At 74.7% G+C, this 56,692-nt stretch carries 54 protein-coding genes and 1 pseudogene (1 of these 55 cut by a window edge); 25 read left to right on the top strand and 30 right to left on the bottom strand.

Annotated features, from left to right (window positions below; translation table 11 throughout):
* Together arcA and VKZ81_RS09605 are read left to right on the top strand one after the other, a co-directional pair.
* On the top strand, positions 1–192 hold the end of the coding sequence (gene arcA, locus VKZ81_RS09610) for an arginine deiminase (protein WP_324241112.1). Its footprint begins 1,071 nt before the window's first position; the window shows 192 of its 1,263 coding nt (coding positions 1,072–1,263); the start codon falls outside the window, past its left edge; it ends in the stop codon at positions 190–192.
* Between the two features lie 23 nt (positions 193–215).
* The gene (locus VKZ81_RS09605) at positions 216–959 is read left to right on the top strand and encodes a YhjD/YihY/BrkB family envelope integrity protein (RefSeq protein WP_324241111.1); all 744 of its coding nucleotides are present in this window, start codon (positions 216–218) and stop codon (positions 957–959) included.
* A gap of 34 nt (positions 960–993) precedes the next feature.
* Here the strand turns inward: VKZ81_RS09605 and VKZ81_RS09600 are convergent, their stop codons facing one another.
* The 4 genes from VKZ81_RS09600 to VKZ81_RS09585 are packed head-to-tail and all read right to left on the bottom strand — an operon-like array spanning position 994 to position 5,253.
* Positions 994–2,490: an MFS transporter gene (locus tag VKZ81_RS09600; protein WP_324241110.1), complete on the bottom strand. Its 1,497-nt coding sequence runs from the start codon at positions 2,488–2,490 to the stop codon at positions 994–996.
* A gap of 23 nt (positions 2,491–2,513) precedes the next feature.
* Positions 2,514–3,929 (bottom strand): HAMP domain-containing sensor histidine kinase, encoded by a 1,416-nt coding sequence (locus VKZ81_RS09595; RefSeq protein ID WP_324241109.1) that lies wholly within the window; start codon positions 3,927–3,929, stop codon positions 2,514–2,516.
* Positions 3,926–4,612, bottom strand: coding sequence for a response regulator transcription factor (locus tag VKZ81_RS09590; protein ID WP_324241108.1), 687 nt, complete (start codon positions 4,610–4,612; stop codon positions 3,926–3,928). Before VKZ81_RS09590 ends, VKZ81_RS09595 begins: the two co-directional genes overlap by 4 nt.
* A gap of 2 nt (positions 4,613–4,614) precedes the next feature.
* A complete protein-coding gene (locus VKZ81_RS09585; protein ID WP_324241107.1) occupies positions 4,615–5,253 on the bottom strand; it encodes a TetR/AcrR family transcriptional regulator C-terminal domain-containing protein in 639 nt (212 codons plus the stop codon).
* Between the two features lie 69 nt (positions 5,254–5,322).
* On the opposite strand from VKZ81_RS09585, the gene VKZ81_RS09580 reads away from it, so the two are divergent.
* The 6 genes from VKZ81_RS09580 to nrfD all read left to right on the top strand — a co-directional run bounded on the left by VKZ81_RS09580 (position 5,323) and on the right by nrfD (position 13,439).
* A complete protein-coding gene (locus VKZ81_RS09580) occupies positions 5,323–6,267 on the top strand; it encodes a zinc-binding alcohol dehydrogenase family protein (RefSeq protein ID WP_324241106.1) in 945 nt (314 codons plus the stop codon).
* Between the two features lie 13 nt (positions 6,268–6,280).
* A complete protein-coding gene (locus VKZ81_RS09575; protein WP_324241105.1) occupies positions 6,281–6,865 on the top strand; it encodes a DUF6886 family protein in 585 nt (194 codons plus the stop codon).
* Between the two features lie 126 nt (positions 6,866–6,991).
* Complete coding sequence (fdhD, locus tag VKZ81_RS09570) at positions 6,992–7,927, top strand: formate dehydrogenase accessory sulfurtransferase FdhD (protein WP_324241118.1); 936 nt, start codon at positions 6,992–6,994, stop codon at positions 7,925–7,927.
* Positions 7,928–7,969: 42 nt separating this feature from the next.
* Positions 7,970–11,329, top strand: coding sequence for a formate dehydrogenase (gene fdh, locus VKZ81_RS09565; protein WP_324241104.1), 3,360 nt, complete (start codon positions 7,970–7,972; stop codon positions 11,327–11,329).
* Positions 11,326–12,390, top strand: coding sequence for a 4Fe-4S dicluster domain-containing protein (locus VKZ81_RS09560; RefSeq protein ID WP_324241103.1), 1,065 nt, complete (start codon positions 11,326–11,328; stop codon positions 12,388–12,390). Before fdh ends, VKZ81_RS09560 begins: the two co-directional genes overlap by 4 nt.
* Before the next feature lie 68 nt (positions 12,391–12,458).
* Positions 12,459–13,439 carry an NrfD/PsrC family molybdoenzyme membrane anchor subunit gene (gene nrfD / locus VKZ81_RS09555; RefSeq protein ID WP_324241117.1) on the top strand — a complete coding sequence of 327 codons (981 nt, stop codon included), beginning with the start codon at positions 12,459–12,461 and terminating at the stop codon, positions 13,437–13,439.
* Here the strand turns inward: nrfD and VKZ81_RS09550 are convergent.
* On the bottom strand, positions 13,434–14,864 hold the full coding sequence (locus VKZ81_RS09550) for an MFS transporter (protein ID WP_324241102.1): 1,431 nt from the start codon (positions 14,862–14,864) through the stop codon (positions 13,434–13,436). The genes nrfD and VKZ81_RS09550 overlap by 6 nt on opposite strands.
* Positions 14,865–14,917: 53 nt before the next feature.
* Between VKZ81_RS09550 and VKZ81_RS09545 the strand changes: the two genes are divergently transcribed.
* Positions 14,918–15,529, top strand: coding sequence for a TetR family transcriptional regulator (locus VKZ81_RS09545; RefSeq protein ID WP_324241101.1), 612 nt, complete (start codon positions 14,918–14,920; stop codon positions 15,527–15,529).
* Here the strand turns inward: VKZ81_RS09545 and VKZ81_RS09540 are convergent.
* Together VKZ81_RS09540 and VKZ81_RS09535 are read right to left on the bottom strand one after the other, a co-directional pair.
* On the bottom strand, positions 15,420–16,232 hold the full coding sequence (locus VKZ81_RS09540; RefSeq protein WP_324241100.1) for a GNAT family N-acetyltransferase: 813 nt from the start codon (positions 16,230–16,232) through the stop codon (positions 15,420–15,422). The two genes, VKZ81_RS09545 and VKZ81_RS09540, sit on opposite strands and share 110 nt — an antisense overlap.
* A gap of 281 nt (positions 16,233–16,513) precedes the next feature.
* Positions 16,514–17,620, bottom strand: coding sequence for an FAD-dependent monooxygenase (locus tag VKZ81_RS09535; RefSeq protein WP_324241099.1), 1,107 nt, complete (start codon positions 17,618–17,620; stop codon positions 16,514–16,516).
* Between the two features lie 138 nt (positions 17,621–17,758).
* Here VKZ81_RS09535 and VKZ81_RS09530 point away from each other — a divergent pair, with 138 nt between their 5' ends.
* Positions 17,759–18,367 (top strand): TetR/AcrR family transcriptional regulator, encoded by a 609-nt coding sequence (locus VKZ81_RS09530; protein ID WP_324241098.1) that lies wholly within the window; start codon positions 17,759–17,761, stop codon positions 18,365–18,367.
* A gap of 16 nt (positions 18,368–18,383) precedes the next feature.
* Here VKZ81_RS09530 and VKZ81_RS09525 read toward each other — a convergent pair whose 3' ends face one another.
* Both VKZ81_RS09525 and VKZ81_RS35105 read right to left on the bottom strand, forming a co-directional pair.
* Positions 18,384–18,539, bottom strand: coding sequence for a TetR-type transcription factor C-terminal domain-containing protein (locus VKZ81_RS09525; RefSeq protein WP_324241097.1), 156 nt, complete (start codon positions 18,537–18,539; stop codon positions 18,384–18,386).
* 601 nt (positions 18,540–19,140) lie between these two features.
* A pseudogene (locus tag VKZ81_RS35105) lies at positions 19,141–19,326 on the bottom strand (glycosyltransferase); the annotation flags it as partial.
* A 163-nt stretch (positions 19,327–19,489) separates the two neighbouring features.
* On the opposite strand from VKZ81_RS35105, the gene VKZ81_RS09520 reads away from it, so the two are divergent.
* Positions 19,490–19,846 carry a nuclear transport factor 2 family protein gene (locus VKZ81_RS09520; RefSeq protein ID WP_324241096.1) on the top strand — a complete coding sequence of 119 codons (357 nt, stop codon included), beginning with the start codon at positions 19,490–19,492 and terminating at the stop codon, positions 19,844–19,846.
* A 166-nt stretch (positions 19,847–20,012) separates the two neighbouring features.
* Here VKZ81_RS09520 and VKZ81_RS09515 read toward each other — a convergent pair whose 3' ends face one another.
* On the bottom strand, positions 20,013–21,005 hold the full coding sequence (locus VKZ81_RS09515; RefSeq protein WP_324241095.1) for a quinone oxidoreductase family protein: 993 nt from the start codon (positions 21,003–21,005) through the stop codon (positions 20,013–20,015).
* Between the two features lie 78 nt (positions 21,006–21,083).
* Here VKZ81_RS09515 and VKZ81_RS09510 point away from each other — a divergent pair, with 78 nt between their 5' ends.
* Entirely contained in the window at positions 21,084–21,566 is a 483-nt protein-coding gene (locus VKZ81_RS09510) for an Rrf2 family transcriptional regulator (protein WP_324241094.1), read from the top strand.
* 174 nt (positions 21,567–21,740) lie between these two features.
* Positions 21,741–22,181 carry a PaaI family thioesterase gene (locus VKZ81_RS09505; RefSeq protein WP_324241093.1) on the top strand — a complete coding sequence of 147 codons (441 nt, stop codon included), beginning with the start codon at positions 21,741–21,743 and terminating at the stop codon, positions 22,179–22,181.
* Between the two features lie 82 nt (positions 22,182–22,263).
* Here the strand turns inward: VKZ81_RS09505 and panD are convergent, their stop codons facing one another.
* From panD to VKZ81_RS09435, 14 genes are all read right to left on the bottom strand, one after another.
* On the bottom strand, positions 22,264–22,692 hold the full coding sequence (gene panD, locus VKZ81_RS09500; protein ID WP_324241092.1) for an aspartate 1-decarboxylase: 429 nt from the start codon (positions 22,690–22,692) through the stop codon (positions 22,264–22,266).
* Between the two features lie 106 nt (positions 22,693–22,798).
* On the bottom strand, positions 22,799–24,277 hold the full coding sequence (locus VKZ81_RS09495) for an aldehyde dehydrogenase (RefSeq protein WP_324241091.1): 1,479 nt from the start codon (positions 24,275–24,277) through the stop codon (positions 22,799–22,801).
* Between the two features lie 110 nt (positions 24,278–24,387).
* Entirely contained in the window at positions 24,388–25,383 is a 996-nt protein-coding gene (locus tag VKZ81_RS09490) for a rod shape-determining protein (RefSeq protein ID WP_324241090.1), read from the bottom strand.
* Positions 25,384–25,399: 16 nt separating this feature from the next.
* Positions 25,400–28,348 (bottom strand): FtsW/RodA/SpoVE family cell cycle protein, encoded by a 2,949-nt coding sequence (locus VKZ81_RS09485; protein WP_324241089.1) that lies wholly within the window; start codon positions 28,346–28,348, stop codon positions 25,400–25,402.
* 13 nt (positions 28,349–28,361) lie between these two features.
* Positions 28,362–29,576, bottom strand: coding sequence for a hypothetical protein (locus VKZ81_RS09480; protein WP_324241088.1), 1,215 nt, complete (start codon positions 29,574–29,576; stop codon positions 28,362–28,364).
* Between the two features lie 223 nt (positions 29,577–29,799).
* The gene (locus tag VKZ81_RS09475; RefSeq protein WP_324241087.1) at positions 29,800–29,967 is read right to left on the bottom strand and encodes a hypothetical protein; all 168 of its coding nucleotides are present in this window, start codon (positions 29,965–29,967) and stop codon (positions 29,800–29,802) included.
* A 235-nt stretch (positions 29,968–30,202) separates the two neighbouring features.
* Entirely contained in the window at positions 30,203–30,850 is a 648-nt protein-coding gene (locus VKZ81_RS09470) for a helix-turn-helix domain-containing protein (RefSeq protein WP_324241086.1), read from the bottom strand.
* Entirely contained in the window at positions 30,847–32,040 is a 1,194-nt protein-coding gene (locus VKZ81_RS09465) for an NAD(P)/FAD-dependent oxidoreductase (RefSeq protein ID WP_324241085.1), read from the bottom strand. Before VKZ81_RS09465 ends, VKZ81_RS09470 begins: the two co-directional genes overlap by 4 nt.
* The gene (locus VKZ81_RS09460) at positions 32,037–33,365 is read right to left on the bottom strand and encodes an FMN-binding glutamate synthase family protein (protein WP_324241084.1); all 1,329 of its coding nucleotides are present in this window, start codon (positions 33,363–33,365) and stop codon (positions 32,037–32,039) included. Before VKZ81_RS09460 ends, VKZ81_RS09465 begins: the two co-directional genes overlap by 4 nt.
* Before the next feature lie 10 nt (positions 33,366–33,375).
* Positions 33,376–34,062 (bottom strand): GltB/FmdC/FwdC-like GXGXG domain-containing protein, encoded by a 687-nt coding sequence (locus tag VKZ81_RS09455; protein WP_324241083.1) that lies wholly within the window; start codon positions 34,060–34,062, stop codon positions 33,376–33,378.
* Complete coding sequence (locus VKZ81_RS09450) at positions 34,050–34,952, bottom strand: class II glutamine amidotransferase domain-containing protein (RefSeq protein ID WP_324241082.1); 903 nt, start codon at positions 34,950–34,952, stop codon at positions 34,050–34,052. The genes VKZ81_RS09455 and VKZ81_RS09450 overlap by 13 nt, the downstream gene beginning before the upstream one ends.
* Before the next feature lie 21 nt (positions 34,953–34,973).
* Positions 34,974–36,329 carry a type III glutamate--ammonia ligase gene (glnT, locus tag VKZ81_RS09445; RefSeq protein WP_324241081.1) on the bottom strand — a complete coding sequence of 452 codons (1,356 nt, stop codon included), beginning with the start codon at positions 36,327–36,329 and terminating at the stop codon, positions 34,974–34,976.
* Between the two features lie 111 nt (positions 36,330–36,440).
* Positions 36,441–37,415: a pirin family protein gene (locus VKZ81_RS09440; RefSeq protein WP_324241080.1), complete on the bottom strand. Its 975-nt coding sequence runs from the start codon at positions 37,413–37,415 to the stop codon at positions 36,441–36,443.
* A complete protein-coding gene (locus tag VKZ81_RS09435; RefSeq protein ID WP_324241079.1) occupies positions 37,412–37,807 on the bottom strand; it encodes a winged helix-turn-helix transcriptional regulator in 396 nt (131 codons plus the stop codon). The genes VKZ81_RS09440 and VKZ81_RS09435 overlap by 4 nt, the downstream gene beginning before the upstream one ends.
* A 39-nt stretch (positions 37,808–37,846) precedes the next feature.
* Between VKZ81_RS09435 and VKZ81_RS09430 the strand changes: the two genes are divergently transcribed.
* Positions 37,847–38,266: a YybH family protein gene (locus VKZ81_RS09430; protein ID WP_324241078.1), complete on the top strand. Its 420-nt coding sequence runs from the start codon at positions 37,847–37,849 to the stop codon at positions 38,264–38,266.
* A gap of 84 nt (positions 38,267–38,350) precedes the next feature.
* On the opposite strand, the gene VKZ81_RS09425 is transcribed toward VKZ81_RS09430, so the two are convergent.
* The 4 genes from VKZ81_RS09425 to VKZ81_RS09410 are packed head-to-tail and all read right to left on the bottom strand — an operon-like array spanning position 38,351 to position 42,298.
* Positions 38,351–39,802 (bottom strand): MmgE/PrpD family protein, encoded by a 1,452-nt coding sequence (locus tag VKZ81_RS09425; RefSeq protein WP_324241077.1) that lies wholly within the window; start codon positions 39,800–39,802, stop codon positions 38,351–38,353.
* Complete coding sequence (locus tag VKZ81_RS09420; RefSeq protein WP_324241076.1) at positions 39,799–40,647, bottom strand: cyclase family protein; 849 nt, start codon at positions 40,645–40,647, stop codon at positions 39,799–39,801. The genes VKZ81_RS09425 and VKZ81_RS09420 overlap by 4 nt, the downstream gene beginning before the upstream one ends.
* A complete protein-coding gene (locus VKZ81_RS09415; RefSeq protein WP_324241075.1) occupies positions 40,644–41,504 on the bottom strand; it encodes an HpcH/HpaI aldolase/citrate lyase family protein in 861 nt (286 codons plus the stop codon). Before VKZ81_RS09415 ends, VKZ81_RS09420 begins: the two co-directional genes overlap by 4 nt.
* On the bottom strand, positions 41,501–42,298 hold the full coding sequence (locus tag VKZ81_RS09410; RefSeq protein ID WP_324241074.1) for an IclR family transcriptional regulator: 798 nt from the start codon (positions 42,296–42,298) through the stop codon (positions 41,501–41,503). Before VKZ81_RS09410 ends, VKZ81_RS09415 begins: the two co-directional genes overlap by 4 nt.
* A gap of 228 nt (positions 42,299–42,526) precedes the next feature.
* On the opposite strand from VKZ81_RS09410, the gene VKZ81_RS09405 reads away from it, so the two are divergent.
* The 10 genes from VKZ81_RS09405 to VKZ81_RS09360 are packed head-to-tail and all read left to right on the top strand — an operon-like array spanning position 42,527 to position 53,335.
* Entirely contained in the window at positions 42,527–43,789 is a 1,263-nt protein-coding gene (locus VKZ81_RS09405; protein ID WP_324241073.1) for an ABC transporter substrate-binding protein, read from the top strand.
* On the top strand, positions 43,786–44,799 hold the full coding sequence (locus VKZ81_RS09400) for a branched-chain amino acid ABC transporter permease (RefSeq protein WP_324241072.1): 1,014 nt from the start codon (positions 43,786–43,788) through the stop codon (positions 44,797–44,799). Before VKZ81_RS09405 ends, VKZ81_RS09400 begins: the two co-directional genes overlap by 4 nt.
* Complete coding sequence (locus VKZ81_RS09395; protein ID WP_324241071.1) at positions 44,796–45,851, top strand: branched-chain amino acid ABC transporter permease; 1,056 nt, start codon at positions 44,796–44,798, stop codon at positions 45,849–45,851. Before VKZ81_RS09400 ends, VKZ81_RS09395 begins: the two co-directional genes overlap by 4 nt.
* Positions 45,848–46,579, top strand: coding sequence for an ABC transporter ATP-binding protein (locus tag VKZ81_RS09390; protein ID WP_324241070.1), 732 nt, complete (start codon positions 45,848–45,850; stop codon positions 46,577–46,579). Before VKZ81_RS09395 ends, VKZ81_RS09390 begins: the two co-directional genes overlap by 4 nt.
* On the top strand, positions 46,566–47,267 hold the full coding sequence (locus tag VKZ81_RS09385) for an ABC transporter ATP-binding protein (RefSeq protein ID WP_324241069.1): 702 nt from the start codon (positions 46,566–46,568) through the stop codon (positions 47,265–47,267). The genes VKZ81_RS09390 and VKZ81_RS09385 overlap by 14 nt, the downstream gene beginning before the upstream one ends.
* Before the next feature lie 5 nt (positions 47,268–47,272).
* The gene (locus VKZ81_RS09380; RefSeq protein ID WP_324241116.1) at positions 47,273–48,610 is read left to right on the top strand and encodes an MmgE/PrpD family protein; all 1,338 of its coding nucleotides are present in this window, start codon (positions 47,273–47,275) and stop codon (positions 48,608–48,610) included.
* Between the two features lie 43 nt (positions 48,611–48,653).
* On the top strand, positions 48,654–49,289 hold the full coding sequence (locus VKZ81_RS09375; protein WP_324241068.1) for an aspartate/glutamate racemase family protein: 636 nt from the start codon (positions 48,654–48,656) through the stop codon (positions 49,287–49,289).
* A complete protein-coding gene (locus VKZ81_RS09370) occupies positions 49,282–50,664 on the top strand; it encodes an FAD-dependent oxidoreductase (protein WP_324241067.1) in 1,383 nt (460 codons plus the stop codon). Before VKZ81_RS09375 ends, VKZ81_RS09370 begins: the two co-directional genes overlap by 8 nt.
* Complete coding sequence (locus VKZ81_RS09365; RefSeq protein WP_324241066.1) at positions 50,661–52,136, top strand: dihydroorotase; 1,476 nt, start codon at positions 50,661–50,663, stop codon at positions 52,134–52,136. Before VKZ81_RS09370 ends, VKZ81_RS09365 begins: the two co-directional genes overlap by 4 nt.
* A complete protein-coding gene (locus VKZ81_RS09360) occupies positions 52,133–53,335 on the top strand; it encodes a CaiB/BaiF CoA transferase family protein (protein WP_324241065.1) in 1,203 nt (400 codons plus the stop codon). The genes VKZ81_RS09365 and VKZ81_RS09360 overlap by 4 nt, the downstream gene beginning before the upstream one ends.
* Position 53,336: 1 nt before the next feature.
* Here the strand turns inward: VKZ81_RS09360 and VKZ81_RS09355 are convergent, their stop codons facing one another.
* Entirely contained in the window at positions 53,337–54,491 is a 1,155-nt protein-coding gene (locus VKZ81_RS09355) for a methyltransferase domain-containing protein (protein WP_324241115.1), read from the bottom strand.
* Between the two features lie 10 nt (positions 54,492–54,501).
* Entirely contained in the window at positions 54,502–54,855 is a 354-nt protein-coding gene (locus VKZ81_RS09350; protein ID WP_324241064.1) for a hypothetical protein, read from the bottom strand.
* 589 nt (positions 54,856–55,444) lie between these two features.
* Between VKZ81_RS09350 and VKZ81_RS09345 the strand changes: the two genes are divergently transcribed.
* Positions 55,445–56,503 carry an IS110 family RNA-guided transposase gene (locus tag VKZ81_RS09345; RefSeq protein ID WP_324241063.1) on the top strand — a complete coding sequence of 353 codons (1,059 nt, stop codon included), beginning with the start codon at positions 55,445–55,447 and terminating at the stop codon, positions 56,501–56,503.
* The last annotated feature ends 189 nt before the right edge of the window (positions 56,504–56,692 follow it).

Below are 56,692 nucleotides of genomic sequence, written 5' to 3'. Positions count from 1 at the left end.
GACAGCGGCAACAACCTCGTCGCCCTCTCGCCCGGGGTCGTGGTCGCCTACGACCGCAACACCCACACCAACTCGCAGCTGTGCAAGGCGGGCATCGAGGTCATCACGATCGTCGGCGCCGAGCTCGGCCGCGGGCGCGGCGGTGGCCACTGCATGACCTGCCCGCTGCAGCGCGACCCCGTCGACCGCTGACGGCCGGGACGGCCGGCGGGAGCATGATCGAGCTCCGCGCCCGGCACGGGTGGGTCGACCACCTGCTGCGCGCGGGCGCCCGCTACCACGAGCGGCGCGGCAACCACTTCGCCGCGGCGATCACGTTCTTCAGCGTCCTCAACGCGATCCCGCTGCTGATGATCGCCTACGCGACGGCGGGGTACGTGCTCGCCGGCAACCCCGCGCTGCTCGACGCCCTCGACGCGGCCACGGCCCGTGCGGTCCCGCCCGAGCTGGCCGAGCGGATCGAACCGGTCGTCGCCGCCGCGGTCGAGCAGCGGGGCGCCGTCGCCGGCACCGGCCTCGTCGCCGCGCTGTGGGCGGGCACCTGGTGGATGTTCAACATCCGCGAGGCGATCTCCGCGCAGTGGGAGATCCCGCCGCGCAGCCCGCTGTCGCCGCGGCGCCTGCTCTCCGACGTCGTCGCGCTCGCCGGGCTGTGGGCCGCCGTGCTCGGCTCGCTCGCGGTGAGCGCCGTCGGCACGAGGCTCGGCAGGGTCGTGCTCGACGCGCTCGGGTGGCCGGGCGCCGACTGGTCGCCGCTCACCCGCGTGGTCGCGGCGCTGCTTGTGAGCCTCGCGGCCGACTGGCTGATCCTCGTCTGGATGCTCACCCGCCTGCCGCGAACGCGACGGCGCATCCACGGCGCCGGGCGGGTCGCCCTGCTCGGCGCGGTCGGGCTCGAGGCGCTGAAGCAGGGGCTCGCGATCTACCTGGGCCGGGTCACCGGCACCCCGGGGGGGTGATCTTCGGATCGGTGCTCGGGGTGCTGGTGTTCGCCTACCTCGTGGCCCGGTGCCTGCTCTTCCTCACCGCATGGGCGGCCACCGCGCCCGTCGACCGGGAGCCCGCGCCCTGACGGGCGAGCATCCGGGCGAGCCCGACGGCGAGCGCCGTGGCCGCCGCCAAGGTGGCGGCCGCGAGGCCGATGTAGGCGTGCACGCCCGCTGCCGAGTTCACCGCCACCCCGTCGACGACCACCTGGGTGGAGGCGAGCACGGCCGCGCCCACGAACGCCATGAGCACCGACCCGAGCCCGCCCACGATCGTGACCAGGCTGGCGACCCCGCTCTGGCGGTCGCCGGGGGCGAGCGTGCCGGCCAGGTTGAAGCCGGTGCCGATCAGCGCCCCCATCGTGGTCTGGAGCAGGAACGAGCAGGCGATCGCGCCCGGCAGCCACGACGCCCCGGCGAGCATCCCGGCCGCACCCGCGGTGCCGAGCGCCGTCGCCGCGGCGAGCGTCGCGGCCGGCCCGATCCGGGTGGCGAGCCAGCCGGAGAGCACGCCACCGACGACGATCCCGACGGCGGGGATCCCGAACAGCAGGCCCAACACGCCCTGCGCGTCGAGGCCGTAGCCGAGCCCCTGTTCCGACGAGACCTGCGCGATCAGGCTGAGCAGCTGGTCCATGCTCTGCGTCGCGCCGGTGGCGATCACGATGACGAGCAGCGTGAGCAGGAGCGGGCGGCCGAGTCCGCCCAGGTCGATCACGGGGTCGGCGATCCGGCGGGAGCGCAGGAACCACCAGGTGAGCGCGCCCGACCCGGCGGCGAGGAGGGCGAACGGGATCGGACCCGCCCAACCGATCTCCGGGCCCGCGCTGATGTAGCCGAGCACCAGGGCGAGCCCCGCGCCGAGCAGCACGGCGCCTGCGACGTCGAGCCGGCCCGCCGTCCGGACCGGGGACTCGGGCACGACGGCGCGAACGGACGCGGCGGCGACGGCGCCGAGGGCCGCGGCGGCCACGAAGACGACGCGGAACCCGAACGCGGCCCCCAGCGGCTCGAGGACGAAGGCGGAGCCGAAGTTCACCAGCGCCGCGCCGGTGGTCACGATGCCCACCGCGGGCATCGCGATCCGCGGTGCGCACAGCTCGCGGACGATCGTGGCCGAGAGGAATACCGACGCGGCCACGGCGCCCTGCGCCATGCGACCCAGGACGAAGACGGCGAGGTTGGGGGCCAGCGCGCAGACGACGGACCCGGCGCAGCCGACGAGCAGCGTGGCCACGAGCATCCGGCGCTTGCCGTGGATATCGGCGGCCCGGCCCAGGAGCGGCGCCCACATCGCGCCGGCCAGCAGCGCGCCCGCGCTGATCCAGGCCGCCTGGTCGGTGCGGAAGTGCTCGAGCATCTGGGGGAGGAACAACAGCGGCGCCACGGCCACCGCGTCGGCCGTCAGGTTCCCGACGAGGAGGGCGGCGATCTGGGCGGCGAGGCGCGGGTTCCACCGGTCGTGCGGGGTCGGGCCCGGGCGGGCGATCGGTGTGGTCGTCACGGAGGTCCTTCCGGTGGTGGGGATCAGTTCCCCGCCACCGTCCCGGGCACGGGTGAAGCCCGATCATGGCGCGGGTCGGAATCCGGTAAGAGGCGGCCCGCGCCGACCGTGAACCCGATGACCGCGCCGCCCCCGGGCCGGTTGCGGGCGAACGCGGTGCCGTCGTGGGATTCGGCGATGTCGGCGACGATCGCGAGGCCGAGCCCCGAGCCGGGCAGCGACCGCGCGGAGTCGGCCCGGTAGAACCGGTCGAAGACCCGGTCGACGTCGCCGGGAGCGAGGCCCGGCCCGCGGTCGGCGACCGTGATCGTGCCCCGGCGCACGACCACCTCGATCGGCGCGGTGCCCGCGGTGTCGAACTTCGCGGCGTTCTCCAGCAGGTTCCCGACCGCCCGCTCCAGCGCGTGCCGCCGCCCGCGCAGCCGGGTGCCGTCGGAGTCGACGCGGATCGCCCGCCCGCTGCGGCGCCGGGTCCGGTCGGAGGCGGTCCGCACGACCTCGGTCAGGTCGACGTCGGCCTCCTCCTCGTCGGCGCGGCGGGCCAGCGCGAGGGTGATCAGCTCCTCGACCAGGTGGGACAGCTCCCGGGTCTCGCCTTCGACGTCGGCGAGCAGCCGCTCGCGCGCCCGCGGGTCGAGCCGGTCGAGGCGGCGCAGCACGCTCGTGTTGGTGCGCAGGCTCGTCAGCGGGGTGCGCAGCTCGTGCGCGGCGTCCTGGATCAGCCGCTCCTGCGCCTCCCGGGACTCCGCGAGCCGCCGCAGCATCGTCGTGAACGACGACGCCAGGCGGGCCACCTCGTCGCGCCCCTGCACCGGGACGGCACGGTGGCCGAGCGGGTCGTCCGGCCCGGCCGCGGTGACCCGCTCGGCGACCGCGGCGAGCCGGACCAGCCGCCGGGCGATGCGGTGCGCCAGGAGCCACCCGAGGCCCGCTGCGGCGACCGAGACGAGCACGGCCAGCACGGCGATCTCCTTGGCGAGCCCGCTCAGCACCTCCCGGGAGGCGTTGATGTCGATCCCGACCTGCAGCGCCCCGCGCCCCTCGCCGAGCGCGGTGCTCAGCACGCGGTAGGCGACGCCGCTGGTCTCGTCGCCGACGGCCACCTCGGTGGTGCTCGTCGCGCCGCGGTCGGCGGTGGTCGCGAGCACCCGGTCGGCGTCCCGGACCGGGAGGGTCACCGGCCGCCCGCCGAGCGGGGTGACCGTGCCGTCCGGGGCGATCCGCTGGGCGACCAGGCGCCGCTCGACGAGCCCCGGCGACGGCGCCTCCAGCACGTCCTCCGAGCCGTCGAGGACGGCGGCCGTCGCGGTCTGCAGGGTGTGGTCCACCTCGCCGGTGACCCGCTCGACCGCCGAGTAGAACGCAAGCACCCCGACGGCCGCGGCGACGGTGGCGGCGACCGCGGCGAAGGCCACCGCGAGGCGGGTCGGGAGGGTCACGGCCTGCGCATCGCGTAGCCGACGCCGCGGACGGTGTGGATCACCGGCGGCGCGCCGGCCGCGGCCAGCTTGCGCCGCAGGTACCCGATGTAGACGGCGAGGTTCTTCGAGTCGGCGCCGAAGTCGTAGCCCCAGATCCGCTCGTAGACCCGCGCGTGGTCGAGCACGATCCCCGCGTTGCGCATGAGCAGCTCGAGCAGGTCGAACTCGGTCCTGGTGAGCGAGAGCTCGGTGGCCGCCCACCACGCGCGGCGGGCCGCCGGGTCGAGCCGCAGGTCCCCGACCGAGAGCGCCGGCTCGCGGTCGTCGGCCACGGGGGCGGCGCGGCGCAGCAGCGCCCGCAGCCGGGCGAGCAGCTCGTCCAGCTCGAACGGCTTCGGCAGGTAGTCGTCGGCGCCCGCGTCGAGCCCGGCCACCCGGTCCGGCGTCTCGACCCGCGCCGTGAGCATCAGCACCGGCACCCGGTTGCCGTCCGCGCGCAGGACGCGGCAGACCCCGAGCCCGTCGAGGCCGGGCATCAGCACGTCCAGCACGAGCAGGTCGAACGCGTCGCGGCGGGCGCGGGTGACCGCCTGCACGCCGTCGTCGACCCCGACCACCCGGTACCCCTCGAGCTCCAGCGCGCGGCCCAGCGACTCGCGGATCGCGCGGTCGTCGTCGGCGACGAGCACGGTGTGGGCCATCGTCACGCCTCCAGCCGGGCGGCGAGCCCGGCGAGGACGACGCCGAGGTGGCGTTCGAACCGGGCGTCGCCGTCGTCGCGGACGTGGCCCGCGGCCTTGACCAGCTCGGCGCCCTCGCCCAACCAGGCGTCCCGCCCGTCGACCGAGTAGCGCGGCGAGCCGGACTCCCGTGGCTGGTTGCGCTCCTGCTCCTCGATGACGAAGCCGACCACGAACGCGGTGACGATGTCGAGGGCGTCGTCGGCGGCGGCGAGGGAGAAGCCGGCTTCGGTCAGGCGGGCGAGCCACGCCTCCTTCGCCTTCACCACGTCGGGATCGGATAGCCGGGTGCCGCTGAACATGCGCGCGCCGTCGCGGTGGCGCAGGTACTCCGCGCGCAGGACGCGGGCGTAGGTGGCGAGGTCGTCGCGCCAGGTCTCGCCCGGCGGGAGCGCCGAGAGGGTCTCGGTGACCCGGCGCATGACGACCGTGGCCATCTCGTCGAGCAGCTCCTGCTTGTTGCGCAGGTGCCAGTACAGCGCGGGCGCCTGCACCTCGAGCCGGGCCGCGAGGGCGCGCACGGTGATGCCCTCCATGCCCTTCTCGTCGAGCAGGTCGAGCGCCGCCGCCACGATCCGGTCCCGCGTGATCCCCTTCGCCACGGTTGACACCTTAACAATGTTCAGGCACGGTGGGAAACGATCCAACTGAACTTTGTTAAGGAGTGTGGGATGCGAGCTGCGGTCGTCACCTCGCCGGACGCGTCGCCGGTGTGCGCGGACTTCCCCGCGCCGGAGGGAGGGGAGGGGCGGGCGCCGCTGCACCTCGTCGGCGCGGGCCTGCACCACGTCGTGCGCGGGCTCGCCGCGGGCGCCCACTACGGCAGCGACGGCGCCTACCCGCTCGTGCCGGGCGTGGACGCGGTGGCCCGGACCGACGACGGGCGGCTGGTCTACACCGGCCTCGCCCGCGCGCCGTGGGGCACGATGGCCGAGCGGATGGTGACCCCGTTCGCGGTGGAGCTGCCCCCGGGCGCCGACCCGCTCGCGGTCGCCGCCGGCATGAACCCCGCCCTGGCGGGCTGGATGCCGCTGGTCGCCCACCGCGAGGAGGCGGGCGAGCTCGGCACCGTGCTGGTGCTCGGGGCGACCGGCGCGTCCGGGCGCCTCGCCGTGCGGGCGGCGCTCGCGCTGGGCGCGAAGCAGGTCGTCGCGGCCGGCCGCGACGCCCAGGAGCTGGAGCGGCTGCGGGGCCCCGGCGTCGTCACCGCCTCCCTCGCGGCCGGCGGGGCCGACCTCGCCGCGGCCGTCGCGGAGGCACAGCCGACGCTCGTGCTCGACTTCGTGTGGGGGCCGGTCGCGGAGGCCGCGTTCGCCGCGCTGCTCGGCAGCGGCCCGCGCGCCGCCGTCCCGCCGGTGGGCTACGTGCAGATCGGCTCGCTCGCCGGCGCCGAGGCGGCGCTGCCCGCGGCCCTGCTGCGCAGCAGGCGGATCCGCATCAGCGGCAGCGGCGCGGGGTCGGTGTCGAAGGCGCAGATGATCGCCGAGGTCCCGGAGGTCCTCGCCCGCTTCGGCGACGGCACGTTCGACGCGCCCTACACCGCCTACCCGCTCAGCCGGGTCGGCGAGGCGTGGGCGCACCGGGGGCGGACCCGCGCCGTGGTCGTCCCGGGCTGACACACTCCCCTCCGTGGAGGGGGACTACCCGGTCGAGCTGCTCGCCAGGGCGCCCGCGCCCGCCTACCGCGGCGAACCACCCTTCGCGCTGTGGCACCTCAGCGAGGACCCGACGCTCGAGGTGTTCCACCCCCGGGCGGGCGGGTCGGGGGAGCCGCTGGTGTGGGCGGTGGACTCCCGGCACGCCCCGCTGTTCTGGTTCCCCCGGGACTGCCCGCGGGGCTGCATCTGGCCCGGGCCCGCCACCAGCGACGAGGACTCCGAGCGGTTCTTCGGCCAGAGCGGCGCGCAGCGCGTGCACGTGATCGAGTCGGCGTGGCTCGAGCCGATGCGCACCTGCCGGCTGTACGCCTACCGGTTCCCGGCCGCGCCGTTCCGGCCGCACGAGGTGGGCGGCTACTGGGTCGCGGGGGAGACGGTGGTCGCGTTGGAGCGGGTCGAGGTCGGTGACCTGCTGGTCCGGCACGCGGAAGCCGGGATCGAGCTGCGCGTCACGCCGTCGATCTGGCCGTTCTGGCGCCGGGTGGTCGGGTCGACGGTCGAGTTCAGCGGATCCCGCCTCCGCAACGCCGCACCCCACCCGGAGCAGCTGGCCTGATCGGCCCGGGATCCGGCGCTCTGTCCGACGCCCGCACCGCCACGATTTGCGCGTCCTGCGAAGGCCCGGTTCGGTGGGCAGCAGGCGCAGTGACCTGCCCGTCGGAACCCGCTGGAGGAGCCCGCCATCGGCCGCCGAACCACCCGCCGCCCCGTGGTCGCCGTGCGCCCGGGGACGCGCACCCGCAGGCCGGACACCCTGGCCGTCGAGGAGCCGCTCGAACTGCGGGTGAACGGCGAGCCGCTCGCGGTCACGATGCGGACCCCGGGCGACGACGTCGAGCTCGCCCACGGCTTCCTGCTCACCGAGGGCGTGATCGGCGCGGCGGACGACGTCGTGCTGGCCCGCTACTGCGACTCCCGCGACGCCGCGGGCCGCAACACCTACAACGTCCTCGACGTGCTGCTCGCCCCCGGCGTGCCGGCGCCCGCGGCGCAGGTCGAGCGGCGCTTCTACACCACCTCGTCGTGCGGGGTGTGCGGCAAGGCCTCGCTCGACGCCGTGCGCACCGTCGCCCGCTTCCCGCCGGGCGACGACCCGGTCCGCGTCACCACCGGCACGCTCGTCGCGCTGCCGGACCGGCTGCGGGCCGCGCAGCGGGTGTTCGACACCACCGGCGGGCTGCACGCCGCCGCGATCTTCACCGCCGACGGCGCGCTGCTCGTGGCCCGCGAGGACGTCGGGCGGCACAACGCGGTGGACAAGGCGATCGGCCGGGCGCTGCTCGACGGGCGGTACCCGGCCCGCGGCACGGTGCTGGCGGTGTCGGGGCGCGCGTCGTTCGAGCTGGTGCAGAAGGCGGTGATGGCGGGGATCCCGGTGCTCGCCGCGGTCTCCGCGCCGTCGTCGCTCGCCGTCGACCTCGCCCGCGAGACCGGCACGACGCTGATCGGGTTCCTCCGGGGCGAGACGATGAACGTCTACGCAGGCGCGCAGCGGGTGCTCGACGCCGACCCGCAGGGCGAGCCGGACGCCGCGTCGCGGGCCACTGTGCCGACCCCTGTGCCCGCCGCCGGTTCCGCGGCGTCCCGAACCGCGCCGGATCCGCCGCTCGGGGTTTGAGGCGATCGCGGTGCGGGCACGATCGGGTTCGGAGGTGTCCGCGTGGGTGTTCGGCGATGGTTGCAGAGCTGGCCCGTCTACCGGCAGCTGACCGGGGCCGACCCGCTCGGCCGCGGCGCCGCGGCCGTGTCGCCGCGGTACGCCGCGATGCGCCCGCGCACCGAGGAGGCCGACCGCGTCGCGAAGTCCGTCTGCCCCTACTGCGCGGTGGGGTGCGGGCAGCGGGTGTACGTACGCGACGAGCGGGTGACCCAGATCGAGGGCGACCCCGACTCGCCGATCTCCCGCGGCAGGCTGTGCCCGAAGGGGTCGGCGAGCCTGCAGCTCGTGACCGGGCCGCAGCGCCAGGACACGGTCCTCCACCGCGCCCCGTACGCCACCGAGTGGACCGAGCTGGACCTCGCCACGGCGATGGAGATGGTCGCCGACCGGGTCGTGGACGCCCGGCGCCGCGGGTGGCAGGACACCGACGAGCACGGCAACGCGCTGAACCGCACGATGGGCATCGCGAGCCTGGGTGGCGCCACGCTGGACAACGAGGAGAACTACCTCATCAAGAAGTTGTTCACCGCGTTGGGCGCCATCCAGATCGAGAACCAGGCGCGCATTTGACACTCCGCCACCGTCCCCGGTCTGGGGATCTCGTTCGGGCGCGGCGGCGCCACCGACTACCAGCAGGACCTGGCCAACTCCGACTGCATCATCATCATGGGCTCGAACATGGCCGAGGCCCATCCGGTCGGGTTCCAGTGGGTGGTCGAGGCCAAGGCGGCGGGCGCCCGCGTGATCCACATCGATCCGCGGTTCACCCGCACCAGCGCGCTCGCCGACACCTACGTGCCGCTGCGCGCCGGCACCGACATCGCGTTCCTCGGCGGCGTCATCAACCACGTGCTCACCCACGACCTCGACTTCCGCGAGTACGTGCGCGCCTACACGAACGCCTCGTTCCTCGTGGAGGAGGGCTTCGCCGACACCGAGGACCTCGACGGCCTGTTCACCGGCTACGACCCGGAGACCGGCACCTACGCCCGCGACTGCTGGCAGTACGAGTGCGTCGAGGCCGAGCGCACCGAGCACGAGGGCGCAGGGCCCGAGGGTGACCGGGACGGCTCTCCCGGGTCGGGCCACGACTCCGCGATGGACCAGGCCCGTTCCTCGCCGCTGGCGCACGGCGCGTCCGGGGCGCCGCTGCGCGGGGCGGCCGGTGAGATCCGCAACGACCCGACGCTCCAGCACCCGCGCTGCGTCTTCCAGATCCTCAAGCGCCACTACTCGCGCTACACGCCGGAGATGGTCGAGAAGATCTGCGGCACGCCGCGGGAGAAGTTCCTCGCCGTGTGCGAGGCGTGGACGGCCAACTCGAACCGCGAACGCACCACGGCGCTCGTCTACAGCGTCGGCTGGACCCAGCACAGCGTGGGCGCCCAGTACATCCGGGCCGGCTCGATCGTGCAGCTGCTGCTGGGCAACGTCGGCCGCCCGGGCGGCGGGGTGTTCGCGCTGCGCGGGCACGCGAGCATCCAGGGCTCGACGGACGTACCGACGCTGTTCAACCTGCTGCCCGGCTACCTGCCGATGCCGACGGCCGGCTCGCACCCCGACCTCGAGTCCTACCTCGACGACATGCGCAGCCCGACCCAGAAGGGCTACTGGACCGGCGCGGACGCCTACACGGTGTCGCTGCTCAAGGAGTACTTCGGCGAGCACGCCACGGCCGACAACGACTACGGGTTCGGCTGGATCCCGCGCATCAACGGCGACCACGGCACCTACCGCACCGTGATGGACATGGTCGACGGGGGGAAGGTCTTCGGTTACTTCCTGCTCGGGCAGAACCCGGCCGTCGGGTCCGCGCACGGGCGGCTGCAGCGCTTCGGCATGGCGAACCTCGACTGGCTGGTCGTCCGCGACCTGGCGATGATCGAGAGCGCCACGTTCTGGAAGGACGGGCCCGAGATCGAGACCGGCGAGATCGTCCCGGAACGCTGCCGGACCGAGGTGTTCTTCTTCCCCGCGGCGTCCCACGTGGAGAAGTCGGGCACCTTCACCCAGACCCAGCGGATGCTCCAGTGGCGGGAGAAGGCGGTCGAACCGACCGGCGACCGGCGCTCCGAGCTGTGGTTCTTCTACCACCTGGGCCGCCTGGTCCGGGAGCGGCTGGCCGGCTCGGACGACCCCCGCGACACCCCCGTGCGCTGCCTCGACTGGAGCTACGCGACAGAGGGGGACGGCGACTGGGCCGAGCCGTCCGCCGAGGACGTGCTGCGGCGCATCAACGGCTACCGGGTCGAGGACGGGAGCCCTCTGGGCAGCTACCTCGACCTCGCGGCCGACGGTTCCACCGCGTGCGGCTGCTGGATCTACAGCGGCGTCTACGCCGACGGCGTGAACCAGGCGGCGCGGCGGGTCCCGCACGACGAGCAGGGCCCGTACGACAACGAGTGGGGCTGGACGTGGCCGGCCAACCGGCGCGTGCTCTACAACCGCGCCTCGGCCGACCCGGACGGCAGGCCGTGGAGCGAGCGCAAGAAGCTCGTGTGGTGGGACCCGGAGAAGGGGGAGTGGACCGGCAACGACGTCCCCGACTTCCCGAAGAACACCCCGCCCGGCCACGTCCCGCCGCCGGGCGCCGTCGGCCCCGAGGCGCTGCGCGGCGACGACCCGTTCATCATGCAGGCCGACGGCAAGGGTTGGCTGTTCGCGCCGCACGGGCTGCTCGACGGGCCGCTGCCCACGCACTACGAGCCGCACGAGTCGCCGATCCCGAACCTGCTCTACGGGCAGCAGGGCAACCCGACGCGGCGGGTGTACGGGCGCACCGACAACCCGTCGAACCCGGCGCCGCCGGAGCTGCACCGCGAGTGCTACCCGTTCGTCCTGACCGCGGCCCGGCTCACCGAGCACCACACCGCGGGCGGCATGAGCCGCCAGCTGCCCTACCTCGCCGAGCTGCAGCCGGAGCTGTTCATCGAGGTCTCACCGGAGCTCGCCCGCATCCGCGGGCTCGCACACATGGGGCGCGCGCACGTCGTGACGAGCCGGGCGGCGGTGGAGGCGCGGGTCGTCGTCACCGACCGGCTCGCGCCCCTGCACGTCGACGACCAGGTCGTGCACCAGGTGTGGATGCCCTACCACTTCGGGCACACCGGTCTGGTGTCCGGTGACGTCGTCAACGACCTGCTCGGTGTGGTGACCGACGCCAACGTCTTCATCCAGGAGAGCAAGGTGGCCACCTGCGACGTGCGGCCGGGGCCGCGCCCGCGCGGGGAAGCGCTCACCCGGATGCTCGCCGAGACCCGGGAGCGGGCCGGCATCACGATCGAGACGGGCACGCGGATCGCCACCGCCCACGGGGTGTTCCCGAAGGCGCACGTCGACGACGAGGAGGGCACGACGTGAGCGCAGGGCGCAACCGGCTGGCGGGCCCGCTCGACGACGTCGCGGGCGAGGCGGGCCACCCGGCCGACCACCCGCCGCGCGTCGGGTTCTTCACCGACACCTCGATCTGCATCGGCTGCAAGGCCTGCGAGGTGGCGTGCAAGGAGTGGAACGACGTGCCCGAGGACGGGCTCGACCTGCTCGGCATGTCGTTCGACAACACCGGCATGCTCGGGGCGAACTCGTGGCGGCACGTCGCGTTCGTCGAGCAGCCGCGCCCGCTGGGCCACCAGGACCCGGGGCTCGTCGGCCTGCCGACCGGCCCGACCGGCGACGGGGCGATGACCGAGGCGGTGCAGCCCCGCCTGCGCGCCGCCGAGCGGGGCGGCTCGGAGCTGGGGACGAGCCCGCTGCACGAGCCCGAGCACGCCGGGCGGGTGCAGGACCTCGGCATGCCCGCCTTCACCCGGCCCGGCGAGGCCGCCGGTCCCGACGGTCGGACGGACGTGCGCTGGCTGATGGCCTCCGACGTCTGCAAGCACTGCACCCACGCCGGGTGCCTCGACGTCTGCCCGACCGGCGCGCTGTTCCGCACCGAGTTCGGCACCGTCGTCGTGCAGCAGGACATCTGCAACGGCTGCGGCTACTGCGTCTCCGCCTGCCCGTACGGGGTGATCGACCGGCGCCCGGGCGACGGCCGCGCCCAGAAGTGCACGCTGTGCTACGACCGGCTGCGCGGGGGCCTCGAGCCGGCGTGCGCGAAGGCGTGCCCGACCGACTCCATCCAGTACGGCGAGCTCGACGAGCTGCGCGAGCGCGCCGACCGCAGGCTCGCGCAGCTGCACGAGCTGGGCGTGACCGAGGCCCGGCTCTACGGCCGCGACCCCGACGACGGCGTCGGCGGCGACGGCGCGTTCTTCCTGCTGCTCGACGAGCCGGAGGTCTACGGCCTGCCTCCGGACCCGGTGGTGCCCACCCGCGACGCCGTCGCGATGTGGCGGCGGGCGGGCGCGGCGGCCGCCGCGTTCGCGCTGGCCGGCGTCGCCGCGTTCGCGTCCGCCGCGTTCGGGGGTCGCCGGTGAGCGGGCCGCACGACCCCGTCACCGCGGAGCGGTCCAGCGAGCGCGGCTCCGCGGGCCGGGAAGCGCAGATGTTCCAGGGCTCGATGCGGCGGCGTAGGGGCCGCGGGGGAGAGCCGACCGTCGTGCCCGACGCGGAGTTCCGCTCCTACTACGGCAGGCCGGTCCTCAAAGCGCCGGTGTGGGAGTGGAAGATCGCCGCCTACCTGTTCACGGGCGGGCTCGCCGCCGGCTCGTCGGTCGTGGCCGCGGGCGCCGACCTGACCGGGCGCGAGAAGCTGCGCCGCGCGGGGTGGCTCGGGGCGCTCGGCGGGCTGCTCGCGAGCCTGTACCTGCTGGTCAGCGACCTGGGCCGGCCCGAGCGGTTCCACCACATGCTGCGGGTGGCCAAGCCGACCTCTCCGATGAGCGTCGGCACGTGGATCCTCACCGCGTTCGGCGCGCCCGCGGGCCTCGCGGCGGTCGCCGAGCTCGTGCCGCGGCGCCTGCGGCGGACGTGGCCCGCGCGCCTGCTGCGCCGGCTGGCCCGCCCGGCCGGGCTGGCCGCGGCGGCCACGGCCCCCGGCGTCGCCTCGTACACGGCGGTGCTGCTGTCCCACACCGCCGTGCCCGGCTGGAACGAGGCCCGTGACGAGCTGCCGTTCGTCTTCACCGGCTCCGCCGCGGCGAGCGGCGGCGGGCTCGGGATGCTCTGCGCGCCCGTCGAGGAGGCGGGCCCGGCGCGCGTGTTCGCCGCGGCCGGGGCGACGGCGGAGCTGGCCGCCGCCGCGGTGATGCACCGTCGGCTGGGCGTCGTCGCCGAGGCCCACGACACCGGGCGGGCCGGCCGGCTGCGCCGGGCGTCCGAGGTGGCGACGGCCGCCGGCCTCGCCGGCACGGTGCTGCTGGCCGGGCGCAGCCGGGCCGCGGGCGCGGCGTCGGGGCTCGCCCTGCTCGCGGGCAGCGCGCTGCAGCGCTTCGCGGTGTTCGAGGCCGGCATGGCGTCGACGAAGGACCCGCGCTACGTCGTGGTGCCGCAGCGGGAGCGCGGCGCAGCCTCGCGGGGTTCATGAATGTGGCTTTCCGGAACCCCACGTTCGTGAATGTGGCTTTGCTGAACCCGCGAGCAGGAGCAGGCTCGTCGCCGTGACCGCGGCCGCGGTGAGCAGGCCGGCGCGGTAGCCGGCGGCGAGCGCGACCGGGTCGGTCCCGATCGTGGCCGCGGTCGCGACCGCCCCGAGGACGGTGATGCCGACGGCCCCACCGAGCTCCTGCGCGGAGTTCAGCAGCCCGGAGGCGAGCCCCTGGTCGCGGTCGGCGACGCCCGTGGTGCCCGCGATGAAGATCGGGGCGTAGGACAGGCCCGACCCGACGGCGAGCAGCAGCAGCGCAGGCAGCGCGTCGCGCCAGTAGGTGCCCTCGACCGGGACGCGGGCGAGCAGCAGCATCCCGGCGGCGAGCAGCGCGAAGCCGACCGCGATCAACCTGCGCGGGCCGTACCGGGTGGTGAGCGCCCCGGCCCGGGGCGAGATCAGGATGATCAGGAAGGTGACCGGGGCGAACGCTGCGCCCACGGCCAGCGGCGAGTAGCCGAGCACGACCTGCAGGTAGAGCGTGGTGAAGTAGAGCGAGGCGCCGAGCGCCCCGGCGTCGACGAGCAGGAGCGCGCCGGCCCGGGCGACGCCGCCGGTGCGCAGCACCCGGCGGTCGAGGAGCGGGGCGCGGTGCGCGCGCTCGACGGCCACGAGCGCGGCGAAGGCGGCCAGCCCGAGGCCCAGCAGCCCGGTGGCCTGGACGGTGGGACCGCCCTCGGCGTACCGGGTGAGCGACAGGGTGGCGGCGGCGAGCGCCAGGGCGAGCAGCACGGCGCCGGCCACGTCGAGCGCGGGCCGCTCCTCGGCGCGGCTCTCGGGCAGGAGCCGGCGGCCGAGCACGAGCGTCGCGATCCCGATGGGCACGTTGATGAGGAAGACCCAGCGCCACCCGAACAGGTCGGTGATCGCGCCGCCCACGAGCTGGCCGGCGACGGCGCCCCCGGAGCCGACCGCGGCCCAATAGCCCAGCGCCGTGTTGCGGGCCGCGCCCTCGCCGAACGCGGTGGTCAGCAGGGCCAGCGCCGTGGGCGACACCATCGCGGCGCCGACCCCCTGCCCGGCTCGCGCGACGAGGAGCTGCCACTCGGCCTGCGCGAGTCCGGTGGCCAGCGAGGCGACGGTGAACGTGGCGAGCCCGATCAGGAACAGGCGGCGCCTACCGAACAGGTCGCCGACGCGGCCGAACACGACGAGCAGGCTGCCGAACGCGAGCGTGTACCCGACCGACACGAGCGGGAGGCGGCCGTCGGGGATCGCGAGGTCGGCGCGGATGGTCGGCAGCGCGACGGTGACCACCACGACGTCGACGATCAGCATGAACTGGGCGGCGCACAGCAGCAGCAACCTGTGCCCGGACGCACCGGCGATCCGACCGCCGCCGGCCGCAGCGGAGGAGGAAGCCATGCGGCCAACTTACTTAATGGTCGTTCATAAAGTAAATGGGTTACGCTGCGTCCATGACCGGTCGCCCTCGCTCCGTGAGCGACGAGGCCGTCTTCGAGGCGGTCGCCGCCGTGGTCACCGACGCCGGCCCGACGGGCCTCACGCTGGCCGCCGTGGCCGACCGCGTCGGCGTGTCCGCGCCCGCGCTCGCCCAGCGGTTCGGTTCCAAGCGCGGCCTGCTCGCGGCGTTCGCGGCCCGGGAGGCCGCCGGCGTCGCCGAGGTCTTCGCCGCGGGCGCCGCGGCCCATCCCGACCCGCTGACGGCGCTCGTCGAGACCCTGGCCGGGCTGCCGAGCGGCATCACCAGCCCCGAGGGGCTGGCCAACAACCTGGCCTTCCTGCAGCTGGACCTGACCGACCCGCAGCTGCGGCCGCACGCGGTCGCGCAGAGCCGGGCGGTGCGCGCCGAGATCGCCGACTTGGTGCGGGCGGCCGTCGGGGCGGCGCAGCTCGCGGAGGACACCCCGCCCGAGACGCTGGCCGCCGACCTCTACGCCACCTACTGCGGGGCGATGCTCACCTGGGCCATCGACGGGGGCGGCGACCTGCGCGGCTGGCTGCGCGAGCACCTCGAACGCGCCCTCGCGCCGCACCGCAGCCGGGCCGGGGACGAGGTCGCCCGGTGAGCGCCGCGCTCAGGCGACCGCCTCGTCCGCCCGCAGCCGCAGCGAACCGGGTGTGGCGGCGCAGCGTGAAGCCCATCGACTCGTACAGCCGGATCGCGCCGACGTTCGAGGCCGCCGCGTGCAGCATCGGGGTCTCGCCGCGCGCCCGGATCCCGGCGGCGACGGCCCGCACCAGCCGCGTGGCCAGCCCGCGCCCGCGGAACCGCTGGTCGGTGCAGACGGCGCTGATCTCGGTCCAGCCCGGCGGGTGCAGCCGCTCGCCCGCCATGGCGACGAGCTCGCCGTCGTGCCGGATGCCCAGGTAGGTGCCCATCTCGACGGTGCGCGGCAGGAACGGCCCAGGTCGGGTGCGCTCGACGAGCGCGAGCATCTCCGGCACGTCGGACGGCCCGAGGACCATGGCCCCGGGATCCGGCTCGGCCGCGACCCCGGCGTCGACCAGCTGGACCCCCGGGATCTCGTGGACCACCTCCCACCCCGGCGGCGGCTCGATCCGGGGCGCCGACACCGCCGCCGTCGCGTCCGGCCCGACCAGCGTGGCGAGGTCGGCCCACGCCCCGTCGTCCGGATCGTCGGGCAGCCCGATGAACGGGCAGACGTCGGGCGGGTAGCGCAACACCGAGCCGTGCCGCACCGCCAAGCGCGCGTGCGGGCCGAGCAGGGACGAGCGGATGGGGTTGTCCAGGACGTGCGGCTCGCTCACGGGCGAGGTCCTCCGGGGAGCGGGGTCGGGTACGGGCGACGGCGGGATCCGCCCAGCCTCAGAGCCCCGGTGGTGAGCCGAACCGGTCGAGCCAGCGGCGCTCCACGAGCGGGGCACCGGGCATCTCGACCTGCTTTCGACGACCGCTCGCGCGGTGTGGACCGGCCCCCACGGTAGTCACGAGGCGGTCCCGTCGTCGCCGGGTTCCGCGGGACCCGGCGACGCAGGATGGCCACCTTCGTGCCACGTGGTTGCGTGAAGGTGGCCGTGCCGTCGATCGTTCAGCTCCCCAGCCGCAGCCGCTCGTTGCGCGCCTCGATGTCCTCCCACGTCGCCGGGATCAGGGTCTCCCGCCCCTTGCCGATCGACTCCTGCGCGAAGGTGGCGTACGGCCGCTGCCGGGCCTCGTACCGCTCGAACGCGACGGTGTGGTCGCCTCCGGCCCGGTCGAGCTCCTCGGCGAGGAACCAGGCGCCGGTCAGCGCGAGCGAGGTGCCCCGCCCGGACAGGAACGCCGCGCAGTGGGCGGCGTCCCCGACCAGCGCGACGCGGCCCCGGTGCCACGAGGGCATGTGGATCTGGCTCGCGGAGTCGAAGAACAGCGCGGGGTCGGCGAGCGCCGCGTCGAGCAGCTCGGGGACCCGCCACGACGTGACGTCGGTGAACGCATCGGCGAGCAGCTTCTTCTGGGCCTCCAGGTCGTGGTGGTCGTAGTCGAGCCAGTCCGAGCGGAACATGAACGCCGCCAGGGCGCGGTCCTTGAACCGGATGACGCCCGCCATCCGGCCGGGCACGTTGTAGAGCGTGCTGACGCGATCGGGGCGCGACCCCTCCCCGGGGAGGTCGGCGTAGGCGATGTAGACGCCGAGGTGCTTGACGTAGTCGCGCTCGGGGCCGAACACGAGCCTGCGCACCGCGGAGTGCATGCCGTCGGCGCCGATGACGAGGTCGTAGCGGTCGGTGCGCCCGGACCGGAACCGCACGTCGACGCCGTCGCCGTCGTCGGTGAGCTCCTCGACCGAGTCGCCGAAGCGGATCACGTCGGGGTCCGGCACCGCGTCGGCGATGGTGCGCATCAAGTCCTCGCGGGCGATCTCGACGTCGTCCGGGGAGTCGCTCGCCTCCTCGATCGGCGCGGCGGCCACCGGTCGGCCGTCGGCGTCGACGAACTGCGCCAGCTCGGTCGTGTCGATCCGCTGCGCGCGGATGGTCGTGAGCAGGCCCATCCGGTCGGCGATCCCGAGGGCGTCGCCCCGGATGTCGATGGGGGAGCCGCTGAACCGCAGGTCGCGGCCGTACTCGACGACGGTGACGTCGTGACCGCGGGTGCCGAGGTTGATCGCGCTGGCGAGCCCGGCCACGCCGGCTCCGGACACGAGGATCTTCATGGTGGGCCTCCACCCGAGCTAAAAACAACGATCTGTTGCTTTAATGACGATACGCCCCTCGGGGTGCCGCGGCAACGCGGGTGACCGGGACGGGCGACAATCACCCGACCCGGGCGGACGGCAGGAGGTGAGCTGCAGGTGGCTGGCACCGCGGGGCGCGCGCCGGCGCGCCGTCCCGGTGGGCGGACCGCGCGCGTGCGCGCGCAGGTCCTCGCGGCGACCGTCGAGCTCGTCGCGCGGGACGGCATCGCCGGCCTCCGCTACGAGGAGGTCGCCGAGCGCGCCGGCGTGAACAAGACCAGCGTCTACCGCAACTGGCCCGACCGGGAGGAGCTGGTGGTCGAGGCCCTGCTGCGGTACATCGACGACCTCGTCTCGATCGGCGACACCGGCGACCTGCGCCGGGACCTGGTGGACTTCCTCGTGGCCATCGCCGACAGCCTCGCCAAGCCCACCGTCCGGGCGGTCGAGCAGGCCACCCAAGCCGCCCGCGACAGCCCGGTCGTCCGGCGGGCGGTGGCCCGGGTCTTCGAGGAGCGGGGCGCGGCCGTGCGGCGTCGCGTGGCGCTGGCCGTCGAGCGGGGCGAGCTGCCGCCGGGCGACCACTCCCTGCTCGGGGCGATGGTCACCGGGCCGGTGCACTTCGTCGTGAACCGCGGACTGCGCCCGTTCAGCCGCGCCGACGCGGAGCGCATCGTCGACGTCGTGCTCGCGGGCATCCGCGCCACCGCGCCCCAGCGGTGGTGATCAGGCAGGCGCACCCCTACGCGGAGCGGCGTATCCCCTGCAGCAGCGTGTCGACGTACTCGTCGGCGAGCTCCTCGGGGGAGAGCCTGCCGTCGGCCTCGAACCACAGGTAGGTGTAGTTGAGCATCCCGAGGATGCCCTTCACCAGCAGCGGCGAGACCGGCCGCAGCACGCCCGCCGCCCATGCTGCCGAAGCCGACGAACACCGGCGGCTCGCCCGCGTCGAGGAAGTCGACGAGCTCCGCGGGCGGCGTCCACCCGACCGGGGTCGCAGGCCACCAGTAGCCGACCACCTCGATGCCGGGCCGCCAGTCCGCCGGGCGCGGCGCCACCACCGGGCTGTAGCCGCACAGGATCGGGTGCCGCACGTCGTCCCACATCGCGAACCGGACGGCCGCGGCGCTGCGGACCGGGACGCCGAGGCGGCGCTGCAGGTCGTTGAGGGGTCCGTTCATGGACAGGCTCAGGGCCGGGGCGAGCAGGCGCGTCAGGTTCCGGTTGAGCCAACGGCCCAGGGTCGGGCGGCCGACGCCCAGCGGGGCGAACTCCGCGGTGGGGACGCTCGGCCACAGGTCCAGCGACACACACGGGATGCCCATCGCCTGGGCCGTCACGTACCCGTAGACACTCGCCGCCCGCTGCAGCAGCAGCACGTCGGCGCCCTCGGCGGCGGCAACCACGCCCGAGCCGAGCGCGCGCAGCACCTCCCGGGTGACGGCGAGGTTGGCCCGGATCGCGCGCGGGGACAGCCGCGTGCCGGCCCGCTGCCACTCCTGGCCCGACCGGGACGCGAGCGCCGCCCGCGTGTCGCCGGGTAGGTGCCGGTACTCCAGCCCCACGCCGCGGACGAGCTCGGCGAACGACTCCTCGACGGCCAGCGCGACGTCGTGACCCGCCTCCCGCAGCCGCACGCCGAGCCCGGTCAGGGGAGCGACGTCGCCGCGGCCGCCCACGGCCATGATCACGATCCGCATCGGGTTCCCTTCCAGGACGTCGCGGTGGGCCGGGCAACGCTCCGGCGCCTCGGGCGAGCATCATGGCCGACGGGAAGCGACGTCCCGGGTCCGGCCGGGGTCGCGTGGGCCCGGCCGGGTGACGAGCCGGCCAGGACGGAGGCACGCCGTGGCCGAGCCGATCGACGCGATGGTCGACCTGCACCTGGCCGTCTGGAACGGACCGGCAGGCGCCGGCCGGGACACGGCCGTCGCCGAGCTGTACGCACCGGACGTGCTCGTCGCCGAGCCGGATCGGGCCCGCCACGGGCACGCCGGGATGGACGAGGCGGTCTCCGCCCTGCAGGCCCAGTTCCCCGGAACCGTGATCACCCGCACCGGGCCGATCCAGGTGGTGCAGGACCTCGTCACGTACCCGTGGACGCTGGGCACCCCGGGGGAACCGCCGCTCGCGTCCGGCCGTGACGTGCTCCTGGTGCGCGACGGGATGATCGCGAGCCTCTACGTGGTCCTCGACCCCGCCTGAGGCCGGGCCGTGCGGAGCACCCGCATCCGATCCCCGCGCCCGGGCCGCCGCGGAACCGGCTGTCACCGCGAGGCTGCGCGGTGAGCACCGGGGCCTGCGGATCGAGGCGTGGCCCGAGACGAACGACCACACGCCGGAGAACGCCGTCTCGGGCTGGGAGCACCCGTCACGGCGCGAGCAGGACGCGGCCGAAGGGCTGGTCCTCGACGACGTGGCGCTGTGCCTCCGCGGCCCGCTCCAGGGGGAAGACCTCGGCGACCATCGGCGCGATCTGCTTGCCCGCGACGAGCTCGAGCAGCCGCTCGTTCGCCGCCCGGATCCGCTCCGGGCTGAACAGGGTGAACAGGAACCCCTTGATCTGCGCGGTCTTCCAGATCAGGTGCGTGATCTCGAACGTCGCGGTGGTGCCCGCGGTGTAGCCGACCGCGACGAGGGTCCCGCGCGGTGCCAGCGACGCCACGAGGTCGCCCGTCAGCGGGCCGCCGACCCCGTCGACCACCACGTCCACGCCGTGGCCGTCGGTGAGGCGGCGCACCTCGTCGCGGAGGTCTTCGGTGGACGGGTCGATGATGTGGGCGAGCCCGGACTCGCGGGCGCGGGTCGCGCGCTCCTCACCTCGGGCCGTCGAGATCACCGTGCCCGCACCGAGGACGCGGGCGAGGTCGACCGTCGCCATCGCGACCGCTCCGGCGTAGCCGGGCGACAACAGCCGTGCCCCTGGCCGGACGGGGGCGAGCTCGGTGAGCGAGAGGTAGGCGGTGAGGTAGCCCGATCCCGCGGCCATCGCGGCCGCGGTGTGGTCGTCGACCCCGTCGGGCAGCGCGACGAGGCTGTCGGCCGCGACGGCGACGCGCTCGCGCCACAGGCCGTCCCGGGTCGTGCCGAAGCCCCAGCCGGTGATCAGGACCCGGTCTCCGGTGGCCCAGGACGACGCACCCGCGTCGACGACCTCGCCCACCGCGGTGGCGCCGGGGACCAGGGGCAGCTCCTTGAGCATGCTGTCCGGCAGGACACCGGCCCGCACCTTGTCGTCGAGCGGGCTGACCCCCGCGGCGACCACCCGCACGACGACCTCGCCCTCGCCGGGCTCGGGCTCGGGGACCTCGTCGACGACCAGGCGGTCGAAGCCGCCGTGTGCGTGGAAGCGCACCGCTCTCATCCGCAGTTCTCCTCGATCTCGATGCGGTCCGCCGGGACCGCTAAGGTGTAATCGGCTCGGTTACACCAGGAGGCGGTCATGGCCGCGAACAGCAGGTTGACGGTCGCGGCGCACGCGCTGGCCTGGATGGCGTTGGTGCGACGCAGCAGTGACGAGTTCGTCACCTCGGAGCGGATCGCCGCGAGCGTCAACACCAACCCGGTGGTGATCCGCCGGGCGATCGGCCGGCTGCGCGCCGCGGGCATCGTGGAGGTGCAGCGCGGCGCCGGGGCCGGGTGCCGGCTCGCGCGGCCGCCGGAGTCGATCACGCTGCGCGAGGTGTACGAGGCCGTCGAGCACGAGCCGCTGTTCGGCCTCCACGCCCGCCCGCCCAACCAGGGCTGCCCGGTCGGGCGCGGCATCCAGCCCGCGCTGGCGAAGGTGTACGGCGGCGTCGAGGACGCGTTGCGCGCCGAGCTCGAACGGACGACGGTGGCCGACCTGCTCATCGACGTCCTGGCCTCCGCCTGGCGGACCGCGGTCGAGCCCGCGTCGGACGCGCCGCCGGGCACCCCCGCCTGAGGAGGGCTCGTCCCGAGTCCTTCGACCACCGGCCACCTCGAGGCTCGTCGTTCCGCTTGTTGTAACAGTACCTATTACGTCAAGCGCCGGTCTTCTCCGGGAGGCAACTCTTGACGGGGTCAGTCGTAACTGTTTGAGTTCGCGAGCAATCTCCCCGAGGAGGTGGGACCGCCCATGACGACGCCCGACAGCCCGTACGCCCCTCGACCGGGCACGTTCCTGGCGGCGCTGGGGCTCCACGTCGAACGGGTCGTGCCGGCGGGGCTCGGCACCGTCGTCCGAGGCCACCTGGACGTCGACGAACGCCACCACACCCCGTGGGGCCTCGTGCACGGCGGCGTCTGGGCGACGGTGATCGAATCCGCGGCGAGCATCGGGGCCTCCGAGGTCGTCGCCGACCGCGGCCAGTTCGCGGTGGGCGTCGACAACGTCACCGACTTCGTCCGGCCGATGCGGGCCGGTCGGGTCGACGTCGCGGCCACCCCGGTCCACATCGGGCGCTCGCTGCAGCTGTGGCAGGTCCAGCTCACGGACGCCCGGGGCCGGGTCGTCGCCGGCGGTCGGGTGCGGCTCGCGAACCAACAGCTCCCCGGGGTCGACCCGACGAGCCGCTGAACCCGGCCGCTCGGGGGAGAGCCGCACCGGCCCACCGACCGGAGACGCTCGCGGCCGCCTTCGCGCGGCGGTGATCGCCGGCTCAGCGGCCGCTGAGCTGCTCCGCGGCGCCGGGCACCGGCTGCGCCGGGTCCGCGCCCAGCGCGACGATCCTGTTGTGCGCGTCGACGTGCACCACCGCGGGCACGTGCTCGGCGACGGCCGATTCCGGGACCTGCTGGAAGGCCATGATGATCGTGAGGTCACCGGGGTGGACCAGGTGCGCGGCGGCGCCGTTCACCCCGATCACGCCGCTGCCGCGCTCTCCGGCGATGGCGTAGGTGGTCAGGCGCGCGCCGTTGGTGACGTCGACCACCTGGACCTGTTCGCCCTCGACCAGGCCGGCCGCGTCCATCAGGTCCTGGTCGATGGTGAGGGAGCCGACGTAGTCCAGGTCCGCCTGGGTGACCGTGGCGCGGTGGATCTTCCCGCTGAGCAGGGTCCGGTATCGCTCCGCGCGGTGGGTGGACATCGACGCGAACTCCCTCGTAGGCGACCTGCGCGATGAGGGTAGCCGCGCTCCGGCGCCACCGGGCCGCGTCGCGATCGTCGTCACGTCGCTCGCGCGGATCGCGCGGTCAGCCGAGCGTGAACGGGTCGCGGGTGCCGCCGGTGAGCTCGACCCACACGGCCTTCTCCTCGAGGTACTCGTCGATCGCGTGCAGGCCGTTCTCGCGGCCGAGGCCGGAGTTGTCGAACCCGCCGAACGGCACCGACGGCGCGACCACGCGGTAGGCGTTGATCCACACCGTGCCCGCCCTGATCCTCGCGGCGACCCGGTGCGCGCGGTGCACGTCCTTGGTCCAGACCGCCCCGGCGAGGCCGTACGGGGAGTCGTTGGCCAGCGTGATCGCCTCGTCCTCCTCGGTGAAGGTCAGGGCGGCGAGCACCGGCCCGAAGACCTCCTCCCGGTAGACGGTGGACCCGGGTGTGACCCCGGTGAGCACCGTCGGCTGGACGAACAGCCCGCCGAGCCCGGGGTCGGCGGCGCCGCCGTGGGCGACGCTCGCCCCCTCCGCCTTGGCCGTCTCCAGGTAGCCGAGGACCTTCTCGTACTGGGGCTGGTTGGCCACCGGGCCCATCTCCGTGTCGGGGGCCGTCGGGTCGCCCAGCTTGATGCGGGAGGCGCGGTCGGCGACGAGGCGGACCAGCTCGTCGTGGACGTCGGCGTGCACGATCAGCCGGGATCCCGCCATGCAGGTCTGCCCGGTCGCGGCGAACACCCCGGCGACGATCCCGTTGCTCGCCGCCTCGAGGTCGGCGTCGGGGAACACGACCTGCGGCGACTTCCCACCCAGCTCGAGCGTGACCTTGTTGATGTTGTCGGCGGCGGCCCTGGCCACGGCGCGGCCGGTGGCGGTCGAGCCGGTGAACGCGATCTTGTCGACGCCGGGGTGCGCCGCGAGCGCCGCCCCGGTCTCCCGCGACAGCCCGGTCACGACGTTGACCACCCCCGGCGGGAAGCCGGCCCGCTCGACGAGCTCGGCGAACGCCAGCGTCGACACCGGCGCGTGCTCCGACGGCTTGACCACGACCGTGCACCCCGCCGCGAGCGCGGGGGCGAGCTTCCAGGTCATCAACAGCAGCGGCGAGTTCCACGGCGTGATCGCCGCGACCACGCCGACGGGCTCCCGGCGCGTGTACACGAGGTAGTTCGGGTTCGGCGACGGGATCTGGCGGCCCTCGATCTTGTCGGCGAGCCCCGCGTAGTAGTGGTACCAGGCGCCCAGGGCCCCGGTCTGGCCGATCATCTCCCGGTACAGCTTCCCCGAGTCGTTGACCTCCAGCCGGGCCAGCCGCTCGGCGTCGTCCGCGATGAGGTCGCCGAGCCTGCGCAGCAGCGCGGCGCGGGTGAACCCGGTGGTCTGCCCCCACTCGCCCTCGAACGCGGCCCGGGCCGCGGCGACCGCGGCGTCGACGTCCTCGGGCCCGCCGTCGGGGACCACGGCCCACGGCCGGCCGGTGTAGGGGTTCTGCGACTCGAACGTCCGGCCGGACGCGGCGTCGACCGGCTTGCCACCGATCACCATGCGGAACCGCTCGAGCTCGCCAGGCATGGTCGTCCTCCTCGACGTGGGCGTGCCCCGAACGATATGGGCCGCCCGGAGGTGGCACCATCCGCGCCCTGTCCGGACCGTCAGCCGGCGGCCGGGTCCGAGCCGTCCGCTCAGCTCACCCCGTACGCCTGCAGCACCCCCGGCATCAGCAGGCACCGCGCCGCGCCCTCGGCGACGCACGTGAGCGGGTTGGTGGCGCGCTTGACCGGGAAGCCGAACGCGTTCTCGAGGATCGTGTCGAACCCGCGGGTGAGCGACGCCCCGCCGAACAGCAGCACGCCGTCGGCGAGCACGTCCTCGACGGCCTCGGGCGGCAGGTCGTCCAGGCACTTCGCCAGGGACGTGACGATCGTCTGGCTGAGCGGGCGGATGATCTCGGCGATCTCGGCGACCGGGATCGTGGCGAGCTTCGGCCGGCTCGTCGCGGCGTCGCGGCCCTGCACGACGATGCTGGGCTCGAGCTCGCCGTCGGCCTGGATCTTGACCTGCTCGGCCGCCCGGTCACCCACGAGCAGCTGGTGGTGGTCGCGCAGGTGCTGGGCGACGGCCGCGGTCATCTCGTCGCCCGCGATGCGGCACGAGCGCGACGCCAGCACGCCGCCGTAGCAGAAGGCGGTGACCTCCGAGGTCCCGCCGCCGATGTCGACGACCATGTGCACGCGCCGTTCGAGCGGGTCGATCCCGCAGCCGACGGCGCCCGCGATGGGCTCGTCCAACACCGTTGCGCGCCGCAGCCCCGCCTCGTCGGCGGCCTCGACGAGCGCGTGCCGCTCCAGCGGGGTGGCGCCCGCCGGGACGCCGATGACGGCGCGGAGGCGGGCGCGCTGCCACGGCCGCCGCGCGACCCGGCGGACGAGCGCGCGCAGGTAGGTCTCCGCCGACTCGATGTCGACGATCACGCCGTCCTGCACCGGGCGGAGCGCGCTGACCCGGCCGGCCGTGCGCCCGAGCAGGCTCGACGCGTCCCGGCCGACCGTCACGATGCGGCGGCGGCCGCGGGGCGCCTCGGTCTGGAGCAGGACGGAGGGTTCGTCGAGCACGATGCCTGCGTCGGCGTCGCACACGACGGTGTTCGCGGTGCCCAGATCGATCCCGAGCTCGATCACTGGTCTCCCCCAGGTCTCACGGTGACTGCAGCTGGTCGGTGGCGAGCACCTCGCCCTGGTGCTCGAGGTAGTGGCGCAGGCCGGCGGCGACGACCTCCTTCGCGCTGTTGGCGCCGCTGCCATGGCCCTGGACGAGCGCGGTCACGACCACGGCGGGGTCGTCGAAGGGCGCGACGGCGGTCATCCAGTTGTGGTACGCGCCCGCGGGCAGCGCGTCGTCCTGGGCCGTGCCGGTCTTGCCGGCGGCGGGGGCGGGCAGGTCGGCGAGCCGGGTGGCCGTGCCGTCGGTGACCGCCGCGCGCATGCCCTCGCGGACGGGGCCGAGCTCGGCCGCGAACGGCAGCGGGGTCGGCTCCGGGGTGGGCAGCGCGCTGAAGGTGCCCTCGCCGGTGCCGACGGCGAGCCCCAGCCGGGGCGTGACCATGTGCCCGGTGGCGACCCCCGCCGTCCAGCGCGCGACCTGGACCGGCGTGGTCAGCAGGTAGCCCTGGCCGATGCCGAGGATGATCGTCGACCCGCCGTACCAGGTGCCGCCGCGCTCCTGCACCGTCTCCGGCGTGCCGAGGTAGCCGGGCGACTCCCCGGGCAGGTCGATGCCGCTCACCGAGCCCACGCCGAGCTCCTGCGCCTTCTCGATGATCGGCTGCGGGCCCATGGCCTGGGCGAGCTTGTAGAAGTAGACGTCGTTGGACCAGGCGATCGAGTCGACCATGTCCATGGGCCCCATCGGCTTCCAGTTGCGGAAGGTGTGGCCGCCCACGGTGTAGTCGGCGCCCGTCGAGATCACCTGCTCGGGCGGGATGGCGCGGTCGACGGCGTCCGCCGCGGCCACCACCAGCTTGAAGGTGGAGCCGGGCGGCACGGCGGCCTGGACGGCGTTGTTGCGCATGGAGCGGTTCGCATCCGCGATCGCCTGCAGCTCGTCCGGGTTGGGCGGCGGGCCGAACGCGTTGTTGTCGTACGAGGGCGTGCTCGCCATCGCGAGGACCTGGCCGTTGCGCGGGTCCATGGCGATGGCCGCCCCGACCGCCGTCGGGTCGGACTGCGCCCGCATCGCGGCCGCCAGGCTCTCCCCGAGCCGGCGCTGCAGCCCCAGGTCGATCGACAGCCGCAGGTCGGAGCCGGGCACCGGCTCGTAGCGCGGCCCCATCGCGACCGGGACGCCCGTCGGGTCGACGTAGACGCACTGGCGGCCGTTGACCCCGCGCAGCACGGCGTCGTACTGCAGCTCCAGGCCGGCCCGGCCGACGATCTCGCCGGAGGGCAGGTCCGGCCACCGCGTCACCTCCTTCTCGGTGGCGACGCCCGCGAACCCCAGCACCGGGGCGAGCAGGGGCCCCTCCGGGTAGTACCGGCGCAGCTCCGGCACCACGATCACCCCGTTGATGCCCGCCGCGTCCACCTGGTCCCCGACGGCCCGGGGCACCTCACCCAGCGGCAGCGCGAGGGTGTTCGCGGGGACCGCGTCGAGGTCGGCCTGGACGGAGTCGGCCGGGCGCCCGATCAGCTCGGCGACCCGGGCGACGTCGTCGGGCTGCGAGCGCAGGATCGCCGGCACCGCGACGACCTGGTCGAGGCCGTCGGGCGCGTCGACCGTGCTGTAGGCGAGGGGGGTCCCGTGCCGGTCGGTGATCGCCCCGCGCAACGCGGGGATGCGGATGCACCGCGTCATCTGGTCCTCGGCGGCGGCGAGCAGTTGCGGGCCCTGTTCGGCCTGCAGGTTCGCGGCGTGGATCCCGAACGCGACCAGCGCCGCCGTCATGCCGAGCGCGGTGGCACGCAGCAGCCGCGGCCGGATGCGGCGCCGGATCGCGAGCGCCCACAGCCGCTTGCGGGTCCCGTCGTGGCGGATGCCGAGCGCGACCCCGAGCGCGGCCAGCTTCACCAACAGCGCCGAGCCGCCGAAGCTGAGCAGCGGGAACGGGATGCCCGCGAGGGGCAGCAGGCCGAGGTTGCCCCCGACCGACACGACGGTCTCGGTCCCGAGCAGGACGGCGAGGCCCGCGCACACCAGCGCCCCGTGGGCGTTGCGGGCCTGCCGGGCGGCCAGCGCGATGCGCCACACCAGCACGACCGCGGCCAGGACGACGGCGGCGCCCGCGAGCAGCCCGAACTGCTCGACGGTGCCGGCCAGCGCGAGGTCGGTCTCGCGCTCGGGCAGGTACTGCGCGCGCAGGCCGGCGAGCGGGTTGCCGTACCAGCCGAACAGGCCGCTGGAGCCGAGGGAGATGCGCGCCTGCTCCACCGCGTACCCGGCACCGGTAGGCGACTCCTGCGTCCCGACCAGGAAGCTGCCCAGCCGCTGCATCTGGTGCGGCCGCAAGAGCCCGACGCCCAGCGGGGCGAGCAGCACCGCCGCGCCGAACAGCGGGAGCAGCAGCCTGCCGGGTATCCGGCCCATCACGAGCATCGCGGCGGTCAGGACGATCATCACCAGGGCGGTGCTGAGGTCCGGCTGCAGCAGCGTCAGCGCGATCGGCGCCGCCGCCAGCAGGAGCGCCGCGACCAGCCGCTGCAGGGCGGGGCGGGTCGAGCCGAGCACCCCGGCGAGCGCGACGAGCAGCCCGAGCTTGGCCAGCTCAGAGGGCTGGAAGGTGAACGCCCCGATGTCGATCCAGCGGGTCGCGCCGTTCGCGGTCACCCCCGCGACGAGCACGTAGCCCATCAGCAGGACGGCCAGCAGGTAGCTGATCGCGCCGAGAACGGCCAGCAGCCGCACCCGGAACCGCCAGAACAGCGCCAGCACGACGATCCCCGCCGCGCCGACCGCCGCCTGCCGGGTCGCCATCTCCACCCCGTCCGAGACGACGAGGTTGGCGAGCCCGAATCCGACCAGCACGATCGCCGCGATCACGGCGAGCAGGTCGAAGGCGACGCCGCGGGCGTCCCGTCGCCGGGGCCGGGTGAGGAGGGCGGGCAGCTCGTCGCCGACCGCGAGCACCTTGTTCCGCTTCAATCGCAGCACGATCCGCTCCCCCTCAGCGGACCGGCTCGGTCGGCGTGCAGGTGCCGCCGTCGGCCGGGACCGGAACCGGATCGCTGGCCGCCTCGGCCGGCGTCGCGGTCACGGCCAGCACGGCCGTCGCGGGGCCGGGCGGGAGGGTCACCGTGTCGACCGCGTCGATGCGGTCGCTGCCGGCCGGGGCCGTGAGGGTCCCGCCGGGTAGCCGCGTCGTCGCGCCGGTGCAGCGGTCGACGACGTGGAACGTCCAGCTGACCGGCTGCGCCTCGGGCAGCGGGGTGAGCGACACCCGCAGCCCCACCTCGCAGTCGGCGCCCGGGGTGCACGGCTGCAGCGCGCGCAGGCCGACCGCGGTGACGGGACCCGCGGCGGCCGGGGCGGGCGGGTCCACCGGCGGCAGTTGGGGCTCGGCCGCCGAGGTGTCCACGGTGTCGGTGCGGCCGGCCTCCAGCAGCATCGCGACATCGCGGTTGATCTTGTCCTGCAGGAGGGCGAGCTCGACGGCGAGCACGATGGCCAGCACCGCGAGCGAGACGGCCCAGCGCCAGGTCCGCCCGAGCACGGCGCGGGCGAGTGCGGCCGGGCGCAGCCGCTCGCGCCGGACCGGCCTGTGGGCCGGGACCGGGCGGACCACCTGCACGGGCGCGGCCGGTCGCAGCATCGGCTGACCGGTCGCGGCGGCGACCAGCCGGGCGAGCTCGCGGCGGGCGGCGTCGGCATCCGGGCCCGCCGCCGCCACCAGGGCGGTGGCCGTCTCCGCCCGGTCGGCGGCGTCGGCTTCGCGGAGCGAGCGGGTGGCTCGGTCGAGCGCGGCGAGGTGGGCGACCGCCCCCGGGTGCGGGGCCGCCCGGTGGGCGGCCTCGGCGAGGGCGTCGAGCACGGCCGTGGCGTCCGGGGCCGGGCGCTCGTCGGGCGGCTCCGCGCCGGCCCGGGCGGTCTCCGGGCGGGCCCGGCCGTCCGGGCCGATGCGCACGTGCTCGGGGCGTAGCACGGCGGGCTCGCCGGCCCACCCGGTCAGCACGTCCGCGGCGACGGTCACCGCCTGGAGCGGGGTGAGCCGCCCGAGCTCGAGCAGGCGGGACAGGAGCACGCCGGCGCCGTCGGGCCTGGGGAGCGTCTCGGCGGCCGCGGCCGGGCGCGGTGATCCGGGCGGCTCGGCGTGGAGCTGGGGGCCGTCCCCGGCGGGCGGTTCGGCGACGAGTTCGGGCGGCGTGAGGGACGGGTTCGTCATACAGCAACTCCTGTGAGGACGGTCCGGGGTGGGCGGGCCCCGGGCGCCTCGCGCGCTCGACCGGGGGGAGCGCGCAGGGGGCGGCACGGGTGGCCCGCCGCTCGACGACAGCGGAGGGCAGGAGGGTGGCCGACCCGGGAGCGGGTCGCCGGTCGGTGGCGCCGGCAGCCACCGGTGAAGGCCCGAGAGACGACTCGGGACGTCGGTGTCCCGTAGGGGAACGTCAGCGCAATCGGCGGCCCGCGCCGGGGTGCGCGGGGCTCGCGCCCGCATGCGGGCGCCGGTGGTGCGGATGCGTCGGCTCCGGCACGACGACGGGGCGGTCCGGGCCGAACGCCACGTCGGCGGCGTCGGCGAGGGCGCTCTCGTCGGATGCGACCAGCTTCGCCATGGTGTCCCCTCCACGCTCACGATGACCGCACTTCCAGCCGGATCGGCGCGCGCGACGGGAGCCTGCTCGATCGTGTCGAGCGTCCTCATCGACCTGGCACCCGAGAAGGGCGCGCAGCACGCCCGCCTAGCACTCACCAGTTCCGAGTGCTAGATCCTCATTTAGCACTCGGACCAGGTGAGTGCAAGCGACCTTCGGCCCTGGTCAACGCCGGGGTGTTCGCTCAACGGGGTCGTCAGTCGCCGGAAGGGATCTCGCCGTAGGCGACGACCGACAGGAACCGGATCGGGAGCGTGATGAGCTCCTGGGGGCCGTGGACGCCCTCGCCGTCGAGCTGGAGGGCGTCGCCGGGCCGCATGGGGTAGCTGCTCTCCCCGTGGCTGTAGACCATCTCGCCCTCGAGCATGTAGATCAGCTCGGTGCCGGGGTGCTGGAAGAGCGGGAACTCCTCGCTGCGCTCGGTGAGCGTGACGAGGTGGGCCTCCATCCGCTTGTGCGGGCCGCGCAGCGCGCCGAGCAGCGTGTAGTCGTGGCCGACGCGGGTGCCGCGCGCGACGATGCGGGCGCCGCTGCCGGCCGGGGTGTAGACGGCCTCGCGTTCGGTGTCGGCGCCGCGGAACAGGGAGGTGACGGGGACGTCGAGGGCGTCGGCGAGCCGGGCGAGCGTGGTGAGGCTGCAGGAGGTCTGCGCGTTCTCGATCTTCGACAGCATCGGTTTGGAGATGCCGGCCGCCGCCGCCAGCTCGGCGAGGGTCCGCCCGGACGCCTGGCGCAGGCGGCGCACCTGCGCGGCGATCGCGCGCTCGAGCCTGCCCTCGTTCGGGGCCGGCCGGTCGACCTCGCGCGCCGCGGGCCCGTGCCGGATCTCCTGCTGGTCGGTCATCTCATCTCGCCTGCTCCGACGTAAGGATAGGGACTGCGCAGCAGCGCCCCCTCGGCGAAGCGGGAGAGCCGGAAGTCCGACTCCGGCACGGCCGGGTCGCTGCTCGTGCCGTCCACCACGAGGTCGGCGACGAGCCGCCCGACGGCGGGGGAGATCTTGAAGCCGTGCCCGGAGAACCCGGCGGCGACGACGAGCCCGGCGATCGGGGTCCGCGAGATGGCGGGGTTGAAGTCCGGCGTGACGTCGTAGCAGCCGGCGTAGCTGCCGGCGATGGACGCGTCGCCGAGCCCGGGGAAGCGGTGGCCGACCTTCTCGACGGTGCGCTCCACGAAGTCCTCGGTGGCGTGGTTCGAGTAGCGGTCGGGGTCGGCGGGTTCCAGCTCGGCGAGGTCGCTGTTGCCGAACAGGATCTCGCCCGACACCTCGGGGCGCACGTACTGCAGCGACACCAGGTCGGAGAACACCGGCACCGGCCCGAGGTCCACGCCGGGCTTGACGATCACGATCTGCTCGCGGTGCACGGTGATCGGCAGGTCGATGCCGTGCGCGTCGAGCAGACCCACCGACCAGGGGCCCGCGGCGACGACGACGGCGCCGGCCCGGATCGTCGCGCCGTCGGCGAGGCGGACCCCGGTGGCGCGGTCGCCGTCGACGAGCACCTCGGTGACCGTCGTGCCCTGCCGGATCCGAACGCCGGCGCGGCGGGCGGCTCCGGCGAAGGCCTGTGCGGTCCGGTACGCGTCGCCGTAGCCGCCGCGGGGCTCGAAGGCGAACGCGGCGAAGTCGTCGAGGTCGGCGGCGGGCCACAGTTCCTGCACCTCGGCGCGGTCGACCTCCTCGGTCTGCACACCGACCGCGCGCTGCGCGGCGAGCGACGCGCGCAGGGCCTCGACGTTCCGCTCCCCGACGCCGACGACGTAGCCGGTCTGGTGGAAGCCGACGTCGGTGCCGAGGACCTCCTCGGCGTTCTCGAACACCTCCAGCGCGGCGTTGGCCATCGCGGCGAGCGAGGACACGCCGTAGTGGCAGCGCACGACCCCGCTCGACTTGCCGGTGCCGCCGGAGCCGACGGTGTCGCGCTCGCAGACCACGACGTCGGTGACGCCGCGGCCGGCGAGCGCCCACGCGGTGGCGCACCCCTCGAGGCCGCCGCCGACGACGACCACGTCGGCGGTCCGGTCGCCGCTCACCGGTCGGCTCCCGGGATCCAGTTGGTGCCGGCCAGGGGGACGCGCGCCATCGCCGCGGCCTCGACGGTGAGCGCGACGAGGTCTTCGGGTTCGAGGTGCAGCAGGTGGGCCTTGCCGCAGGCCCGGGCGAGGGTCTGCGCCTCCATGGTGAGCACCCGCAGGTAGTTGGCGATGCGGCGGCCGCCCTCCACCGGGTCGAGCCGGGCGGCGAGCCGCGGGTCCTGCGTGGTGATGCCGGCGGGGTCGCGGCCGTCCTGGTAGTCGTCGTAGAAGCCGGCGGCGGAGCCGAGCTCGCGGTACTCGCGGTCGAGGCGGGGGTCGTTGTCGCCCAGCGCGACGAGCGCGGCGGTGCCGATCGCGACCGCGTCCGCGCCGAGGGCGATCGCCTTGGCCACGTCGGCGCCGGTGCGGATGCCCCCGGAGACGATCAGCTGCACCTTGCGGTGCAGCCCGAGCTCCTGCAGCGCCTGCACCGCCTGCGGGATCGCCGCGAGCGTGGGGATGCCGACGTGCTCGATGAACACGTCCTGGGTGGCCGCGGTGCCGCCCTGCATGCCGTCGACGACCACCACGTCGGCGCCCGCGGCGACGGCGAGCTTCACGTCGTAGTAGGTGCGGGTGGCGCCGACCTTGACGTAGATCGGTTTCTCCCAGTCGGTGATCTCCCGCAGCTCGAGGATCTTGATCGCGAGGTCGTCCGGGCCGGTCCAGTCCGGGTGCCGGCAGGCGGAGCGCTGGTCGATGCCCGCGGGCAGGGCCCGCATGGCGGCCACCCGGTCGGAGATCTTCTGGCCGAGCAGCATCCCGCCGCCGCCCGGCTTGGCGCCCTGGCCGACCACCACCTCGATGGCGTCGGCCTTGCGCAGGTCGGCGGGGTTCATCCCGTAGCGGGAGGGCAGGTACTGGTAGACGAGGTGCTTGGACTGGCCGCGCTCCTCGGGCGTCATGCCGCCGTCGCCGGTGGTGGTGGAGGTGCCGACCTCGCTCGCGCCGCGTCCCAGCGCCTCCTTCGCCTGCGCCGACAGCGCTCCGAAGCTCATCCCGGCGATCGTGATCGGGATGGCGAGGCGCAGCGGGTGCTCGGCGTGGCGGTCGCCCAGGACGACGTCGGTGTCGCAACGCTCACGGTAGCCCTCCAGCGGGTAGCGCGACACCGAGGCGCCGAGGAAGAGCAGGTCGTCGAAGTGCGGCACCCGGCGCTTGGCGCCCCCGCCGCGGATGTCGTAGATCCCGGTGGCGGCGGCGCGCTGGATCTCGGCGATCGTGGCGCGGTCGAACGTCGCCGACTCCCGCAGGGCCGGGTCGGGTGGGGCAGGAAGCGTCACGGCGTGTCCCTCAGTACGTGTTGTGCGCGGCGAAGTGGTAGAGGCGGCGCGCGGAGCCGTAGCGGCGGAACTCGCCCGCGTCGTGGGCGAACCCGGCGGCGGCGAGCAGCTCGGCGAGCTCGGCGCGGTGCTCGTCGCGCATCGGTTTCTCGACGCAGTCGGCGCCGAGGCCCGCGACCTCGCCCCGGACGTAGAGGCGCGCCTCGTAGATCGAGTCGCCGAGCCCGTCGCCCGCGTCGCCGCAGACCACGATCCGCCCCGCCTGCGCCATGAACGCGCTCATCGGGCCGACGTCGCCGCCGACGACGATGTCTGCCCCCTTGAGCGAGATCCCGCACCGCATCGACGCCGACCCCTCGATGACGAGCAGGCCGCCGTGGGCGGTGGCGCCCGCCGACTGGGAGGCGTCGCCGGTGACCCGCACGGTGCCGGACATCATGTTCTCCGCGACGCCGGTGCCGACGTTGCCGTGCACGGTGATCGTGGCGCCGTCGTTCATGCCGGCGCAGTAGTAGCCGGCGTGCCCGCGGACGTCGACGGTGATCTCGGTGTCGATGCCGACGGCGATGGCGTGCGCCCCGTCCGGGTGCAGCACCTCGTAGGCCTTCGCCGCGGGCGCGTGCAGCTCGGCGTTGAGGGCGCGCACCGGCGTGGTGGCGAGGTCGAGCCGCACCACGTCCGTGCTCAGCGCGTCCATGCGTACACCCTTTCCGGCTCGGGCTCGTAGATGCGGGCGCCCTCGATGCCCGGCAGGTCGGCGAGCGCCCGGAACTCCGACGCCATCGCCACCCAGGCCGCGGTCTCGGCGATGATCGCCGGCTTGCACGCGATCGCGTCCCGGACGACGGCGAACCCGTCCGCGCTGGTGACGAGCAGCGTGTAGAAGCCGTCGAACCGCTCGCAGAGCAGCCGCAGCGCCTTGTCCAGGTCGGCGCCCTCGGCGAGCCTGGCCGCGACGAAGCGGGCGCCGACCTCGGAGTCGTTGTCGGAGTCGAACCGCACCCCGTCGAACTCCAGCTCGCGGCGGATCGTGGCGTGGTTGGCGAACGACCCGTTGTGCACCAGGCACTGGTCCGGGCCGACCGAGAACGGGTGGCAGCCTCGCGGGGTGACCGCCGACTCGGTGGCCATGCGGGTGTGCGCGAGGCCCTGCCAGCCCCGGGCGTTCGCGAGGTCGTAGGTGGCGGCGAGCTCCCGCGGGTTCCCGGTGCCCTTGTAGACGGTGAGCTCGGTGCCCGAGCCGACGACCGCGGCGCCGGGGGCGGCCGCCCGCACCGCGTCGACGAGGACGTCGGGCGCGACCGGTGCGGCCAGCACCGTGGTGTCGCCCGCCTCGGTGACCAGGACCCGCGGCGCGCCGGGGAGCGCCGCGCCCACCGCGGCCCCGACGTCGTGCGCGGCGCCGGGCGGCAGCAGCACCGACACCGCGGCGTGGCCCTCGGGGCAGCGGCGGCGGTCGCCGTACACCGCGACGCCCGCGGAGTCGGGGCCGCGCTCGACGACCTGGCAGAGCATGGTTTCCAGCAACCTGCCGAGCTGCGGGTGCAGCGCGGGGTCGCGCAGGTGGAGTCCGACGATCCCGCACACGCGCGGCGTCTCCTTCCGGTGTCAGAAAGCGGTGAGATAGCGGTCGTGCTCCCACGAGCCGACCGTGGAGTGCCACTCGAAGAACTCCGCGCGCTTGATCGCGGCGAAGTACTCCGCCACCCCCGGCCCGACGGCGTCGAGGGCCGACGTGATCACCGGGTCGGCGCCGAGCGCGTCCACCGCGTGCAGCAGCGTCGGGGGCAGCTCGGGCCGGGCGAGCGCGTCCGGGCCGGTGCCCGGCGGGCCCGGGTCGACCTCCCGGTCGATGCCGTCGAGGCCGGCGGCGAGCGTGGCGGCGAGCGCCAGGTACGGGTTGGCCGACCCGTCCGCGCCGCGCAGCTCGACCCGGTCGCCGTCGGGGATGCGGACGAAGTGGGTGCGGTCGTTGCCGCCGTAGCTCGCCTGCCGCGGCGACCACGTGGCCCCGGACCGCGTGGAGGTCGCTCCGGTGCGCTTGTAGGAGTTGACGGTGGGGGCGAGCACGGCCTGCAGCGCGGGGGCGTGGTCGAGGATCCCGCCGAGGAAGCGGTGGGCGAGCTCGGACAGCCCGAAGCTCGAGTCGCCGGGGAACAGCGGGGTGCCGTCGCGCCACAGCGACAGGTGCAGGTGCATGCCCGAGCCGGTGCGGTCGGGGAACGGCTTCGGCATGAACGTGGCGGTCATGCCGCGCCGCTCGGCCAGCACCGAGATCAGGTAGCGGGCGGTGATCACCCGGTCGGCGGTGGTGAGGGCGTCGGCGTAGGTGAAGTTCTGCTCGAACTGGCCGTTGGCGTCCTCGTGGTCGTTGGCGTAGTTGCCCCAGCCCAGCGCGTTCATCGCCGCCGACACCCCGGTGAGGTGGTCGTACATCCGGGTGAGCCCGCGGGCGTCGTAGCAGGGCTGGGCCTGCACGTCCTTGCCGTCGGCCGGGCTGATGGTGCCGTCGGGGTTGCGGGTGACGAGGAAGTACTCGACCTCTGCGCCCGCGAACAGCTCCAGCTGCTTCGCCGCGGCGGTGGCCAGCACGTTCTTGAGGATCACCCGGGGCGCGAACCGCCAGGGCTCGCCCTCGACGTACGGGTCGCAGTGCACCAGCGCGAGCCCCTCGCGCACCCACGGCAGCGGCGTGTAGCTCGCGAGGTCCGGGATCGCGATCAGGTCGGGGTCGCTGGGCTGCTGGCCGATCGCGCCGACCGCGTAGCCGGCGAACCCGACGCCGTCGTTCTGCAGCTCCTCGGCCGCTTCGACGGGAACGAGCTTCGCGCACGGTTTGCCGGCGAGGTCGACGAACAGCGCCATCAGGAAACGGACGCCGTCGGCGTGCGCGCGGGCGGCCAGGTCGGGCTCGGCCGCAGGCGCCGCTGGGGGCGGGGACAGGGTCGAGAGCGCTTCAGCCACGCGAGCCTCCTCGAGGAATAAGCGTATGAGACCAAGTCTCTTCACGAGAAACTCGGGCGGGTGAGGAGGGTGTAACGGCCCGTTACCGGTCGGTGAACTGTGCGCCGGGCGTCAGGCTCGGCGCCGCGGGGTGATCCGGGCGTTGGGCAGCGGGGGCGCGGGCAGCCGCTGCACGGCCCCCGAGTAGCCCTCGACGCGGCCGAACTGGTCGGACCCGCGCTCCCACGCCTCCCGGAACGCGACGACCTCCTCGTGGCTGCGTGCCACGAAGTTCCACCACATCACGATGTCCTCGGCGAACGGGAGGCCGCCCAGGACCAGCACCCGCGCCGGCGCGTCGGTCGGGTTGGACAGGTCGAGCGCCTCCGCTCCGGGGGCGAGGTAGCCGAGCTCGGCCCGGGCGAGCCGGGTGCCGGCGAGGTCCACCGCGTCGGTGTCGACGAGGACGCCGTGCTCGTGGGTCGGGTCGACCGCCAGCGCGAGCCGGGCCCCGGGCGCGAGGACGAGCTCGGCGCCCACGAGCGGGGTGGCGGTCGGGACGGGCGAGGTCGCGCCGGCCAGGCTGCCGAGGAACACCCGTGCGGTCGCGCCGGGAAGGTCGACCGGCGGGGGGATGTGGTGGTGGAAGGCACGCGGCGCGTGCCGGTGCGCGTCGGGCAGGGCGATCCACAGCTGCACGCCGTGCAGCACGGGGGCGGCGCCCGCGGTGGACACCTCGGAGTGGCAGATCCCGTGCCCGCCGGTCATCAGGTTCAGCTCGCCCGGCCGCACGAACGCGTGCGTGCCGAGGCTGTCGCGGTGCTCGACCTCGCCCGCGAACAGCCAGGTCGCGGTCTGCAGGCCGGTGTGCGGGTGCGGCGGGACGTCCATCGCGCCCGGTCCGCGGACCTCGTCGGGGCCGTAGTGGTCGGCGAAGCACCACGCGCCGACCAGCGAGCGCTTGCGCTGGGGGAGGGTGCGCCGGACCGTCATCGCCCGCGGGCCGCCGAGCGGCACCTCGCGCGCCCCGAGCACCTCGACGGCGCCGGTGCCGGGGGCGCCGCCGGGGCAGGTGAGCTCGACGGGGCGGGTCTCGGTGTTGCTCATCGGCCGGCTCCGTCCCGCCCCGCGTCCAGCGCGGCCTGCAGCGCCTGGCCGGTCCGGTACAGCTCGACCAGCAGCGGGCGCAGCAGCGCGCCCGCGGGTGTGAGCGCGTAGGTGGTCCGCTGCGGGAAGCCGGGGTGCACGCGGCGCTCGACGAGGCCGCGGTCCTGCAGGTCGCGCAGCCGGTCGGCGAGGACCTTGTCGCTCAGCGTCGGCAGCGCGGCGCGGATCTCGCCGTACGAGCGGGGACCCGCCATGAGGTCGCGCAGCAGCAGCGTGGCCCACCGGCCGGCGACCGCGGCGAGCGCGACCTCCACCGGGCACGTCGGCTCCGGCCGCTGCGTGCGCCCCGCCGGGTCGGGGACGAGCTCGGGGTCCCACCGATCGGCGCTCACCGTTTGGTGAGCCTCGATCGCGCCGGTTTCGCTGTCCGCATGAGCGAGATCGCCACGTGTCACGCGACCAGCATGGACCTCACCCGCGACCCGGCACACCACCCCTCCGTGTTCGCCGCCGCCTTCAACAGCGGCGACCCGGCGGCGGTGGAGCGGGTCTACGAGCCGGGCGGGCTGCTCGTGCCCGTCCCGGGGCAGCCGGTCACCGGCGAGGAGCGGATGCGAGCCAACGCCCGCATCCAGGCCCTCGGCGCGCCGATCGAGGTCCGGCCCCGCCACGTCTACGTCGCCGACGACATCGCGCTGCTGATCGTCGACTGGACGATCCACGGCCCCGGCGCCGACGGCGGCACCGTGCACGTCGAGGGCACCGCGACCGACGTCGCCCGCCGCGGCGCGGACGGCCGCTGGCGCTACGTCATCGACAACCCGTTCGGCGTTGCCGCCGGCCCCCGGTAGCCGCGCGCCCACCCCGTTCCGACCGACGGCGCGTTCGTCGCAACCCATCCGACGAACGCGCCGTTCGTCGGATTCGTGCGCGCGTCAGGCGCCGCGGACGAGGTCCATGACGGGGGCGATCTCGCCGCGCTCCGGCCAGGCGAGCACGGCGTCGGAGACCGCGCGCACCGCGTCCGAGCCGAGCACCGGCTCGGCGTTCAGCCGGAACTTCGCGGCGTGCTCCTCGGGCGTGAGCGGCCGCCCCGGCCCGCCGCGGTTGGCGTCGACGCGCACCTCGAGGCGCCGGCCGTCGGTGAGGCGCACGCGCAGCACGGCCGGGAACTGCTCGGGGAAGATCTCCTCGCAGCGGACGTCGGCGACGCAGGTGACCTTCGCGGCGAGGGCGAGCCGGTCGGGGTCGGCGGCGGCCTCGTCGGTGAAGTCGGCGTGGCCGAGGCCGAGGCCGTGCTCGGGCCCGTCGCCGGCGAGCAGCGCGGCCGCCACCGTGTACGGCCCGCTGAACGCGGCGTGGTAGCCGGACCGGGGGCGGGCCTTCTCCTCGGGCGGCTGGGCGATCGTGCGCAGCACCGGGCCGGGCACGCCCAGCTCGATCTCGGCGATCCGCGCCGGGTCGACCCCGCGGGCCCGCAGCTCGAGCGCGGCGTCGATCCCGGCGTGGGTGAAGTGGTTGCACGGGTAGGGCTTGAAGAAGATCCCCGGCAGCTCCCAGTGCTCGCCGAGACCGGCCACCACCGCGTCGACGTCGGCGTGCTCGCCGCAGAACGCCTGCAGGAACCCGAACCTGCCCTCCACCACCGTGGGCGGGCCGGTGAGGCCGTGCCGGGCGAGGTCGGCGGCCACGACGCCCGCGTGCGCGGCCCAGCCGCAGTGGACCCGCTTGACGGTGCCGCCGGTGCGGTTGGCCTCGAGCAGCCCCGACCCCATGCTGGCCGCGATCGCGGCGGCGTGCGCGATGCCGTCGGCGTCGAGCCCGCGGACCACGGCCGCCGCGACGGCGGCGCCGACGGCCCCGCAGATCGAGGTGGCGTGCTGGCCGCGCTCGAAGAACACGGAGTTGCCCAGCGCGCGGTCGTAGCCGCCCATGCCCAGCCGGACCGCGACCTCGACGCCCACGCCGGCGGCGTCGAGCAGCGCCGGGGCGGGCGCGCCGGTCGCCTCCGCGACGGCCAGCGCCGCGGGCACGACCGGCGAGGACGGGTGCAGCACCGACGGCAGGTGCGTGTCGTCGAAGTCGAGGCTGTGCGCGAGCGTGCCGCCCAGCAGCGCGGCCGAGGGCGCGGGCAGGCGCAGGCCGGTGCCGATCGCGGTCGCGTCGGCCGGTCCGCCCCACTCGCGCACGACCGCGGCGACGGTGCCCGCCGTCGGCTGCCGGGTGGCGGCCAGGCTGTTGCCGAGCACGTCGAGCACGCGCCGCGCGACGTCCGCGCGCAGGTGCGGCGGGAGGCCCCGCCTGCGGACGTCGTCGGCGAGCCGGGCGATGCGCCCGACGACGGTCTCGGTCCGGGTCACGTCGGAGTGGGTCACGGCCCCGGTCACGCCGCCACCGCAGCGAATGGCCGCACCGGCGACCCCGTGCCGCCGACGATCCGCAGCGGGGCCATGACGAACACGAACTCGGTGAGCCCCTCGGCGGCCGCGTGCTCGAGGTTGAGGTGCTCGATGATGTGGATCCCCGACTCGACGAGCAGCACGCGGTGCACCGGCAGCACGCTGTGGCCTGCGCCGGGCTGGATCTGCTCGTACGCGGTGGTGTCCGCGCCGGTGGCCACGGCGCCCGCCTCGGCGATCCAGGACGCGGCCTCCGGCGTCGGGCCCGGCGCGCCGTCGCGTTGCCCGAGGTAGGTGTCGGGGTCGGTGTCGAAGTAGCGGGCCCACCCGGTGCGGACCAGCACGACGTCGCCGCGCCGCGGCTGCACGCCCGCCCGGTCCGCCGCGTCCTGCAGGTCGAGCGCGGTCACGCCGTAGCCCGCGGGCAGCACGTCCACCCCGCGGGTGGCAGCGACGTCGAGCAGCACGCCGCGGGTGAGCAGCGCCGGGGTGTGCTCGGCGCCCAGCTGGGAGAACTTCCCGCCCTTCTGGGCCTCGGCCGCGTCCACCCCGCCGTGCAGGCGCCCGCCGTGGCTGACGTGGGACAGCGCGTCGACGTGGGTGCCGACGTGCCCGCCGGTCACGATGATCTCGTTGGCCGCCGACCCGCCGTCGGGGCGCACCACGTCGCCGTGGCGGCGGGCGAGGTTCATCCGGAACCCGGGGTGGTTGGGGGAGCAGGGCATCCCGGTGAAGTGGGGTTGGCCGAGCTCGACGAGCCGCACACCGGCGCGGACCGCCGCCAGCAGCGGATCCGTGCCGGCGCTCGCGACCGTCGGGGACTGCGCACTCATCGATCTCCTCCTCTGGGGACGGAAGCTGCGAGGCCGAGCACGACGCGCGCCCGCTCGACCACCGCCGGGTCGACGAACCGGCCGTCCTCGTCGAGGACGGCGACCTCGCCCCGGGACCGCGCCCGTTCCGCCGTGCGGACGACGGCGGCGGCCCGGCGGATCTCCTCGGCGGACGGCGTGAAGACGTCGTTCACGACCGGGACCTGCCGCGGGTGCACGACCGAGCGCCCGAGGAAGCCGGTGGCCCGACCGCGTTCGCTGCTCGCGCGCAACCCGTCGAGGTCGGCGACGTCGGTGTAGACGCTCTGCACGGGGGAGGGCAGGCCGGCCGCGCGGGCGGCGACGACGACGTGGCCACGGGCCCAGTCGAGCCCCGCGTCGGAGGTGAGCCGCAGGTCGGCCACGAGGTCGGCCTCGCCGAGCCCGAGCCCCGCCACGAGCGGGTGCGCGGAGGCGAGTTCGACGGCGCGGGCGAGCCCGGCGGCGGTCTCGATCAACAGCTGGAGCGGGAGCCGGGTGCGGTCGGCGACCTCCCGGACGACCGCGGGGTCGGCGGCGCGGGGGAGCCGCAGCCCGGCGACGCCGGATCCGGTGACCGCGTCGAGGTCGGCCTCCCCCCACGGGCCCGCGGGGTCGTTGACGCGTACCCACACCGGTGGGCCGCCCGCCTCCGCCGCGGCCGCGACGGCGGCGGCGACGCCCGCGCGGGCGTCGGCCTTCCGGTCGGGCGGGACGGCGTCCTCCAGGTCGACGACGACGGCGTCGGCGCCCGCGCGGAGCGCCTTCTGCACCCGGTCGCCGCGGTGGCCGGGCACGTAGAGCCACGAGCGGGCTGTGGTGGTCTCGGGGCCGGTCACGCCGACTCCCGCTCGTCCCCGGTGGGCAGCCCGCCGCGCCACCCGAGCGCGCGGGAGATGCGGTCGGCGGCCTCGGCGAGCAGCGGGACGAACCGCTCGCGCGCCGCATCGTCGACCCGGTCGGCCGGCCCGCACACCGAGATCGCGCCGACCGCGGTGCCGTCGAACCCGAACACCGGCGCGGCGACCGACGCGGCGCCGCTCTGCCGCTCCCCGACCGAGTGGGCGTAGCCGAGCCTGCGGACCTCGGCGATCCGGGCGCGCAGGACCTCCGCGTCGGTGACGGTCCGGTCGGTCAGCGCGGAGAGCTCGCCGGTGAGGATCGCCTCCTGCTCGTGCGGCGGGAGGAACGCGAGGATGCACAGGCTGGAGCTCGCGGCGTGCAGCGGGAAGCGCCGCCCGACCTCGACGGTCATCTTGATCTCCTGCGGGCTCTCCACCTGGTCGAGGTAGACGCGCCCGCCGGGCACCCGGGCCGAGAGCGTCGTGGTCTCGTTCGTGGCGCGCTGCAGCTCGTGCAGCACCGGCATCGCGACGGTGCGCAGCTTCGAGTCGCGCAGCGCCCTGGCCCCGAGCGCGGCAGAGGCGGGGCCGAGCCGGTAGCCGCGGGAGGCGGGGTCGGCGGCCAGCAGGTTCCGGTCGGTGAGCGTCCGCAGGATCCGGTGGACGACGGCCTTGGACAGCCCGAGCTGGCGCGCGATCGCCGAGACCCCGAGCGACTCGGGGCCGTCGGTGAACAGGAGCAGGACGTCGGCGACGCGGGCCGCCGCCTCCGTGCCGTTGATGTCCGCCAACGCCGCCGTCCTTCCCGCTCGAGATGGGTTCGCTTCTGGCGTTCCCGTCAGCGGAACGCATACTCATCCAGGATCCGTGATCGGTCAAGTCCGAGATCGCGCACGTCACTCCGCTTACCGGCCCGTAACGTGCGTGGCTATTGACCACGCTCCCGGTCGAGTGCCAGCATCCTCCGCAATTCAATGTTCCGGCAGCCGGAACAAGAGCCCCAGCGGGCAGGAGCAGACATGAGGAAGACCTGGATCGCCGCCGTGGCGTGCGCCCTCTCTCTCGGCCTGGCGGCCTGCGGCGGATCGGCGCCCAGCGGTGCCGCCGACGACGCGCCCGCGGGCGGCGTCGGCCCGGACGGCACGATCAAGATCGGTTCACTGCACCCGCTGAGCGGGGCGGCCGCCGCGGACGGCCAGCAGATGGACAACGGCGCCCGCCTGGCCGTCGAGGCGATCAACGAGGCGGGCGGGATCAAGTCCCTCGGCGGGGCGAAGCTCGAGCTGCTCAGCGCCGACACCCAGGGCAAGCCCGAGGTCGGCCAGAGCGAGGCGCAGCGGCTGGTGCAGGAGGGCGCGGTCGGCCTCGTCGGCACCTACCAGAGCGCGGTCACCGCGAACGTCTCGGCGGTGGCCGAGCGCAACCGGGTGCCGCTCGTCATCGACGTCTCGACCGCCGACTCGATCCTCCAGCAGGGCTACCAGTACACCTTCCGCGTCCAGCCCAGCTCGACCGTGCTCGGCGCCAAGGGCGCGCAGTACCTGAACGAGGTCGCCACGGCGGGCGGCGCCCCGGTGCGCAGCGTCGCGATCCTGCACGAGCAGGGCCCCTTCGGCTCGGCCATCCGCGACTCGTTCACCGCGGAGGCGGAGCGGCTCGGCATCGCCGTCGGCCCGGTCATCGCCTACGACGCGGCGAGCGTGCCCGACCTCACCACGCAGATGACGCAGGTCAAGGCCGCCGGCGTGGACGTGCTGGTGGTCACCGGCTACTACCGCGACGGCGTGCTCGCCGCCCAGGCCGTGCAGACCGTGCAGCCCGGGGTGGCCGCCGTCTACGGCGTCGCCAACGGCGCGTTCGACCTGCCCCAGTTCCCGGCCGAGGTCGGGCAGGCGGGCGAGGGCTTCTTCGACGCCAATTACCACGCCGACATGACCAAGCCCGAGACCCAGGAGCTGGCGCGGAGGTTCCAGGAGCGCTTCGGCGACCCGATCCGCACCGGCGCCGTGCTCGCCTACGACGCGGTGCGCGTGATCGCGCACGGCCTGGAGACCGCCGGCTCGGCCGATCCGGAGAAGGTCCGCGACGCGATCGCGGGCGCCGAACTCGACACGCTGCTCGCGAGCGGCGGACCGATCGCGTTCGACGAGCGCGGCGAGAACAAGAACGCGATCCCGATCCTCATGCAGGTGCAGGGCGGCGCCGTCCGCCAGGTCCACCCCGGCGAGTTCGCCGAGGCCGAGCCGATCTACCCCGCCCAGCCGGAGCTCGCCACCCGATGAGCCGTCCAGCCGAGGACGTCGCCGCGCCGGACGACGCCGCCGCGACCCCGACCACCGCAGGCGCGGCGCGCGTGCCGTGGGCGCGGGCCACGGCGGTGGTCGGCGTCCTCGTCGTCGCCGTCGCGCTCGCCTACCTGCAGTCCGGCAGCGGCATCGTCGTCTCGCAGGCCGTCGTCACCGGGATCCTCGTCGGCGGGGTCTACGGGCTCGTCGCGATGGGCCTCACGCTGATCTTCGGCGTGCTCGACATCGTCAACTTCGCCCACGGGGCGTTCCTCGCGCTCGCCCTGTTCGGCACGTACTGGCTCGTCACCGCGCTCGGGCTGCACCCGCTCGTGGCGCTGGCCGGGAACATCGTCGCGATGTTCGTACTGGGCGCGCTCGTCCAGCGCGGCGTGCTGGCCGGCGCGATGGACCGGCCCCTGGAGAACCAGCTGCTCATCACGCTCGGCCTGGCGATGATCATCGAGAACGGGCTGCTGCTGTTCTTCGGCGCCGACCCCCGCTCGGTCGCGCTGCCCGGCGACCGCGGGGTGGCGATCCTCGGCGCGGTCGCCGACCTGTCGCGCATCCTCGCGTTCGCCGGGGCGCTCGTGCTGGCCGGGGCGCTGTTCCTGCTGCTGCAGCGCACCAGGCTGGGCACGGCGATCCGGGCGGTGGCCGCGAGCAGCACCGGCGCCGAGCTCGTCGGGATCGACACCCGCCGGATCTACGTGCTCACGTTCGCGATCGGCACCGCGTGCGCGGGCGCGGCAGGCACACTGCTCGCCCCACTGGTGACGATCGAGCCGACCACCGGCGCCCAGTTCACGATCATCGCCTTCGTCGTGGTGGTGCTCGGCGGCATGGGCAACGTCGTCGGGGCCCTGGTCAGCGGGCTCGTCATCGGCCTCGCCGAGCAGCTCGGCGGCCTGCTGCTGCCCGGGCAGAGCCCGCTGCTCGCGGTGTTCATCGTGTTCGTGCTCGTGCTCTTCCTGCGCCCGCAGGGCCTGTTCGGGAGGTCGGGATGAGCGCCCCCGCCGACGCCACGGCCGCCGCCTCGGCGGCCGCCCGCTCCGACGCGTTGCCCCGCCAGCCGTGGAACCGCCCCCTGGCGGTCGTCGCGGTGCTCACGGTGCTGCTCGTGCCGCTGCCGCTCGTGCTGCCGGGCGCGCAGGAGGCCGTCGCCGTCCGCGTGCTGATCTTCGCGCTGCTGTCCATCGGCTGGAACGTCATGAGCGGCTTCGGCGGCATGTTCAGCTTCGGCCACGCCGCCTACTTCGGGCTCGGCGCCTACACCACGGCCTGGCTGCTGGTCGAGCGCGGCGTCTCGCCGTGGATCGGGATGGCGGCCGGGATGGTGATCGCCGCGGCGTTCGCCGTGGTCATCGGCTTCCTCGCGCTGCGCTACCGGCTGCGCGGCGCCTACTTCGCGCTGGCGACGTTCGCGTTCGCCGAGATGCTGCGGCTGTGGGCGATCGGAAGCGACTTCGTCAACCGGGCCGAGGGCTACCACGTCCCGCTGCTGCCGGAGAGCTCCTGGTGGTACCTGCAGTTCGAGCCGGGCTCGCCCAACTACTTCTGGATCGCCCTCGCGCTGACCGTCGCCGCGCTCGTGGTCAGCATCCTGTTCCTGCGCTCCCGGGCGGGCCAGTTCACCCTCGCCGCCCGCGACGACGCCGAGGCCGCGGCGAGCCTCGGCATCCCGGTGATGCGCTACAAGCTCACGACCATGGCGCTCGCCGGGGCCATCAGCTCCGTGGCCGGCGCCTTCTACGTGCAGTACTACCTGTTCGTCGACCCGGACCTCGCCTTCGGCTCGAGCCAGTCGATCCAGGCGATCCTGCCCGCGGTGATCGGGGGCGTCGGCACGATCTGGGGGCCGGTCATCGGGGCGGCCGTGCTCGGGCCGCTGTCCGACGTCACCGCCACGATCCTGCGGAACCCACCGCCGTTCCTGGAGTTCCTGCAGGGCCGCGGCGGCCTCGACGTGATCCTCTACGGCCTGCTGCTGATCGTGATCATCCGGCTCCTGCCGAAGGGCATCTACGGGGCGCTGCAGGAGAGGTGGTCACGCCGATGAGCCTGCTGCGGGTGGAGGGCCTCACCAAGTCGTTCAAGGGGCTGCGCGCCGTCGACGACGTCGGCTTCGAGGTCGAGGAGGGCAGCATCCTCGGCATCATCGGCCCGAACGGCGCCGGCAAGACCACCACGTTCAACCTGGTCGCGGGCGCGCTCACCCCCGACGCGGGCACCGTGCACCTCGACGGCGTCGACATCACCGGGCGCCCGCCGCACCGCGTCCTCGCCGCCGGGATGGCGCGCACGTTCCAGCTGATGCGGCCGTTCTACTCGATGAGCGTGCTGGAGAACGTCACCGTCGCCGTGCTCGCAGGCGGCGGCTCCCGGCGGTCGGCGCGCACGACCGCGGCCGAGCTGATCGAGCGGGTCGGCCTCGGCCGGTGGCGCGACGCCCCGAGCGAGGGCCTGCCGACCGCGGCGCTCAAACGCCTCGAGCTGGCCAGGGCGCTCGCGAGCCGCCCGCGGGTGCTGCTGCTCGACGAGGTGCTGGCCGGGCTGGTACCCGCCGAGCGCGAACCGGTGATGGACGTGCTCGAGGAGCTGCGCACCAACGACGGCGTCACGCTGGTGTTCGTCGAGCACATCATGGCCGCGGTCATGCGGCTGTCGGACTCGGTCCTCGTGCTCGACCTCGGCCGGGTGCTGACCCAAGGCCCGCCGGAGGAGGTCACCCGCGACCCGCGGGTCATCGAGGCCTACCTCGGGGAGGAGCCCGATGCTGCACGTTGAGGGCCTCTGCGCCGGCTACCACCGCCTGCAGATCCTGCACGAGGTCGGGCTGCGGGTCGGCGCGGGCGAGATCGTCGCCGTCGTCGGCGGGAACGGCGCGGGCAAGACGACCACGCTGAAGGCGATCGCCGGCCTGCTGGCACCGACCAGCGGCACCATCACCTTCGACGGCGAGCCCGCCACCGGCGTGCGGCCCAGCGAGCTGGTGCGCCGCGGCCTCGTGCTCGTCCCGGAGGACCGGGCGCTCTTCGGTCCGCTCACCGTGGCGGAGAACCTGCGGATGGGCGGCTGGACGCGGGGGAGACAGCCCCTCGAGGAGGATCTCGAGCAGGTCTTCGAGCTGTTCCCGATCCTCGCCGAGCGCCGCAGGCAACCGGCGGAGACCCTGAGCGGCGGCCAGCAGCAGATGCTCGCGATCGGGCGCGCGATGATGGCCCGCCCCCGGCTGCTGATGCTCGACGAGCCGTCCACCGGGCTCTCGCCCAAGCTCACCTGGGCGGTGCTGGAGGCGGTGCAGCGGATCCGCGAGCGCGGCGTCGCCGTGCTGCTGGTCGAGCAGAACGCCGCGCACGCGCTCGGCATCGCCGACCGCGCCTACGTCCTGGAAAGCGGCAGCATCGTGCTCACCGGGCAGGGCCGAGAGCTGGTGCGCGACGACCGGGTGCGCGCCGCCTACCTGGGGCTGTGACCGTCATGGCCGGCCAGGACGCCGCCCGGAAGGCGATGCTGTTGCTGGGGGAGTGGGCCGCCCGGCTGCGCTGGGAGGACGTCCCGCCGCGCGTGCGCGACCGGCTCTCGCTCGTCCTCCTGGACACCCTCGGGGTCTGCCTCGCGGGCGCGCGCGAGCCGGAGCAGCAGCGGCTGGTCGAGGCGTGGCGCCCGGCGGCAGGGCCTGCGCCGCTGCTGGGCGCAGGCCGCACCGCCGCCGTCGAGGCGTCCGCGTGGCTGAACGCGACCGCCCTCGTGCGCCTGGAGCTCGACGAGGGCAACAAGTACGCGAAGGGCCACCCCGCGGCCCACGCGTTCCCCGCGGTGATCGCGCTCGCGGCCGATCTCCGCGCCCCCGGCCCCGAGACCATGACCGCGCTGCTCGCCGCGTACGAGGTGGCGAGCCGGTTCGGGCGCGCGACCCGGCTCCGCGCGGGCGCCCACCCCCACGGCAGCTGGGGCGTGGCGGGCGCCGCGGCGGGCTGCGCCCGGTTGCTCGGTCTCGGCCCGCGGCAGGTCGCGGCCGCGATCGACGCGGGCTCAGGGATGCCGATCGCAGGCCATTTTGCCAGCGCCCTCGACGGCAACCCCGTGCGCGACGCCTGGATGGGCGCGGCCAACGTGTCCGGGCTCGCCGCCGCCCGGATGGCGCAGGCGGGCACCGCCCGCACCACCGGCACGGCCGCCCATTCGCTCGGCGAGCTGCTCGGCGACTTCGACCCGGACGCGGCGGCCGCCGACCTGGGCGAGCGGTGGGACGTCGAGCTGGGCTACTTCAAGCGCCACGCCTCCTGCTCGTTCACCCACCCCGCCGCCGACGCCGTGCTCGCCCTGCCCGAGGAGATCGCGCCGGATGAGGTCGACGAGGTGCTGGTGGAGACGCACGCCCTCGCCGCGGGGCTCACCCGCACCAGGTGGGACTCCCGCCTCGGCGCGCTCTTCTCGATCCCCTTCGTCGTCGCCGCCGCGCTCGTGCACGGCCACGTCCGACCCGGCGCGTCGAGCGGCGCGGCGCTGCACGACCCGCGGGTCGCGGCGCTCGCCGCCCGCGTCGCCGTGCGCGAGGCGCCCGACCTCACCGCGCGGCTGCCCGACGAGCGCGTCACCCGCGTCACCGTCCGCCGCGCCCGCGGCGACGTGACGGTCGAGGTGCCCAACCCCGTCGGCGACAGCGCCCACCACCCGCTGGACCGCGGCGCCCTGCAGGACCTGCTCACCGACCTGCTCGGCGCCGACACCGCCGCCGAGCTGGTGCGGTGCAGCGCCGCGATCGCCACCGCCCCCGACGTCTCGACCCCGCTCCGGAGGCTCGCCGACCTGTGACCGGAGATCCAGCAGCCGTCCCGCCGTCCCCGAAGGAGCTCGCGTGCGCATCCACGCCGTGACACCCATCCACGTCGACGCGGCCGAGCTCGCCCGCCGCCAGGCGCGCTACGACGCGCTGTGCCCGCCGGGCGTGCACGTCGAGCTGCACGACATCGGCCCGGACGCACCGCGCGCCCTCGACACCGCCGAGGAGGTCCGCGCGTCCGAGCAGCTCGTCGTCGAGGCCCTCCGGGCGGCCCCCGCCGGCTACGACGCGCTGCTGCCCGACTGCGTGCTCGACCCCGGCGTCGACGAGCTGCAGGGCGAGCTGCCGGTCGTCGGCATCCTGCGCCTGGCCCTGGGGTGGCAGGTGCTGCTCGGGCGCCGCTGCGGGGCGGTGGCCCGCAACAAGGCGATCGCCGATGAGCTGGCGGCGAAGGTCGCGGCCTACGGGTGGGCCTGGTCGTTCAGCGGGGTGCGCGTGCTCGACCTCGACGTGGACGCGATCGCGGACCCGCAGCGGTGGAACGACGCCGTCGACGGCGCGCTCGGGTCGCTGGCCGGCGACGGGGCCACGGCCGTCGTCAACGGCTGCTCGGCGGTCGACGTGCCGCGCGGGTCGGCGGCCGGCGTGCGGGTCGTGGACCCGACGGCGCTCGCGCTGCGCCTGCTCGGGGCCGGGGGTGACGATGTCTGAGGCCGGGCCCGACCTCGTCGTCGCCGGCGCGGGCGGCGGGCTGGTGGCCGCCCTGCGCGCCGCCCAGCACGGCCTCGACGTGCTCGTCGTCGAGGCCGACCCGCACCACCGGCGCGGCAACAACACCTCGATGTCCACCGCGATGATCCCCGGCGTCGGCACGCGCTGGCAGCGGGCGGCGGGCGTCGAGGACTCCCCGGACCTGTTCGTCGCCGACGTGCGCCGCAAGACGAAGGGCGCCGGCGACGAGCGGTTGGCCCGGGCGCTGGCGGAGGTGAGCCCGCAGCTGCTCGAGTGGCTGGCCGACACCGGCCTCCCGCTGTCACTGGTCACCGACTTCCGCTACCCGGGCCACTCGGTCGACCGTTGCCACACCGTCGAGGGCAGGCACGGCACGGTGCTGCTCGACCACCTCGCCAAGGCCGTCTCCGCGTCGCCGCGCATCGACGTCCTGGTTCCCGCCCGGCTCGTCGACGTCCTCGCCGACGCCGACGGCGGGGTGCGCGCCGCCGTCGTCGAGACGCCGGACGGCGACCGCGAGGAGATCCCGACCCCCGCGGTGCTGCTCGCCACCAACGGCTACGGCGCCGACCCGGAGCTGGTGGCGCGGCACTGCCCGGAGATCGCGGGCGCCGTCTACCACGGTGGCGAGAACTCCCGCGGGGACGCGCTGCGCATCGGCGCCGCGCTCGGCGCCGCGACCGCCTTCCTCGACGCCTACCAGGGCCACGCGGCGCTCTCCCCGAAGTCGGCGACGCTCGTCAGCTGGGCCACCGTCATGCACGGCGGGGTGCTGCTCGACCTGAGCGGTCGCCGCTTCGGCGACGAGACCACCGGCTACTCCGAGTACGCCGCGACGCTCGCGGCCCGGCCGGGCGCCACCGGGTGGCTCGTGTTCGACCGCCGCGTCCACGACGCCTGCCTCGCGTTCACCGACTTCCGCCAGGCCGTGGACTCCGGCGCGATCGTCTGGGCCGACGATGCCGAGGCGCTCGCGAAGGCCACCGGGCTGCCGGCGGGTGAGGTCGCCGGCGAGCTCACCGTCGCCGCGGCCGTCGCCCGCGGCGAGGGCCGCGACCGGTTCGGGCGCACCGACTTCGAGGCACCGCTCGAACCGCCGTATGCCGCCGCCCGCGTCGTCCCCGCGCTGTTCCACACCCAGGGCGGGCTCGTCGTCGACGGGGCGGCCCGCGTGCTGCGGCCGGACGGCACGCCGATCCGTGGCCTGTACGCCTCCGGCGGCGCGGCCGCGGGCATCTCCGGCCACGGCGCGTCCGGCTACCTCGCCGGCAACGGGCTGCTGCCCGCGCTCGGGCTCGCCCTGCTCGCCGCCGATCACGTCTTCCACCGCACGACCGAAGAGGGACCCCGATGAACACGCTCCAGACCCTGATCAAGAACGTCACCGTGGTGCGGCCAGAGCCCGGCGCCGCGCCGGACGGGGAACGCCTGGACATCGGCATCGCGGGCGGCAAGTTCGCGCGCGTGGAGGCCGACATCCCGGCCGAGGACGCCGAGGTCGTCGTGGACGGGCGCGGTCTCGTCGCCTTCCCCGGGGTCGTCGACGCCCACCAGCACTGGGGCATCTACAACCCGCTCTCCGACGACACCGACACCGAGAGCCGCGCCAGCGCGCAGGGCGGGGTCACCACCGGGCTGACCTACATGCGCACCGGCCAGTACTACCTCAACCGGGGCGGTCCGTACGCCGAGTTCTTCCCGCAGGTGCTCGCCGCCACCGAGGGGCGCTCCTACATCGACTACGCCTTCCACCTCGCCCCGATGTCGCGCCGGCACATCGACGAGATCCCGGCGATCATCGAGGACTTCGGCGTCACCTCGTTCAAGATCTTCATGTTCTACGGCAGCCACGGGCTGCACGGGCGCTCGTCCGACCAGAGCTCGTTCCTCATGATCCCCGAGGACGAGCGTTACGACCTCGCGCACTTCGAGTTCGTCATGCGCGGCATCCAGGAGGCGCGGGAGAAGCTCACCGACGTGGCGCCGCACGTGTCGCTGTCGCTGCACTGCGAGACCGCGGAGATCATGACCGCGTACACGAAGCTCGTCGAGGAGGACCCCACGCTGCAGGGTCTCGCCGCCTACAGCGCGTCGCGCCCGCCGCACTCCGAGGGCCTCGCCGTCACGATCGCGTCGTTCCTCGCCGACGAGACCGGGCTGCCCACGATCAACCTGCTGCACCTGTCGTCCCGCAAGGCGATGCGGGCGGCCATGCTCATGGCGAAGACGTTCCCGCACGTCGACTTCCGCCGCGAGGTGACGATCGGGCACCTGCTCGCCGACGTCGACACCGCGAACGGGCTCGGCGGCAAGGTGAACCCGCCGCTGCGGCCGCGCGAGGACGTCGAGGCGCTGTGGGAGCACGTGCTCGCGGGCGACGTGAGCTGGGTCGTCTCCGACCACGCCTGCTGCAAGGACGAGATGAAGTTCGGCGACCCGCGCGAGGACGTGTTCGCCGCGAAGTCCGGCTTCGGCGGGGCGGAGTACCTGCTGCCGGGCCTGGTCAGCGAGGGCCGCAAGCGCGGGCTGTCCTACCAGCGGATCGCCCAGCTCACCTCGTGGAACCCCGCGCAGCGGTTCGGGCTGCTCGGCAAGGGCACGATCGCGCCCGGCTACGACGCGGACTTCTGCCTCGTCGACCCGTCCTCGACGTGGACCGTGCACGCGCCCGACTCGTTCTCCGCGCAGGAGTACACCCCGTTCGAGGGCTTCGAGCTGGGCGCGCGGGTCACCGACACATGGGTGCGCGGGCACCACGTGCTCGACCGCGGCACCGTCGTCGGCCAACCGCAGGGGCGGTACGTGCGCCGTCCCCAGGCCCGATGAGCGAGCCGGTGGAGGGGCCGCTCGCGGGGATCCGCGTCCTCGACGCGTCGACGATCCTCGCCGGCCCGCTCGCGGCGCAGATCCTCGGCGACTACGGGGCCGACGTCATCAAGGTCGAGCACCCGACCCGCGGCGACGGGATGCGCGGGCACGGGCTCGACAAGGACGGCGAGCCGCTGTGGTGGAAGATGGTCGGCCGCAACAAGCGCACCGTCGGGCTCTACCTCGGCGACCCCGATGGCGCGGAGGTCTTCCGCAAGCTCGCGCGCACGGCCGACGTCGTCATCGAGAACTTCCGACCCGGCACGTTCGAGCGCTGGGGCCTCGGCTACGACGTGCTGTCCGCGGACAACCCGGGGCTGATCCTGCTGCGCGTCACCGGGTTCGGGCAGCACGGCCCGTACGCGACGCGGCCCGCGTTCGGCACGCTCGTGGAGTCGATGAGCGGGTTCGCCCACCTCACCGGCCAGCCCGACGGCCCGCCCACGCTGCCCGCGTTCGGGCTCGCCGACTCCATCGCCGGCGTGGCGGGCGCAGCCGCGGTGTCGATGGCGCTCTACCGGCGGGAACGCGACGGCAAGGGCCAGGAGATCGACCTCGACCTGCTCAGCCCGATCATGACCGCGGTGGGGCCGGGGGTGATCTACGCCGACCAGCTCGGCATCGACCAGCAGCGCACGGGCAACCGCTCGAACAACAACGCCCCGCGCAACACCTACCGCACCAAGGACGGGGAGTGGGTCGCGATCTCCACGAGCGCCGACTCCATCGCCCGGCGCGTCATGCAGCTCGTCGGCCACCCCGAGGTGATCGACGAGCCGTGGTTCGCCACCGGCAGGCAGCGCGCCCAGCACGCCGACCTGCTCGACGCGTACGTGGGGGAGTGGATCGCGCAGCGGACGCGGGACGAGGTGATCGTCGCGTTCGAGGAGGCGGGCGCGGCCGTCGCCCCGATCTACCGGCCGAGCGACCTGCTCGAGGACCCCCAGGTCCGCGCGCTCGACATGATCACCACCGTCGAGGACCCGGCGCTCGGCCCGATGCGCATGCAGAACGTCCTGTGGCGGATGAGCCGCACACCCGGCCGGATCCGCTCCACCGGGCGGCCCCTCGGCGAGGACACCGACCAGGTGCTGGCCGAGATCGGCCTGTCGGTGTCGGAGGTGGCAGCGCTGCGGGAGCGCGGGGTGGTCCGCTGACTCACACCGGGGGCAGGTCGCAGGCGTGGGCGCCGCCGGGGTCGTCGAGCCACACGCGGTGCCGCCCGTCCGGCGTGACGGTGAGGCCGAGCCGATCCCAGCCGGGCCGCCCGAGCGCCTCCCAGTCGCGGTGGGTGGCCTCGAACGCAGCCCAGACGGCCGTCGGACCCTGCTCGCGGACCTCCCGCAGCCCGTCCTCGTCGGGACGCATCCGCACGGCGCACCACGACCCGTCGTCGGCGGTGACGGTAGCCCACTCCGGCCCCGCCGCGGTGAGCCCCAGGTAGCCGACCGCGAAGCGGCGGGGGAGCCGGTGCACCGCGAGGAACCACGGCACGAGCGCCGTCCACGGCCGCGGATCGAGGCGGGTGGCCGAGCGCCGCCCGTCCTCCGGCCGCACCGACATCCCGGGCACCACCAGCGGGGCGGCGTCGGTGTCGCGGACGGCCATGAACGCGGCCCACTTCGCGAGGAACCGGCCCTCCAGCCGGTCGGCGTGCCTGCGCAGCAGCGCGAGGTTGCCCGCGTGGGTGCTGCGCTTCACGTCGACCAGCACCAGCCCGCCCTCGGTGAGCTGCTCCGCCCACGCCCACGGGACGGAGGGCACCGACACCGTCGCGATGATCCGGTCGTACGGGGCGTGCTCCGGCAGGCCACCGGCGCCGTGCACCGCCGCGAGGGTCGGGGCGTGGCCGAGCCCGGCGAGCCGCTCGCGGGCCGCCGCGACGAGGTCGGCGCTGATGTCGACGGAGAACACGCGGTCGCCACCGAGCCGGTGCGAAAGCAGCGCGGCGTTGTAGCCGGTACCGGTGCCGATCTCCAGCACCTTCATGCCGTCGCGCACGTCCAGCGCGGTGAGCATCCGCGCCATGAGCGCCGGCTTCGAGCTGCTGGACACCGCGACGCGGGAGCCGCCCTCGATCTCGGCGAGCGCCGTCGTCAACGGCTCATCGGCGTACACCGCGGGCAGCCAGCCGTCGTCGCCGGCGGTGGTCTCCGCCCACTCCCCGTCCGCCCGCTGGCGGTAGAAGCGCGGCACGAACACGTGCCGGGGCACCGACTCGAACGCCGCCCGCCACGCGGGGTCGTCGAGCACGCCGGCCTGCGCGAGGTGTTCCGCGAGTCGCCGGGTGTGCGGCTGCCACCAGGTGTCGATGGCGGTGAGGCTAGTGGTGCCGCGTCACGATCTTGCGGCGCGGCCCGAAGCGGTGCCACAACGTGATCGGGAGCCACACGAGCAGCCCCCACACCCCGCCGGTGATGATCGTCAGGAACAGGTGCAGCCCGTGCGAGGTGCGCTTGCGCGCCTTCGTCACGGAGACGCTCGGCCCGCGCGGTGCCTCCACCAACTGCGACACCTGCTGGGTGACGTTGACGACGACCGGCTCGCCCGGCAGGGCGTGCCGGGGCGATCGCTGGACGGGGATGGGGCGCTGCACCGGGATGGGGCGGGTGTCGTCGAGGGCCGGGTGGCGGCGCTGCGGGTGGGGAGCCGGTGGCCACTGCTGGGGAACGGTCACGTCCGCCGTGCTCGGTGGGGGCGCCGGGCCCGTTACCCGCGGCCTGCGCGAAAGGAGGGGTTCCGCGGGACTCGATCTTGGGGGAACGCCGGTCGGCGACGAGCCTGCTGCGGTGGGGTCCTACTCGTCTGCGTGTGGTCCCGATGCGCATTCAGGCACACCCCGAATCCCCTCGCCCCCTTCTGGCCGGGTTCCGCAGTGAGGATGTGGGTGGGCCCCGCAGCGGTGGGTTCTGACCCTGGGTTCCGCTGACCGTGGTGTCTTTGTTCCGATCCGTCGGACCTGGCCGCTGCGGGGTTCCACCTGGTGTTCACCGGGCGGGGTCGTGACCTGATAGGAGCCTGTGCCCTCAGGCACCCGTCACTGTGTTGTCCGTCGCCCGGCTGGTGGATGCCCGCCCTGTCGTCGCACGCGTGCTTGAAGGACGGACCTGCCCACGATGACACAGTCGCCTATCTTGCAGCGACCCCACCGGCCCGACCACCGGCCCGACCACCGGCCCGGCCACCGGCCCGGCCACCGGCCCGGACAGGTCGACCGGTCGGATCGGTGGGATCGGTGGGATCGGTGGGATCGGTGTGGTCACCCGTTGGGTGTGGTGGTGGAGGTGGTCGGTGGGGTGGACACCCACCGCGACACCCACACCGCCGCCGCGATCGACGGCCAGGGCCGGTTGTTGGGGCGCCAGCAGTTCCTAGCCACCGGCGCCGGCTACGCGGCGCTGCTGGCCTGGCTGCGCTCGTTCGGCCAGCTGACCGTGGTGGGGGTGGAGGGCACCGGTAGCTACGGGGCCGAACTCGCTTTCGCCCTGCAGCAGGCCGGGGTACGCGTGGTGGAGGTCGACCGCCCTGAGCGGGCCACCCGCCGCCGGGCCGGCAAATCCGACTCCCTCGACGCCGTGGCGGCGGCCCGGGCGGCGCTGTCCGGGCGGGCCCACGGGCAGCCGAAACAGCGGGGCGGGCCGGTGCACGCGCTGGCCGCGTTGCGGGTCGCCCGCCGCAGCGCGATCAACCAGCGCGCCGACGTGCAACGCCGCATCAAAGCGCTGATCGTCACCGCCCCGGAACCACTGCGCGCGCAGCTGCGCGGCCTGACCGACGCCGAGCTGGTCCGCACCTGCGCCACCCGCCGACCCGATCGCACCCGCGCGCATGATCCGCACACCGCCACCGTGCTCGCGCTGCGGTCGCTGGCGCGACGCCACCAGCAGCTGACCCAGGAGATCGCCGAGCTCGATGAGCTGATCGACCCGCTGGTGGCGCAGATCAACCCGATCCTGGTCAACCTGTTCGGCGTCGGCACCGACACCGCCGGACAACTCCTCGTCACCGCCGGCAACAACCCGCACCGGCTGCACTCGGAGGCGGCGTTCGCCATGCTCTGCGCCGCCGCACCACTGCCCGCCTCCTCCGGGCGGACCCGCCGCCACCGGCTCAACCGGGGAGGAGACCGGCAGGCCAACGCCGCCCTCTACCGGATCGTGCTCACCCGCATGCGCCACGACCCGGCCACCCGCGCCTACGTCAAACGCCGCACCACCGAAGGCCTCACCAAAAAAGACATCATCCGCTGCCTCAAACGCTACGTCGCCCGCGAGATCTACACCGCCCTCCAACACACCCGAACCGAACTCGACCTAGCCACTTGACGGTCCATAGGAGCATCGGAACCTGCTTTTCACGCCGCTGCGGGGATCCGCTTGGGTAGCAGGAGCAGGCCGAGGATGTAGTCGATGTCGAGGCTGTCGCCGTCCCATTTCGTCCTGATGGTGGTGTGGTTGATGTGCAGGCCTGCCCTGGTGTTCATTTCCACCAGGCTTTCTGCTTTCCCGGTGAAT

The organism is Pseudonocardia sp. (assembly GCF_035305885.1).
Classification (GTDB): Bacteria; Actinomycetota; Actinomycetes; order Mycobacteriales; family Pseudonocardiaceae; genus Pseudonocardia.
The sequence above is the reverse complement of the archived record's forward strand: the minus strand, read 5'-3'. Positions and strand labels throughout refer to the sequence as shown.

Coding starts and splice junctions, on each gene's coding strand:
- VKZ81_RS09605 (WP_324241111.1), top strand. CDS start 216: ATGATCGAGCTCCGCGCCCGGCACGGGTGGGTCGACCACCTGCTGCGC.
- VKZ81_RS09590 (WP_324241108.1), bottom strand. CDS start 4,612: ATGGCCCACACCGTGCTCGTCGCCGACGACGACCGCGCGATCCGCGAG.
- VKZ81_RS09580 (WP_324241106.1), top strand. CDS start 5,323: ATGCGAGCTGCGGTCGTCACCTCGCCGGACGCGTCGCCGGTGTGCGCG.
- nrfD (WP_324241117.1), top strand. CDS start 12,459: ATGTTCCAGGGCTCGATGCGGCGGCGTAGGGGCCGCGGGGGAGAGCCG.
- VKZ81_RS09550 (WP_324241102.1), bottom strand. CDS start 14,864: ATGGCTTCCTCCTCCGCTGCGGCCGGCGGCGGTCGGATCGCCGGTGCG.
- VKZ81_RS09545 (WP_324241101.1), top strand. CDS start 14,918: ATGACCGGTCGCCCTCGCTCCGTGAGCGACGAGGCCGTCTTCGAGGCG.
- VKZ81_RS09535 (WP_324241099.1), bottom strand. CDS start 17,620: ATGAAGATCCTCGTGTCCGGAGCCGGCGTGGCCGGGCTCGCCAGCGCG.
- VKZ81_RS09515 (WP_324241095.1), bottom strand. CDS start 21,005: ATGAGAGCGGTGCGCTTCCACGCACACGGCGGCTTCGACCGCCTGGTC.
- VKZ81_RS09510 (WP_324241094.1), top strand. CDS start 21,084: ATGGCCGCGAACAGCAGGTTGACGGTCGCGGCGCACGCGCTGGCCTGG.
- VKZ81_RS09505 (WP_324241093.1), top strand. CDS start 21,741: ATGACGACGCCCGACAGCCCGTACGCCCCTCGACCGGGCACGTTCCTG.
- panD (WP_324241092.1), bottom strand. CDS start 22,692: ATGTCCACCCACCGCGCGGAGCGATACCGGACCCTGCTCAGCGGGAAG.
- VKZ81_RS09495 (WP_324241091.1), bottom strand. CDS start 24,277: ATGCCTGGCGAGCTCGAGCGGTTCCGCATGGTGATCGGTGGCAAGCCG.
- VKZ81_RS09480 (WP_324241088.1), bottom strand. CDS start 29,576: ATGACGAACCCGTCCCTCACGCCGCCCGAACTCGTCGCCGAACCGCCC.
- VKZ81_RS09475 (WP_324241087.1), bottom strand. CDS start 29,967: ATGGCGAAGCTGGTCGCATCCGACGAGAGCGCCCTCGCCGACGCCGCC.
- VKZ81_RS09470 (WP_324241086.1), bottom strand. CDS start 30,850: ATGACCGACCAGCAGGAGATCCGGCACGGGCCCGCGGCGCGCGAGGTC.
- VKZ81_RS09455 (WP_324241083.1), bottom strand. CDS start 34,062: ATGGACGCGCTGAGCACGGACGTGGTGCGGCTCGACCTCGCCACCACG.
- VKZ81_RS09440 (WP_324241080.1), bottom strand. CDS start 37,415: ATGAGCAACACCGAGACCCGCCCCGTCGAGCTCACCTGCCCCGGCGGC.
- VKZ81_RS09430 (WP_324241078.1), top strand. CDS start 37,847: ATGAGCGAGATCGCCACGTGTCACGCGACCAGCATGGACCTCACCCGC.
- VKZ81_RS09420 (WP_324241076.1), bottom strand. CDS start 40,647: ATGAGTGCGCAGTCCCCGACGGTCGCGAGCGCCGGCACGGATCCGCTG.
- VKZ81_RS09405 (WP_324241073.1), top strand. CDS start 42,527: ATGAGGAAGACCTGGATCGCCGCCGTGGCGTGCGCCCTCTCTCTCGGC.
- VKZ81_RS09400 (WP_324241072.1), top strand. CDS start 43,786: ATGAGCCGTCCAGCCGAGGACGTCGCCGCGCCGGACGACGCCGCCGCG.
- VKZ81_RS09395 (WP_324241071.1), top strand. CDS start 44,796: ATGAGCGCCCCCGCCGACGCCACGGCCGCCGCCTCGGCGGCCGCCCGC.
- VKZ81_RS09390 (WP_324241070.1), top strand. CDS start 45,848: ATGAGCCTGCTGCGGGTGGAGGGCCTCACCAAGTCGTTCAAGGGGCTG.
- VKZ81_RS09385 (WP_324241069.1), top strand. CDS start 46,566: ATGCTGCACGTTGAGGGCCTCTGCGCCGGCTACCACCGCCTGCAGATC.
- VKZ81_RS09380 (WP_324241116.1), top strand. CDS start 47,273: ATGGCCGGCCAGGACGCCGCCCGGAAGGCGATGCTGTTGCTGGGGGAG.
- VKZ81_RS09370 (WP_324241067.1), top strand. CDS start 49,282: ATGTCTGAGGCCGGGCCCGACCTCGTCGTCGCCGGCGCGGGCGGCGGG.
- VKZ81_RS09365 (WP_324241066.1), top strand. CDS start 50,661: ATGAACACGCTCCAGACCCTGATCAAGAACGTCACCGTGGTGCGGCCA.
- VKZ81_RS09360 (WP_324241065.1), top strand. CDS start 52,133: ATGAGCGAGCCGGTGGAGGGGCCGCTCGCGGGGATCCGCGTCCTCGAC.